General features: G+C 33.5%; 45 protein-coding genes and 1 other RNA gene (1 of these 46 running past the window's edge). 31 read left to right on the top strand and 15 right to left on the bottom strand.

The features are described 5' to 3' along the window. The 3 genes from gap to AC1DVP_RS12485 form a co-directional block, all read left to right on the top strand. On the top strand, positions 1 to 882 hold the 3' portion of the coding sequence (gap, locus tag AC1DVP_RS12495; RefSeq protein ID WP_477183804.1) for a type I glyceraldehyde-3-phosphate dehydrogenase. Its footprint begins 123 nt before the window's first position; the window shows 882 of its 1005 coding nt (coding positions 124-1005); the start codon falls outside the window, past its left edge; it ends in the stop codon at positions 880 to 882. A gap of 137 nt (positions 883 to 1019) precedes the next feature. After that, positions 1020 to 1871: an N-acetylglucosamine kinase gene (locus AC1DVP_RS12490; protein WP_477183803.1), complete on the top strand. Its 852-nt coding sequence runs from the start codon at positions 1020 to 1022 to the stop codon at positions 1869 to 1871. Between the two features lie 3 nt (positions 1872 to 1874). Beyond that, positions 1875 to 2249, top strand: a complete 375-nt coding sequence (locus AC1DVP_RS12485; RefSeq protein WP_477183802.1) for a methylglyoxal synthase — start codon at positions 1875 to 1877, stop codon at positions 2247 to 2249. On the opposite strand, the gene AC1DVP_RS12480 is transcribed toward AC1DVP_RS12485, so the two are convergent. Both AC1DVP_RS12480 and AC1DVP_RS12475 read right to left on the bottom strand, forming a co-directional pair. Next, the gene (locus AC1DVP_RS12480; RefSeq protein WP_477183801.1) at positions 2230 to 2610 is read right to left on the bottom strand and encodes a RidA family protein; all 381 of its coding nucleotides are present in this window, start codon (positions 2608 to 2610) and stop codon (positions 2230 to 2232) included. The two genes, AC1DVP_RS12485 and AC1DVP_RS12480, sit on opposite strands and share 20 nt — an antisense overlap. 202 nt (positions 2611 to 2812) lie before the next feature. After that, positions 2813 to 5485 (bottom strand): putative LPS assembly protein LptD, encoded by a 2673-nt coding sequence (locus AC1DVP_RS12475; protein ID WP_477183800.1) that lies wholly within the window; start codon positions 5483 to 5485, stop codon positions 2813 to 2815. Positions 5486 to 5666: 181 nt separating this feature from the next. Here AC1DVP_RS12475 and AC1DVP_RS12470 point away from each other — a divergent pair, with 181 nt between their 5' ends. From AC1DVP_RS12470 to bshA, 8 genes are all read left to right on the top strand, one after another. Beyond that, positions 5667 to 6647, top strand: a complete 981-nt coding sequence (locus tag AC1DVP_RS12470; RefSeq protein ID WP_477183799.1) for an N-acetylmuramoyl-L-alanine amidase family protein — start codon at positions 5667 to 5669, stop codon at positions 6645 to 6647. An 18-nt stretch (positions 6648 to 6665) separates the two neighbouring features. Then, on the top strand, positions 6666 to 7814 hold the full coding sequence (locus tag AC1DVP_RS12465; RefSeq protein ID WP_477183798.1) for an N-acetylmuramoyl-L-alanine amidase family protein: 1149 nt from the start codon (positions 6666 to 6668) through the stop codon (positions 7812 to 7814). A gap of 53 nt (positions 7815 to 7867) precedes the next feature. Next, positions 7868 to 8827, top strand: a complete 960-nt coding sequence (locus AC1DVP_RS12460) for an MlaD family protein (protein ID WP_477183797.1) — start codon at positions 7868 to 7870, stop codon at positions 8825 to 8827. Between the two features lie 4 nt (positions 8828 to 8831). Then, positions 8832 to 10163 (top strand): 4Fe-4S dicluster domain-containing protein, encoded by a 1332-nt coding sequence (locus tag AC1DVP_RS12455; protein WP_477183796.1) that lies wholly within the window; start codon positions 8832 to 8834, stop codon positions 10161 to 10163. A gap of 82 nt (positions 10164 to 10245) precedes the next feature. Then, positions 10246 to 11037, top strand: a complete 792-nt coding sequence (locus AC1DVP_RS12450) for a (Fe-S)-binding protein (protein ID WP_477183795.1) — start codon at positions 10246 to 10248, stop codon at positions 11035 to 11037. 37 nt (positions 11038 to 11074) lie between these two features. Continuing rightward, a complete protein-coding gene (locus tag AC1DVP_RS12445) occupies positions 11075 to 11557 on the top strand; it encodes an ABC transporter ATPase (RefSeq protein ID WP_315152086.1) in 483 nt (160 codons plus the stop codon). Positions 11558 to 11575: 18 nt separating this feature from the next. Further along, a complete protein-coding gene (locus AC1DVP_RS12440) occupies positions 11576 to 12190 on the top strand; it encodes a phosphatase PAP2 family protein (RefSeq protein ID WP_477183794.1) in 615 nt (204 codons plus the stop codon). 402 nt (positions 12191 to 12592) lie between these two features. Continuing rightward, complete coding sequence (bshA, locus tag AC1DVP_RS12435) at positions 12593 to 13726, top strand: N-acetyl-alpha-D-glucosaminyl L-malate synthase BshA (protein WP_477183793.1); 1134 nt, start codon at positions 12593 to 12595, stop codon at positions 13724 to 13726. Between the two features lie 236 nt (positions 13727 to 13962). On the opposite strand, the gene AC1DVP_RS12430 is transcribed toward bshA, so the two are convergent. Both AC1DVP_RS12430 and AC1DVP_RS12425 read right to left on the bottom strand, forming a co-directional pair. Then, on the bottom strand, positions 13963 to 14307 hold the full coding sequence (locus tag AC1DVP_RS12430; RefSeq protein WP_477183792.1) for a hypothetical protein: 345 nt from the start codon (positions 14305 to 14307) through the stop codon (positions 13963 to 13965). 250 nt (positions 14308 to 14557) lie between these two features. After that, positions 14558 to 15109, bottom strand: a complete 552-nt coding sequence (locus AC1DVP_RS12425; RefSeq protein ID WP_477183791.1) for a hypothetical protein — start codon at positions 15107 to 15109, stop codon at positions 14558 to 14560. Positions 15110 to 15583: 474 nt separating this feature from the next. On the opposite strand from AC1DVP_RS12425, the gene aroC reads away from it, so the two are divergent. From aroC to AC1DVP_RS12410, 3 genes are all read left to right on the top strand, one after another. Then, positions 15584 to 16645, top strand: a complete 1062-nt coding sequence (aroC, locus tag AC1DVP_RS12420; RefSeq protein ID WP_477183790.1) for a chorismate synthase — start codon at positions 15584 to 15586, stop codon at positions 16643 to 16645. Between the two features lie 125 nt (positions 16646 to 16770). Further along, complete coding sequence (locus AC1DVP_RS12415; RefSeq protein ID WP_477183789.1) at positions 16771 to 18027, top strand: dicarboxylate/amino acid:cation symporter; 1257 nt, start codon at positions 16771 to 16773, stop codon at positions 18025 to 18027. Between the two features lie 205 nt (positions 18028 to 18232). Continuing rightward, positions 18233 to 20440 (top strand): response regulator, encoded by a 2208-nt coding sequence (locus AC1DVP_RS12410; RefSeq protein WP_477183788.1) that lies wholly within the window; start codon positions 18233 to 18235, stop codon positions 20438 to 20440. An 81-nt stretch (positions 20441 to 20521) separates the two neighbouring features. Here the strand turns inward: AC1DVP_RS12410 and AC1DVP_RS12405 are convergent, their stop codons facing one another. Next, the gene (locus tag AC1DVP_RS12405) at positions 20522 to 21772 is read right to left on the bottom strand and encodes a DEAD/DEAH box helicase (protein ID WP_477183787.1); all 1251 of its coding nucleotides are present in this window, start codon (positions 21770 to 21772) and stop codon (positions 20522 to 20524) included. Between the two features lie 108 nt (positions 21773 to 21880). Next, complete coding sequence (locus AC1DVP_RS12400) at positions 21881 to 22921, bottom strand: formimidoylglutamase (RefSeq protein WP_477183786.1); 1041 nt, start codon at positions 22919 to 22921, stop codon at positions 21881 to 21883. An 87-nt stretch (positions 22922 to 23008) separates the two neighbouring features. Between AC1DVP_RS12400 and AC1DVP_RS12395 the strand changes: the two genes are divergently transcribed. After that, positions 23009 to 23884 carry a hypothetical protein gene (locus tag AC1DVP_RS12395; RefSeq protein WP_477183785.1) on the top strand — a complete coding sequence of 292 codons (876 nt, stop codon included), beginning with the start codon at positions 23009 to 23011 and terminating at the stop codon, positions 23882 to 23884. Between the two features lie 71 nt (positions 23885 to 23955). Here the strand turns inward: AC1DVP_RS12395 and hutI are convergent, their stop codons facing one another. Next, positions 23956 to 25194 carry an imidazolonepropionase gene (hutI, locus tag AC1DVP_RS12390; protein WP_477183784.1) on the bottom strand — a complete coding sequence of 413 codons (1239 nt, stop codon included), beginning with the start codon at positions 25192 to 25194 and terminating at the stop codon, positions 23956 to 23958. Between the two features lie 7 nt (positions 25195 to 25201). Beyond that, positions 25202 to 26251 (bottom strand): glutaminyl-peptide cyclotransferase, encoded by a 1050-nt coding sequence (locus AC1DVP_RS12385; RefSeq protein ID WP_477183783.1) that lies wholly within the window; start codon positions 26249 to 26251, stop codon positions 25202 to 25204. A gap of 87 nt (positions 26252 to 26338) precedes the next feature. On the opposite strand from AC1DVP_RS12385, the gene ffs reads away from it, so the two are divergent. From ffs to fsa, 3 genes are all read left to right on the top strand, one after another. Beyond that, positions 26339 to 26436: signal recognition particle sRNA small type (gene ffs / locus AC1DVP_RS12380), an RNA gene on the top strand. 110 nt (positions 26437 to 26546) lie between these two features. Continuing rightward, complete coding sequence (locus AC1DVP_RS12375; RefSeq protein WP_477183782.1) at positions 26547 to 27353, top strand: SDR family oxidoreductase; 807 nt, start codon at positions 26547 to 26549, stop codon at positions 27351 to 27353. A 237-nt stretch (positions 27354 to 27590) separates the two neighbouring features. Beyond that, complete coding sequence (fsa, locus tag AC1DVP_RS12370) at positions 27591 to 28247, top strand: fructose-6-phosphate aldolase (protein WP_477183781.1); 657 nt, start codon at positions 27591 to 27593, stop codon at positions 28245 to 28247. A 260-nt stretch (positions 28248 to 28507) separates the two neighbouring features. Here the strand turns inward: fsa and AC1DVP_RS12365 are convergent, their stop codons facing one another. The 3 genes from AC1DVP_RS12365 to AC1DVP_RS12355 all read right to left on the bottom strand — a co-directional run bounded on the left by AC1DVP_RS12365 (position 28508) and on the right by AC1DVP_RS12355 (position 31774). Further along, positions 28508 to 29947 (bottom strand): MFS transporter, encoded by a 1440-nt coding sequence (locus AC1DVP_RS12365; RefSeq protein ID WP_477183780.1) that lies wholly within the window; start codon positions 29945 to 29947, stop codon positions 28508 to 28510. A gap of 281 nt (positions 29948 to 30228) precedes the next feature. After that, the gene (locus AC1DVP_RS12360) at positions 30229 to 30930 is read right to left on the bottom strand and encodes a LytR/AlgR family response regulator transcription factor (RefSeq protein WP_477183779.1); all 702 of its coding nucleotides are present in this window, start codon (positions 30928 to 30930) and stop codon (positions 30229 to 30231) included. Further along, complete coding sequence (locus AC1DVP_RS12355; RefSeq protein ID WP_477183778.1) at positions 30920 to 31774, bottom strand: sensor histidine kinase; 855 nt, start codon at positions 31772 to 31774, stop codon at positions 30920 to 30922. Before AC1DVP_RS12355 ends, AC1DVP_RS12360 begins: the two co-directional genes overlap by 11 nt. 466 nt (positions 31775 to 32240) lie before the next feature. Between AC1DVP_RS12355 and AC1DVP_RS12350 the strand changes: the two genes are divergently transcribed. From AC1DVP_RS12350 to AC1DVP_RS12290, 13 genes are all read left to right on the top strand, one after another. Further along, positions 32241 to 35288, top strand: coding sequence for a SusC/RagA family TonB-linked outer membrane protein (locus AC1DVP_RS12350; protein ID WP_477183777.1), 3048 nt, complete (start codon positions 32241 to 32243; stop codon positions 35286 to 35288). A gap of 11 nt (positions 35289 to 35299) precedes the next feature. After that, positions 35300 to 36880 (top strand): RagB/SusD family nutrient uptake outer membrane protein, encoded by a 1581-nt coding sequence (locus tag AC1DVP_RS12345; RefSeq protein WP_477183776.1) that lies wholly within the window; start codon positions 35300 to 35302, stop codon positions 36878 to 36880. Positions 36881 to 37240: 360 nt separating this feature from the next. Then, the gene (gene nagB, locus AC1DVP_RS12340) at positions 37241 to 39178 is read left to right on the top strand and encodes a glucosamine-6-phosphate deaminase (protein WP_477183775.1); all 1938 of its coding nucleotides are present in this window, start codon (positions 37241 to 37243) and stop codon (positions 39176 to 39178) included. A 114-nt stretch (positions 39179 to 39292) separates the two neighbouring features. Then, positions 39293 to 41365 carry a beta-N-acetylhexosaminidase gene (locus AC1DVP_RS12335; RefSeq protein ID WP_477183774.1) on the top strand — a complete coding sequence of 691 codons (2073 nt, stop codon included), beginning with the start codon at positions 39293 to 39295 and terminating at the stop codon, positions 41363 to 41365. A gap of 188 nt (positions 41366 to 41553) precedes the next feature. Beyond that, positions 41554 to 42642 (top strand): glycoside hydrolase family 18 protein, encoded by a 1089-nt coding sequence (locus AC1DVP_RS12330; protein ID WP_477183773.1) that lies wholly within the window; start codon positions 41554 to 41556, stop codon positions 42640 to 42642. A 126-nt stretch (positions 42643 to 42768) separates the two neighbouring features. Further along, entirely contained in the window at positions 42769 to 44388 is a 1620-nt protein-coding gene (locus tag AC1DVP_RS12325; protein ID WP_477183772.1) for an ABC-F family ATP-binding cassette domain-containing protein, read from the top strand. A 188-nt stretch (positions 44389 to 44576) separates the two neighbouring features. Continuing rightward, positions 44577 to 45791: a DUF418 domain-containing protein gene (locus AC1DVP_RS12320; protein ID WP_477183771.1), complete on the top strand. Its 1215-nt coding sequence runs from the start codon at positions 44577 to 44579 to the stop codon at positions 45789 to 45791. Between the two features lie 128 nt (positions 45792 to 45919). After that, positions 45920 to 46459 (top strand): bifunctional pyr operon transcriptional regulator/uracil phosphoribosyltransferase PyrR, encoded by a 540-nt coding sequence (gene pyrR / locus AC1DVP_RS12315; protein WP_477183770.1) that lies wholly within the window; start codon positions 45920 to 45922, stop codon positions 46457 to 46459. Positions 46460 to 46528: 69 nt separating this feature from the next. Then, positions 46529 to 47455, top strand: coding sequence for an aspartate carbamoyltransferase catalytic subunit (locus AC1DVP_RS12310; RefSeq protein WP_477183769.1), 927 nt, complete (start codon positions 46529 to 46531; stop codon positions 47453 to 47455). Positions 47456 to 47465: 10 nt separating this feature from the next. Then, positions 47466 to 47798: a ribonuclease Z gene (locus AC1DVP_RS12305; protein ID WP_477183768.1), complete on the top strand. Its 333-nt coding sequence runs from the start codon at positions 47466 to 47468 to the stop codon at positions 47796 to 47798. A 138-nt stretch (positions 47799 to 47936) separates the two neighbouring features. Then, complete coding sequence (locus tag AC1DVP_RS12300) at positions 47937 to 48842, top strand: ribonuclease Z (protein ID WP_477183767.1); 906 nt, start codon at positions 47937 to 47939, stop codon at positions 48840 to 48842. Positions 48843 to 48872: 30 nt separating this feature from the next. Further along, on the top strand, positions 48873 to 49517 hold the full coding sequence (gene pdxH, locus AC1DVP_RS12295; RefSeq protein ID WP_477183766.1) for a pyridoxamine 5'-phosphate oxidase: 645 nt from the start codon (positions 48873 to 48875) through the stop codon (positions 49515 to 49517). Positions 49518 to 49677: 160 nt separating this feature from the next. Further along, positions 49678 to 50181, top strand: a complete 504-nt coding sequence (locus AC1DVP_RS12290; protein WP_477183765.1) for a CAP domain-containing protein — start codon at positions 49678 to 49680, stop codon at positions 50179 to 50181. Between the two features lie 72 nt (positions 50182 to 50253). Here AC1DVP_RS12290 and AC1DVP_RS12285 read toward each other — a convergent pair whose 3' ends face one another. The 4 genes from AC1DVP_RS12285 to AC1DVP_RS12270 all read right to left on the bottom strand — a co-directional run. Further along, complete coding sequence (locus tag AC1DVP_RS12285; RefSeq protein ID WP_477183764.1) at positions 50254 to 52203, bottom strand: OmpA family protein; 1950 nt, start codon at positions 52201 to 52203, stop codon at positions 50254 to 50256. Between the two features lie 49 nt (positions 52204 to 52252). After that, positions 52253 to 53038 (bottom strand): hypothetical protein, encoded by a 786-nt coding sequence (locus AC1DVP_RS12280; protein ID WP_477183763.1) that lies wholly within the window; start codon positions 53036 to 53038, stop codon positions 52253 to 52255. Positions 53039 to 53091: 53 nt separating this feature from the next. Further along, positions 53092 to 54003 carry a PorP/SprF family type IX secretion system membrane protein gene (locus AC1DVP_RS12275; RefSeq protein ID WP_477183762.1) on the bottom strand — a complete coding sequence of 304 codons (912 nt, stop codon included), beginning with the start codon at positions 54001 to 54003 and terminating at the stop codon, positions 53092 to 53094. Positions 54004 to 54132: 129 nt separating this feature from the next. Continuing rightward, on the bottom strand, positions 54133 to 57671 hold a 3539-nt coding region (locus AC1DVP_RS12270), incomplete at its 5' end, for a DUF7507 domain-containing protein (protein ID WP_477183761.1).

Here is a 57671-nt window from a genome sequence, read left to right as displayed (position 1 = left end):
TTAGCTTATTTGTTAAAATATGATTCAGTTCACGGTCGTTTTGACGGAACTGTAGAAGTTAAAGAAGGAAAACTTTATGTAAACGGAAGAAATATCCGTATCACTGCCGAAAGAAATCCAGCAGATTTGAAATGGAATGAAGTTGATGTTGATGTAGTAGCTGAGTGTACAGGTATCTTCACAACTATTGAAACTGCAAATGAGCACATTAAAGGCGGTGCTAAAAAAGTAATTATCTCTGCTCCATCTGCAGATGCTCCAATGTTTGTAATGGGAGTTAACCACGAAACTGCAAAAGCTTCTGATCTAGTTGTTTCTAACGCATCTTGTACTACAAACTGTTTAGCTCCTTTGGCTAAAGTTATTCATGATAATTTTGGAATTGTTGAAGCTTTAATGACAACTGTTCACGCTACAACTTCAACTCAAATGACTGCTGACGGACCTTCTAGAAAAGACTGGAGAGGCGGTCGTGCTGCAGCAATAAATATTATTCCTTCATCAACTGGAGCTGCAAAAGCGGTTGGAAAAGTTATTCCAGAATTGAATGGAAAATTAACAGGTATGGCTTTCCGTGTTCCTACTGCTGACGTTTCTACAGTAGATTTAACTGTAAAAGTTGCCAAAGAAACTTCTTATGAAGAAATTATGGCTGTTTTGAAAAATGCTTCTGAAACTTCATTGAAAGGTATCTTAGGGTATACTGAAGATGCTGTTGTATCTCAAGATTTTATTTCTGATAAAAGAACTTCAATCATTGATGCTACTGCAGGAATTGGTTTAAATTCAACTTTCTTTAAATTGGTATCTTGGTATGATAATGAATACGGATATTCAAGCAAATTAATTGATTTGGCTGTTCATATCTCTTCATTAAAATAAAAATTATAATTTTACGAGATCCCATTAATTTTAAATTAATGGGATTTTGTTATTTTGTTTTCTTAGGTATCTTTAAAAAATACTGCTGCAGTTATGGAAAACAAAAAACCATAAACCAATAAAACAAACCAAATAATATGAAATTAATAGTTGACAGTGGTTCTACTAAAGCAGATTGGATTGCGATAGATGATGACGGAAAAGTTATGTTTACCACACAAACATTAGGTTTAAATCCAGAAATTCTAAACGGTGATGAAATTGTTGAACGCTTAAATGACCGTTTTGATATATTACAGAATAAAAAAACTGCTACACACTTATTTTTCTATGGTGCAGGCTGCGGAACAGACAGAATGAAAAGAATGCTTTCTGAAATTTTCAGAGAATATTTTTCGAATGCTATAGTGGTTGTTGAAGAAGATACTTATGCAGCTGTTTTTGCGACTACTCCAAAAGGAGAAAGTGCAATTGTTGGCATTCTTGGCACAGGTTCAAACTGCAGTTACTTTAATGGTGCTGTTTTAGAGCAAAAAGTACAGTCATTAGGTTATATTGCAATGGACGATTGCAGCGGTAATGTTTTTGGAAAAGAGTTAATCAGAAAATACTATTTTAATAAAATGCCAAAAGAATTGGCTGAAGTTTTTGAAAAAGAATATAATTTGGAACCTGATTACATCAAAAATAAATTATACAAAGAGCCAAACCCAAATGCTTATCTTGCCACTTTTGCTAAATTTTTAATTCAGCACAAAGAACATGAATTTTGCCGTAAGATAATATTTAAGGCAATGAAATCTTTTATTAAAAATTATATTAAGCAGTATGAAAACTGTAAGGAAGTGCCAGTGCATTTTGTTGGTTCTATTGCTTTTTATTTAAAAGAAGAATTAGCTGAAATTTTCGAAAAGTATGAACTGCAGTTAGGCAATGTATTAAGAAGACCTATCGATGGTTTAATTGCTTATCACGTAGCAAATAGTTAAGGTATGGAGATCGCAATTATTGCTCATGACGGAAAAAAAGAAGATATTGTAAAATTTCTGATTAAAAATCGTGAAGTGCTGCAACAGGAAAAGATACAGTTTATAGCAACAGGAACTACCGGAGGCAGAGCTGAAGAAGCAGGTTTTAAAACCAGAAGAATGCTTTCGGGTCCGCTAGGAGGTGATGCACAAATCGCCGGAAGGGTTGCCGAGGGTAAAACACAGATGGTTTTATTCTTTAAAGATCCTCTTTCAAGCCACCCACACGAAGCAGATGTTAACATGCTTATACGTGTTTGCGACGTACACAATGTACCGTTAGCAACAAATGAAGCAACAGCGCAATTGTTAATAAATGCTATAGCACTGCAATCATAGAGATTTCTACATTTACATTTTTTGGCAAACATGCCACTTGAACCGTTTCACGAGCTGGAGCGGTTTTTTCATTAAAATACGATCCGTAAACAGTATTGATTTTTCCAAAATCGTTCATATCTGAAATAAAAATGGAAGTCTTTACTACATTTTCAAAAGTCATTCCTGCAGCTTCAAGAACAGCTTTCATATTTTCCATCACTTGTTTCGTTTCCGATTCAATGTTGTCTACCACTAATTCCATTGTAGCGGGATTTAGCGCAATTTGACCAGATGTATATAAAGTATTCCCTTTTAAAACAGCCTGGTTGTATGGGCCAATCGGTGCTGGAGCTTTTTCGGTATAGATTATTGTCTTCATATGAGAATGATTTTTAAATTATATAATATTTCAGAAGCAATCGCATTAGGTATTTTTAGTAAATATGGTTCTTACTCTGTACTTTATTTTTACTTTTTTTAAGAAAAAAACAAATGCAATTACGAGAGCAATTGAGCAATCAGGATTAAAGATAAATATTTGTCATATTTGGAGAATTAGCTACAGCTAAATTAAATGAAGTCTAGAAGTTTTGCTTTCTTTTTTCCCACTTAATATCACTAAGAACGCCTGATTTGATTCCGATATAGAAATTCCAGCTTGTATTTGTTCCAAATGGAGTCCAGTTAAAATCCATTCTCCAGCTCATTAAATCTCTTTCAAAACGCAATTGAGTAAAAGTAACACCTTTTTGAACAAAATCAAAACCTGTAGAAATACCTGCTTTCCATTTTGGAGTTAAATCAGTATTAGCCGAAATCATAATGGAATTTCCAGTTATTTTTTTCTCTCTATTGTTATTTCCATAGGTTAAGGAATAGGCAAATGTCATATCCCAAGGCAGTTTTGATCTAAAGAATTCAGTAACGGCGTCTTCATTTTTATTATCATCGTCAAATTGACTGTTTTTTCTATAGCTTCCCGTATCGATATCTGAACCAAACAAATCATCTTCCCGGCCTCCGTTTCTTGCAGCCTGCGAGTCCTTTTTTTCTTTTTTATCACCTTTGCTGGTTAGAGAGTAATTCATTGTTAAATTTGCGCTTGTCATTCTAAAAAGACTGCCGCCATTATTGATATTGAAGGTATTGATTCTGTTTCCTGAATTATCAATTGCATAAGGATCCAAAGTTGTTCCAAAATTAGCGCTCAGTTTATTGTCAAAAAATTGTGTTCCACCGCTTACTCTTACGGGAGCCCATGCAAGCGTTTTGGCATTTACGTCATAACTGGTAGAAAAATTTAAGTTGTTCAAAAGCATTATTTTTTTTGCTTCGGTTTTGGTAGTATCCTTGTCGGCAACTTTTGCTTCAAAAGTATTGCTAAGGTTGAATCCAATGGAATTAGAACTATTAAGGCCGGGTGATCCATACATACCGCCTTCAAATCGGGTGTAATCTTTTTGCATCCCACCGCTGCCGTCAATTGCATAGGTATCATAATATTTTTCAAAACTCGGAGTGTAACTATGAGAAATTGCAGGTCTCATTACATGTCTGATTGATTTTATTTTTTTATCATCACCAAAATTAAAAGTTCCATAAATTGTCGTTCCTATACTGGTTGATGAAGAATATGTTCTAAAAGCATCAAAACCTTTTACATCGTTAGTAATCACTTTAGCTAATTGATTGTCATAATGTTTTTCGATAGTTTTAAAATACCAAACTTCATCATAGTTTAAAGATGTTGAAACGCTAAAATATTTAAAGACTTTAAAGTTGGTGCTTAAAGGAATGGAATGCTGAAATCCAATATCAGCATTTTGGAACATTTGGGGTTTAAAAAACAGTGAATCAGTTGTAATGAAGCTGTTTTTTCCATTTAAGTTGTACTGCAAATTTACATTCTTGATAAAACCTTTTTTTGCTCCATCATTTTTTGCAAACGGATAAATACGGTCAACGCTAAATTGCAGCGTAGGAAGGGTCATATTAATCACTTTTGTATTTGTATTTTGAGAGTGAGTTGCTGTAAGCGACATTCTGCTTTCTGGTACTGAATGAAATACTGTGCTATATGAGATTGAAGAACTCAATGAGTTGTTTAATGAAGATCCAACATTGACTTGATTGATGGTTTTTTTGAAGTATTCACTGCTTCCTAAATTCACAGAAGCAGAAAATGTTGAGTTTGGATTCGCTTTTGAGTCTTGTGAATGCGACCATTGAATATTGTATATTTTTGTTTTAGAATAATCAGGATATCCTCTTTCACTAATAATATTGTTCTCGAATCTAACATTAAAGTTTCCTTGAAAATGGTATCTGTTCGCATATGATGACTGCATTCCCAATGCATAACTTCCATTGGTGTAGTAATCTCCAACAACGGTTAAATTGTAATGGTCGCTTAGCGCAAAATAATAACCTCCGTTTTGCAGTGAAAAACCTTTGGTATTAGAATCATTATAAGAAGGCAGGATAATTCCCGATACGCTTGTTTCTTTTGATAATGGAAAATAAGCAAAAGGCATGTATATTGGGGTTGGAACTCCAGCAATGACCATGTAGGTAGAACCAGTTATGATTTTTTTACCCGGAATAAATTTTATTTTATTGGTTTGAAAATAATATTCAGGATTATCAACGTCTTTTGCTGTAGTAAATCTAGCGCCTTTAAGAAAGTAAACAGAATCATTTTCTTTTTTGGTAATTGCCGCTTTAACATTAAATTCCCCTTGAGTAGTCCTGGAATTCCAAATTAAAGCTTTTTTTGTTTTGAAATTAAAGCGTATAGAATCTGGTTGTATTTCATTTGACCCTTGTTTGAAATTTGGAAATTGGGTGTAATTGCCAAGAGAATCTTTAATTCGGCCTGCATAGACCTCGTTTTTTTCATAATTTAGGACAATAATACCTGATTTCAATTCAACATCTTGGTAATATAATTCAGCTTTATCATATAAAGTAATGAGCTTTTTCTTTTGCTCAATTTTTGCATAGTCATCAGCTTTGTATTTTACCTGCCCGTTCAGGAAAGCTTTTTTAACTTTAATTGTGTCTAATTTGACAGTATCGGTAGGGGTTTCAGCTTTAGGGTTTTTATCTGACGTATCATTAATAGGTTTCTTAACTTCTTGTTTATTAGCAGGAATAGAAGTCTGTTTCTTTTTTATATCTTGAGAATATAAATTAGAACAACCTAGAGATAGGAAAATTGATAGTAAAACGATATTAAATAAGTTTGTATGCAAAGGTTTAAATGCTATTTTTGTAAAATGAAGACACGAATATATTTGCGCCAAAATTACTATATTTTTCGGCAAAAATAATCAAAACATAAATTTATAATAGAACTCTTGTAATAAAATTAACTATTAGATGGATATATCAAAAAATATAAAAATTGCATTTACATTTTTAATAATGATGTTAATGTCCGATATTTATGGACAGTCCAATGATTTTAAAGTCACATTAGATGCGGGTCACGGAGCGCATGATTTTGGGGCGAATTATAGCGGAAGAGTTGAGAAAAATATTGCATTGGCGATTGTTTTGAAAGTAGGTAAAATTTTGGAATCTTATCCAAAAATAGATGTTATATATACTAGAAAAACTGATGTTTTTATTGATTTGGTAGAGCGTGCTAACATTGCCAATAGAGCTGATTCAAATATTTTTGTTTCAATACATTTAAATGCAAATAAAAACACCGCTGCCGATGGTACCGAAACCTATGTAATGGGTATGAATAAAATTGCATCAAATCTTGAAGCGGCAAAAAAGGAAAATGCCGTAATTACGATGGAGAAAGATTACAAACAAAAATATGAAGGTTATGATCCCAACTCCCCAGAAACAATGATTGGCATGACTTTGATGCAGGAGGAATATTTGGAAAACAGTATTGCATTGGCAAGTAAAGTTGAAGATGAATTTGCCAAAATAGGTAAGAAATTAAGACATGGAGGTGTGAAACAAGCTCCTTTCATGGTTTTGCACAAAGCTTATATGCCTAGGGTTTTAATTGAGACAGGATTTATTTCTAATCCTACAGAAGGTGAATTGTTAAATTCTGAGGATGGACAAAATGATATTGCCAGAGCTATTGCTAATGCCATAATCAGTTATAAATATGAATATTTTGGTGATGGAGGAGCAGAAACCTTAGGCGAAAAACCTTCTCAAATACTCAAAGAGAATCCTGTAAAAGATTCTGAAACTCCAAAGGAAACTAAGAACTTAATTAAAAAAGATACTCTGGGTTCAATTTATAAAATACAGCTTTTTGGCAGTAAAAATAAATTGGCGATGGAGCCAATAAATTTTATGGGATTGCAAAATGTCTCGCTCGTTTTTGAAGATGGCACCAATAAATGCATTTATGGTAAAACTTATGATGAAGTCTTATAATTATTAACTTTTAAAATTATGTTTTCAAAAAATGAATTTAAGATCACTATAACTTTATTTTTTACAATCTTTAGTTTATCATTTCCAAGCTTTGCACAATCGACTTCAAAATTCAAAGTTGTTTTGGATGCGGGTCATGGCGGCAAAGATCCTGGAGCAAGGTCAAAATCTAATAGCTATAAAGAAAAAGATATAACCTTGGCCGTTACATTAAAAGTTGGTAAAATATTAGAACAAAATCCGAGTATTGATTTGATACATACTCGCAAAACTGATGAGTTCATTGAACTTAGAGAAAGAGCAAAAATTGCGAATCGCGCTAATGCAAATTTATTTGTCTCCATTCATTGCAACTCAAACAAAAGTGCAGCGCCAAATGGAAGCGAGACTTATGTAATGGGGATGTCAAGATCAAATATGAATTTTGAAGTTTCAAAAGCAGAAAACTCCGTAATCTTTTTAGAAGATAATTACAAGAAAGCATATAAGGGTTTTGACCCAAATAACCCAGAAACATTAATTGGGTTGAAAATGGTGCAAGAAAATAATTTAACGAGCAGTATTGGTTTTGCAAATAAGATACAGAAGAATTTTTCAAATTCTTCTGGGATAAAATCAAGAGGAATAAAACAAGAACCTCTATGGGTTTTGGACGCATCTGTTATGCCTGGAGTCTTAATTGAGATTGGTTTTATTTCTAGTCCGATTGATATATCTTTTCTAGAATCCGAAAATGGCCAAAATGATATTGCCAAAGCTATTGCAGATGCTATAGTAAGTTATAAAAATGAAAATTTTGAAGATAGGGGAATGGGAAATTTTGACATAAAATCTTCACAAATACTTAGCGGTAATCTTGTTAAAAATACTGAAAACCAGTCGATTGATAAAGTGGTTGTTAAAAAGGACACTCTAGGTTCAATTTTCAAAATCCAATTTGCAGCCAGTAAGAATAAATTAGCCTTACAGTCTAAAAATTTTAAAGGACTAAAAAATGTGTCTTCAGTATATGAAGATAATGTTTATAAATACTTTTATGGAGAAACTTCCGACTATGAAAATGCCAAAAATCAATTGAAAATAGTGAAATCCAAAGGATATGATTCAGCTTTTTTAATTGCATTCAAAAACGGAAAAAAAATAAGCATTCAAGAAGCAATCAAATAATTATTAGTTCGAATATTTTATATTAAATTTACCCATTAAAAAAAACAAAAATTTTGAAAATTACAAGAGAAATAAAGACTGCTATTTTAGTTATAACATCAATTTTATTATTCATTTGGGGATACAGTTATTTAAAAGGAAAAGACCTTTTTAATAGTTACAAAACTTTTTATTCAGAATATAAAAATGTAGAGGGACTTGCACCATCAGCTCCTGTAACTATAAATGGACTTATTATTGGGAAAGTAAAAAGAATATCAATAACTGAAAAAGGCACTTTATTGGTCGAATTACAAGTAAATACAGATTTTCCAATATCTAAATCAAGTACAATAGCTATTTATGACGCTAGTCTAATTGGCGGTAAGCAATTAGCTATTCGTCCTGATTATACAGATAAAAATATTGCTGAGAATGGTGATTATCTAAAAGGTGTTATTCAATCGGGTTTGATGGACTCACTAGGCGACAAAGTTAGTCCAGTTATGGCTAAAGTTGAAAAATTAATGACTAGCGCTGATCAGTTAATTGTTAGTTTCAATGAAGTTTTAGATACCAAAGGCAAAGCGGACTTAAAAAAGAGCTTAGCGGAACTTAGTGCAACTATAGAGCAATTCCATAAAGCCGCATCGAATGCAAATGTAATTTTAGAAGAAAATAAAGGAGAGCTGAAAGGAGTAGTTTCTAATTTTAATAAAGTTTCGGATAATTTTGTAAAGATTTCAGATTCTTTGAATAAAGCAGATTTAGGTCTTACCGTTAGGAATTTGAATGCAACACTGACTAAGGTTGATGGCATAATGAAAGGCATAGAGTCTGGTAAAGGCACAATGGGTAAATTAATGAAAGATGATGCCTTATATGGAAATTTAGCAAAAACTTCAAGAGAATTGGAGCTGCTTTTGCAGGATGTAAGACTGAACCCAACCCGTTATGTAAATGTTTCTGTTTTTGGCAAAAAAAATAAGCCGTATGCTGCTCCAAACGATTCTATAACAAAAGTAAAAAACTAATTTCATGACTTATCTTAGTAATGTTTTATTTGCCATTGTATTGATTATTGGATTCGGATATTTTTATTTGAATGTCAAAAAAATCATTAGAAATATTAATCTTGGCATTGCAGTTAATCGTACTGATAATGCAAAAGCAAGATGGAGAAATATGGCTATGATTGCGCTTGGACAATCCAAAATGGTAAAGCGTCCCATTGCTGGAATACTGCATATTATAGTGTATGTTGGTTTTATTATTATCAACATTGAATTATTGGAAATTATCATTGACGGTTTATTTGGAACTCATAGAATTTTTGCTCCTATCGGAGTTGTTTATGATGTATTAATTGGCTCTTTTGAAATTCTAGCCATTTTGGTTCTATTTTCTGTAACAGTATTTTTGATAAGAAGAAATGTTATTAAGCTGAAAAGATTTATTCATTCGGATTTAAAAGGCTGGCCAAAAGGTGACGCCAATTACATTTTATATTTTGAAATTACTTTAATGATTTTGTTTTTATTGATGAATGCTTCCGATCTGCATCTGCAAAATGTGCCTGGAGGTTTTTCTCATTTTATAAAAGCAGGATCTTTTCCAATAAGTCAATTTATAGCTCCAGTTTTTAATGGAATGTCTAATGAGCTGGTGATGCTGCTTAATGAAGGTTTTTGGTGGCTTCACATTGTTGGAATTTTGGTTTTCATGAATTATTTATATTTTTCAAAACACCTTCATATTTTATTGGCTTTCCCAAACACTTATTTTGCCAATTTAAATCCGCAAGGACAATTTGATAATTTAGCTTCTGTAACTGCCGAAGTTAAACTAATGATGGATCCAAATGCAGATCCATTTGCGGCAGCTCCAGTTTCAGAAAATGAAGCTCCAAGTAAGTTTGGAGCCAGTGATATTCAAGATTTAAATTGGGTTCAATTATTGAATGCCTACACCTGTACAGAATGTGGCCGTTGTACTTCATCCTGTCCGGCAAATCAAACTGGCAAAAAATTGTCTCCGCGTAAAATTATGATGGATACTAGAGACAGAATTGAAGAAGTCGGTAGAAATATAGATGCAAACAAAGGTGTTTTTGTACCAGATAATAAAACTTTATTAAATGATTATATTACTCCAGAGGAATTGTGGGCTTGTACTTCGTGTAATGCATGTGTAGAGGAATGTCCTGTAAACATTAGCCCGCTTTCAATTATTATGGATATGAGACGTTATCTTGTAATGGAACAAAGTGCTGCTCCAATGCCTATAAATGCCATGATGACTAATATTGAAAATAATGGCGCTCCTTGGCAATACAGCCAGCAAGACCGTTTGAATTGGAAAAATGAATAATAGTTTAACTGTTTAATTAGTAAATCGTTTAACTGATTTGCCGATTCAACAAATAAACAAATCAACGATTAAACAAAAAGAAATGTCAGAAAATTTAATAGTGCCGACAATGGCCGAAATGCTAGCCCAAGGAAAACAGCCAGAAGTTTTATTTTGGGTAGGTTGTGCAGGAAGTTTTGACGATAGAGCAAAAAAAATAACCAAAGCATTTGTCCGAATATTGAATCGTGCCAATGTTTCTTTTGCAGTTCTTGGTACCGAAGAAAGCTGTACTGGAGATCCTGCAAAAAGAGCAGGAAATGAGTTTTTGTTTCAAATGCAGGCCATGATGAATATCGAAGTGCTAAATGCCTACGAAGCTAAAAAAATTGTTACTGCCTGCCCGCATTGTTTCAATACTCTGAAAAATGAATATCCGGAACTTGGTGGTCATTATGAAGTAGTGCACCATACTGAATTCCTTAAATCATTATTAGATTCTGGCCGATTAACGATTGAAGGCGGGCAATTTAAAGGGAAACGAATTGCTTTTCACGATCCTTGTTATTTAGGCAGAGCCAATAATGTATATGAAGCACCAAGAGATTTAATTCAAAAATTGGATGCTGAATTGATTGAAATGAAGCGATCAAAGGCTAATGGATTGTGTTGTGGAGCTGGGGGCGCGCAAATGTTTAAAGATGCCGAACCAGGTAATAAAGAAATTAATATAGAAAGAACAGAAGATGCTCTTGAGACGCAACCAAACATTATCGCGGCGGGCTGTCCTTTTTGTAACACAATGTTAACTGACGGCGTTAAAAATAAAGAAAGAGAAGATGACGTTAAAGTAATGGATATTGCTGAATTAATTGCTAATGCCCAGGATTTGTAATTTTCAAGTCTTAAATTAAAATTTTAAATTAAAAAACATGTACGTTCCTTTTGAAAATTTACCCGGAGAATCTAAAATTTGGATTTATCAATCGAATAGAAAATTTTCGGATGCCGAGTTTTCTGAAATTGAAACTGACCTGCAATCCTTTCTTAACGAATGGGCTGCACACGGGACCAGTCTTGAATCTTCTTATTTATTGAAGTATAACCGTTTTATTATTATAGCAGTAAATCAGGAAGTGCAAGCGGCAACAGGCTGTTCTATTGATTCTTCAGTAGAATTTATTCAAAGCTTGGAAAAAAAATATAATGTTGATCTATTGGATAAAATGAATGTAACTTTCAAGCTTGGAGATCACATTGCACACAAACCATTGATTGATTTTAAAAAAATGGTTAAAGATAAAGCCGTTACCGAAAACACAATTGTTTTTAATAATCTGGTTAACAATATTGAAGAGTTTAACGAATCTTGGGAAGTTCCTGCTTTGGACAGCTGGCATAGCCGTTTTTTTTAATTCAATAAAAGACGAAATATGTCAAAATTTATTTTCTTCTCTATATTCTTTTTTTGTTTTTCAATTTCAAATGCCCAAAATTCGGATATTGATCTTTTAAAAAAAATAAATCTAAACAGGAATACCAGCCTTGAATCAACAATGGTTGGGATTACCAATAGTGCCATGCCTGTCAGTGTTGGCACTCCAATAATTATTTATGCGGTTGGATTGATAGAAAAAGATAGTACCACAAAGAAAAAGGCAATTTTTATTGGCGAATCTTTAGCCGCTTCGGCATTTATTTCTTTGGCTTTAAAAAGCATCACCAAGAGGGATAGACCTTATGAAACGTATCCTGAAATAGAGAATGTTACTTTAGAATCTAGCTATTCTTTTCCTTCAGCTCATACTTCTTCTGCGTTTTCAACAGCAACCTCACTGAGTATGGCATATCCGAAATGGTATGTTATTGCTCCGTCTTTCTTATGGGCTGGTGCAGTTGGCTATTCCCGTATGTACTTGGGCGTACATTATCCGACAGATGTTTTAGCAGGCGCCATTGTAGGTAGTGGTTCAGCTTTTCTATGTTATAAATTGAATAAATGGATTAATAAAAAAAGAGCTCCTCACCAAAAAAAGCTCTGGGAGTAACTTCTGTTTATTTGATATTTCTTAAAGTAAACAGCATTTTGATTTACTTAGTTACTTGATTTATGTTTGTGCGTGCGTGCCCCACCGTAAAAAACTCCGGGCCGGGTTTTACGTTCCCGCTTTTTTATATTTGGTCTCGTTTTTTAAACGAGACCAAATATAAAAAGAGCTCCACTGCAACCCCTCATGCAAAAAAGGAATAAATTAATACTGTTTGGCATTTGAAACTAAGCTTGAAAAATGTTAAAATTTAACTTTTTTTTCGTAAAAAACCCCGTCTAATCTCCTTACTTTCGTTACACTAAAAAGTCATATAGGAAAAGAGCATAACCTTAATGCAGTACTGCATCGATGGTAATCTGTAAATCATATATGACAACCAAAAAACAATTAGAAAAGCATATGAGAATAGCAATTGTCTGTTATCCTACTTTTGGCGGAAGTGGTGTAGTTGCAACAGAATTAGGTTTAGAATTAGCTAGAAGAGGACACGAAATTCATTTCATAACCTATAGTCAGCCGGTGAGATTGGCATTGTTAAATCCGAATGTTCATTATCATGAAGTAATCGTTCCAGAATATCCGCTTTTTCATTTTCAGCCTTATGAACTGGCTTTGTCAAGCAAACTGGTGGATATGGTAAAATTATACAAAATAGAATTATTGCATGTTCATTATGCCATTCCGCATGCTTATGCGGGCTATATGGCTAAACAAATGCTCAAAGACGAAGGAATTGATATTCCTATGGTAACTACACTTCACGGAACCGATATTACTTTGGTAGGGAATCATCCTTTTTACAAGCCTGCAGTTACTTTTAGCATTAATAAATCGGATTATGTGACTTCAGTTTCTCAAAGTCTGAAAGATGACACTTTAAAATTATTCAATATAAAAAATAAGATTCAGGTCATTCCAAATTTTATTGAATTAAATAAAAATGAATATGATCCTGCAATTCCCTGCAGCCGTTCGGTGATGGCCAATGATAATGAAAGAATCATTACGCATATCAGTAATTTTAGAAAAGTAAAGCGAATTCCTGATATCATTAAAATATTCTATAAAATTCAAAAAGAAATTCCAGCCAAATTAATGATGGTAGGAGATGGTCCCGAAAAAGAAAAGGCCGAAAAGATGTGCAGAAAATATGGTATTCAGGATAAAGTGATTTTTTTTGGGAACAGCAATGAAATTGACCGGATTTTATGCCTCACAGATTTGTTTCTTTTGCCCTCGGAAACCGAAAGTTTTGGTTTGGCCGCACTTGAAGCAATGGCTTGCGGAGTTCCCGTAATATCAAGTAATTCGGGAGGTTTACCTGAAGTAAATAATGATGGTGTTTCGGGTTATTTGAGTGATGTTGGAGATGTCAATGAAATGGCCAAAAATGCATTGAAAATTTTAATTGACGATAGTGTTCTTAGAGAATTTAAAAAGAATGCACTGCATGTTGCAGAGCAATTTGATATTAAAAATATTCTGCCAATCTATGAGGAACTATATCTTAAAGCAATTAATAAATACAAATAAACGAAAAAGGTATTATATAAAAAATCCATTCGCATAACGAATGGATTTTTTATTGTGTTTTGGATTGAGAATGGTCTTATATCTTAATATTAGATTGGGTTTGGGACTAAATTTATCCTATTATTAGAATTTGCTACCCGAGATAGCGAACAGGCAAAGTAAATCATCCCAAATACAAAACCAACTTCCCATTAAGGCAATTGCCCAAATCCGTTGTTGTAGCTGTTATGGCACGTTTATTTGTACGCATAAATTCGATAATAGTTATCTGTTAATTCATCATTAAATTCACCAAGCATTTGAATTTGTTCCTTTATCTTCAATATATCCTGTACTACTTCAGCATCGTAAGGAAAACTTATCCATTCGATTTCTTTGTAAACTGTCCAGCCGGGAACGATTGGATTAGTTAACATTCCTTCCATTGAGTTTGAGTAAAAATCTAAATCGTATTGTTCATCTCCAGTTATGTTCAATAATCTGATTTCATCATCATATATAAGCTTAACAGTACACTTTTTGATAACGTCGAAATTTTCAACAATTTTTCGAATTAACTTTACCCACTTGGAATTATTCATAAAGCTTCCTGTGTACTTTTCAAGTATTATTTTTTGAATTTTTTCAGATGTTATATTTTCCGTTTTCATTTTAAAAACATCATTTTTACCGTTTTTTGCTGTAAATGAAACATAACGTTAGCTCGCTAACCAAAGTGGCGTAAAAGCGGACTTAGTTCTCTCTGCTAAAGATAATGTTTCTTCGTGAAAACCGAACGTTCAAGTCAGAAAAATCCAGCTATTTTGGTTAGTGAGGGTTAGTAGACGTTACTTACTTCTCTTCAATCTCCCACATATTTTCACGCCATATGGAAACTGCATCTATCACGTCATTGAAGTTCCAAGAGTCAGATAACTTTGTAAATCCTGTAAATACAGGTGAATTAGAACCAACTTCGTGAAAATATTTATCATTTTGCTCATCATAAAAATACTTATATTCAATACCTAAATCATTTAAAGTATTTGAAGTGTATTTATGTAAGACAGATGGTAAATCTCTATGTTTATAATAATTCGCAATAGAAACTATGAGTTGAATTTTTGTTGATTGTGTATTCTCAATTTTTGTACCGAGTGAATATTTTAAATGTATTTTTTCTAATTCTGGATATAAATCAGATATACTACTATTAATATAGTTTTGTAAAATGATAAAGACCGTGCCTACAAAATGTTCTGTGTCGTCAGCATATAGGATATCCCAGTATTCATTACCTTGGATTTTAACAGATTCTACAATTTCATTTAACTGTAATTGAAAAGGTTCAATAAGTTTTTTTACGATATTAATTCTACTATCAATTCTATAAATATGTGGCATTATTCATTTCTTTAAATATTTGCCACTTTAATATTTTTGTGGCGCTCGGTAATGTTTACTAGCTCGTTTTTAGATCTGACAAAATCAGATCTATCCACCTAAATATGGTTAGCTTTGTCTGATAAGTGTCCCGATTTCTTTATTTTCAAATATAGATAATAATAATTACAATCTTACAAGTATTCGGCTCATGAGATTACTTCACAATACATTTATTTCCATAGGAGTTCAATGAACTTTGTTTGCAACGGAAAGCGGTATGATACTTGCTGAAAATACCTTGTCTTTCTGTTCTAAAAATAATAATCAGGTTTAAGTTATAAAGGATAATTTATAAATTTAAGAACTTATTATTCGCTTACATTAAAACCAATGAAATTTGCAACAATATTATATGTGCTTTATCTGAAATATTACTAATTTATAATTTTTAGTTTAATTCATAAAACTTACATTTGCCTAAAATTTTATACAATGGCAGGAAATAGTTACGGAACACTATATAGAGTAACCACTTTTGGAGAATCCCATGGAGAAGCTTTGGGCGGTATTATTGATGGTTGTCCATCAGGAATTCAGCTGGATCTGGAGGCAATTCAATTTGAAATGTCGAGAAGAAAGCCAGGTCAGTCTGCGATAGTTACACAGCGTAAAGAACCAGATGATGTACAGTTTTTATCTGGAATTTTTGAAGGCAGAACCACAGGTACGCCAATTGGTTTTATTATTCCGAATACCAATCAAAAATCAGACGATTATTCACATATTAAAGATAATTACAGACCAAGTCATGCTGATTATGTTTATGATAAAAAATATGGTTTCCGCGATTACAGAGGCGGTGGCCGAAGCTCTGCACGTGAAACTGCAAGCAGAGTTGTAGCAGGTGCGATTGCAAAGCAAATGCTGCCTGAAATAAAGTTCAATGCTTATGTTTCCTCTGTAGGGCCAATTTTTCTTGAAAAACCTTATCAGGAATTGGATTTTTCTAAAATAGAAAGTAATCCAGTTCGCTGTCCAGACGAAGAATCTGCTGCAGTTATGGAAGAATATATTCGTCAGATTCGTAAAGAAGGAGACACAGTAGGAGGGACAGTTACCTGCGTGATTCAAAATGTGCCTATTGGTTTAGGAGAGCCTGTATTTGATAAACTGCATGCCGAATTAGGAAAAGCTATGCTTTCTATCAATGCTGTAAAAGGTTTTGAATTTGGAAGCGGTTTTGAAGGTGTTAAAATGAAAGGTAGCGAGCACAATGATTTGTACAATCCTGACGGAACTACCAAAACTAATCTTTCCGGAGGAATCCAAGGCGGTATAAGCAACGGGATGGATATTTATTTCCGAGTAGCTTTCAAGCCGGTGGCGACTATAATGCAAAAACAGGAATCGCTGGATAACAAAGGGAATATTACTGAGATGGTTGGAAAAGGACGTCACGATCCTTGTGTTGTGCCAAGAGCAGTTCCTATCGTGGAAGCTATGGCAGCTATAGTTTTGGCAGATTTCTTTCTTTTGAATAAAACATATTTGTAACTGAAAATGATTTCAAAACAAATATTCCTTCTGACAGCTTTATAAAATGATGATGTTTTAAGAAGAAAAATATATTCAGTATTTTGACGAGCTAAATATTGAAAATCAACCTTGAATTTAATTAAATGAATACGCCTGAAACTAAAAAAACATCATTTTTTAAAGGATTAACTGGTCAGATACTTATTGCAATGCTCTTAGGAGCCGTGTTAGGCATCATAATTCATAACTCTGCTGTAGTAGAAACTGCGCAAGAATTTAGTGCCAAAATAAAAATGTTAGCTACTATTTTTATTAGGTTAGTGCAAATGATTATTGCACCATTAGTCTTTACAACTTTGGTGGTTGGAATTGCAAAATTGGGTGACATAAAAGCAGTTGGCAGAATTGGCGGAAAAGCCTTGGGATGGTTTTTTACGGCTTCTTTTTTTTCATTGTTAATCGGAATGCTGTATGTGAATTTATTACAGCCAGGTGTTGGATTAAATTTGTCCAATATAGATTTAGCAAGTGTTTCGGATGTAACTGCAAAAACGCAGAGTTTATCTTTTGATAATTTTATAGAGCATATCGTTCCCAAAAGCCTTTTTGAGGCATTGGCTACTAATGAAATTTTACAAATTGTAATATTTTCTATATTCTTTGGATTGGCGGCGGCTTCATTGGGCGAATATGCAAAACCGGTTATAGACTTTTTGGACAGATCTTCACATATCGTTTTAAAAATGGTAAACTATGTAATGAAATTTGCGCCAATAGGAGTTTTTGGAGCAATTGCCGGAGTATTCGCTGTCAGAGATTTTCAGGAATTAGCCATTACATATTTCAAATTTTTCGGTTCTTTTCTTATAGGTATCGGCACTTTATGGTTAGTGCTTATTGCTATTGGATTCATTTTTCTGGGCAATAGAATGAAAACATTGTTAAAGCATATCATAGGTCCATTGATTATAGCATTTGGAACTACAAGTTCAGAGGCAGTTTTTCCTAAACTTACCGAGGAATTAGAGCGGTTTGGAGTAAAAGATAAAATAGTTTCTTTTATGTTGCCTTTGGGGTACTCTTTTAATTTGGACGGGAGTATGATGTATATGACTTTTGCCGGTATTTTTATTGCTCAAGCTTATGGTGTTCATCTTGATTATCCAACTCAATTTACAATGCTTTTTGTTTTAATGTTAACCAGTAAGGGTATTGCAGGAGTCCCTAGAGCGAGTTTGGTGGTTGTAGCAGCAACTTGCGGTATGTTTAAAATTCCAATTGAAGGCATTGCATTAATATTGCCTATAGATCACTTTTGTGATATGTTCAGAAGCGCCACAAATGTTTTAGGAAACGCTCTGGCAACATCAGTAGTGGATAAATGGGAAGAAGAAAAGTAAAATATTAAAGATAAAATAGATGTGTTTTATTTTGAACGGCCAGCTTAAAAGTTGAAGTTTAAAATAGAAAAGAAAAAAGCAGTTACCTATTAAAAAGTAACTGCTTTTTTTATTTTTGTAAGAAAAATACATCTTTAAAAGATTCTTAGTATAAATGGCATAAAATTATATATTTTGGTGTACTTTTGGGGAAACAACATCTATTATGCCCCCAATAAGGATAGTTTTATTAATTATTTTTTGGTTTAATTTTTTAGGGACAACTTTATTCGGACAGACTCAACTGCCTTCTAAAAAAGAAATCAATAAATTAATTCGATCTGCGACAAAGCTTAGGGAATCTGGAGATTTTGAAAAATCTTTACTGATTTCAAGATTAGCTTTGCGTCAAGCTATATACATAAAAGATAATGTTCTTATTGCAAAAAATTATAATAATGTTGCTGCCAATTTTAATGCTTTGGCAGAATTTGATAAAGCTATTTTTTACTACGATAAGGCTTTAAGTTATGCTAATCTAACTCAGGATGATACAATAAAACAAAGGGTTAATAATAATCTGGGGAATATGTATTGTTTTGAAAAAAAGAAGTACGATAAAGGCGTTTTTTATTATCGGAAAGCAATTGAACACAGCAAAAATATTTCAGATTCCTCTCAAATGGCTTTTACTAATCTTAACTTAACTTGGGCACTTTTTGATATTGGCAAGTTTCAAAAGGGGGAAGAAAGTTTAAAGCAGATTAATCTTTATTATAAGAAGCATAAAAAAGATTATGTGGTTGTTGTGCTTAATATGCTTAATGGCATGTATTCCAATTTTAAAAATGATGATGCAAAGGCTGATTTTTATTTTAAAGAAGCAATTCGGCTTGGAAAGGAGCTGGATGAAAAATCAGATTTGTCTTTTTCGCATTTAGAATACTCTAAGCTTTTATTAAAATTAAAAAAATATAAAGAAGCTTATGAGAATCTGCAAATCTATACACGTCTTAATGATGAAATTTATGCAGAAGAAAAATTAGAAAAAGCAAATATTGAAGGGGTTAATTTTCAGTTAGATGAGTATAAGAGAACCATTGATAAAATTGAAAATGAAAAAGATTTACAGTTTCAAAGCTTAAAAAAATCAAGAATTATTGTTTTACTTTTTATTATTGCCATTTTTGTTTTACTGCTTTTCCTGAATTCATTAATTAAAAACAACAGATTCAGATTAAAATCAAATGCCGATTTAATGCTTGCAAATCAAGAGCTGGTTGTTGCTAATAAAAAAGCACAAGAATCAGCTTTGTTAAAGACACAGTTTATTTCGACAATAAGCCATGAATTACGAACTCCTTTATATGGAGTAGTTGGTATTGCTGATCTGCTTTTAGAAGAGCATCAAGAGCTTTCTAAAAGCCCGCACTTAAATTCCCTGAAATTTTCTGCACGCTACTTACTGTCATTAGTAAATGATATTCTGCAGATTAATAAAATTGAAGAAAATAAAATCATTTTGGATAAATTGACGTTTAACCTCATGGATGAATTTCTTACAATTAAAAATTCGTTATCATTCATTGCCAAAAAAAATAATAATAAAATATTTATAGAGATAGATCCGTTAATTCCAGAGAGCTTAATTGGCGATAAACTTAGATTTGCGCAAATTATGATGAATTTGGTGAGCAATGCTTTAAAATTTACTAAAAATGGTAATATTGAAATAATTGCCAGACAAATTGAGGTTAAAGACGAAATACATACTATTGAGTTTAAGATAAAAGATAACGGAGTTGGTATTGCGGCTTTAGATCAAGATAAAATTTTTGATAAATTTGTTCAGGTAGGCAGGAAAGAACTTGATTATCAGGGTACAGGTTTGGGATTGTCTATTGTAAAAAGACTGTTAGAACTTTTTGGCAGCAATATCTTCGTCGAAAGTGAATTGGGAAAAGGTACTGTCTTTACTTTTTGTATTGATTTTGAATATAATTCTATGAAAACTAATGAAATAATAAATAACATACAGGTGGATCTGAGTTCTAATCATGCATTCAAAGTGCTTGTGGTTGAGGATAATCATATTAATCAGCTGATTACTAAAAAAATTATTGAGAAAAATAATTATTCCTGTATAGTAGTGGAAGATGGTTTTAAGGCTTTGGAAATTTTAGCGGAGGAAGAGTTTGATGTTATTTTGATGGATATCAATATGCCTTTAATGAATGGTTTTGAAACTACAAGGAGAATAAGGCTGGAAGGAGTTGATACGCCTATAATTGCGTTGACAGCTTTTGATAAAAATGAAATAACGGATGAAGCAATAATGGCAGGAATCAATGATATTATTGTTAAGCCATTTGAATCGATTCAATTGTTTAAAGTGATGAATAGCCTTATTTTAAAGGCCAAAAACCTTGTTTAATTCAGGTATGTCATAAAAAAAACATCTTTTAAGCTATTAAAAGATGTTTTTTAAATATTTGGATGTATTATTTATGGCTTCTTAGTACCAGCGTTTTTTATTTTGTTTTGAAGCATTCGATTTTCTGGATTTGTGAGCACCTCCGCTTCGATTTGAATTTTTAGGCGGAATGTTATCAGCCATCGGATTTCCAGAATGCCACGGATAGGGATGATTATCTATGGTTTCAACATTTACTTTTATAAGTTTCTGAATATCTTTCCAGTAATCTTTTTCGTCTTTACTGCAAAAAGAAATTGCAATTCCGCCATTTCCGGCACGGCCTGTTCGTCCAATTCGGTGAACATACGTTTCGGGGATATTGGGCAAATCAAAATTGATTACAAAAGGCAATTGATCGATATCTATACCGCGGGCAGCAATATCTGTTGCTACAAGAACACCAACTTCCTTGTTTTTAAACGCATCCAGCACACGCTGTCTTGCATTTTGCGATTTATCTCCATGTATGGCTTCTGCTGGAATATCTTTTTTTCTTAATGCTTTTACAACATTGTCAGCGCCATGTTTTGTTCTTGAAAAAACAAGGACATTTGATAAGTTTTCATTTTTTATCAAATGATAAAGTAAATTTCTTTTTTCTGTTTTCTCAACAAAATAAACGCGCTGTTCTACATTTTCAGCTGTAGATGAAACAGGAGATACAGTAACAGTTTCGGGATCTGTCAGAAACATTTCGGCTAATTCTCTTATGGCGATTGGCATTGTTGCAGAAAAGAAAAGGGTCTGCCTGTTTTTTGGCGTCAATTTTACAATTTTTTTGACATCATTAACAAAACCCATATCCAGCATCTGATCAGCTTCATCTAATACCAAAGTGTGTAAATGATTCAGATCTATAAAACCTTGCTTATGCAGGTCTAATAAGCGTCCTGGTGTTGCTATTACGATATCAACTCCATTTTTTAAAGCATCTACTTGTGGATTTTGCGATACGCCTCCAAAAAGCGTTAATTGGGTCAGATTGGTGTATTTTCCATAAGTGTCGAAACTTTGTCCAATTTGAACAGCTAATTCTCTTGTAGGAGTGACAACAAGCGCTCGAATTACTTTTGCTTTTTTAGTAGAACCTACGATTCGGTGCAATTGATGTATAATTGGAATGGCAAATGCTGCCGTTTTTCCGGTTCCTGTTTGAGCACATCCTACCAAATCTTTTCCAGCCAAAACAACTGGTATAGATTGTTTCTGAATAGGAGTTGCGTGTGTATAGCCTTCTTCAAATACGGCTTTTTGTATACTTTTTGAAAGTGATAAATCTTCGAATAACATATTTTTGATATTAAAATACCCTGTATTTAGTACATAGATAAGGGCGCAAAGATAGTGTTATTATTTTTGATGAAAATTATTTTACTTTTTGGACATATTTTTCTTAATTTATAATTCAATTGAATTATGTGATTTCATGAAATCGGTCACTAAATAACCTATCAGTTTACCAATTAAATGATTGTTCTTATCTTCACCTAAATCAGGTGCACCTTCACAAATATGTAAATAAGCAGCATTTTTATTTTTAGCAAAAAAGGAAACAAATTGACGAAGCTCTTCAATTGAAAAACCGCTTAATGTCATTGCGCTGCTTGCTATATTTGGAATAGCATCCAAATCGATTTCAATTCCAAACGGGTCATTCTTAATAAAATCAAGAGCTGTTACCATTTCTTCGGAAAATACTTTTTCTTTTCGAATGTTAACACTGTCGTAAGTATTGTAACGAACCCGATCTTCAATTTTTTTTATAATGTCCAAAACACTTTTGGAAGTATAATTTTCATGAAGGCCAAAAATGAAATATTTTTTTAGAAAACCTTCTTCAAAAGCATAAGAGAAACCGTTGCCGCTATGACGTCCCTCTAAAATTCTAAAATCAGAATGTGCATCAAAATTAACAGCGTTTATGGCTTTTCCTTTGGCAAGGGCAGCTCCTTTTATATTTCCGTAGGAATTGTTATGACCTCCGCCAATTACTATTGGAATTTTGCCTGATTGAATAATTTTGCAGATAATATGGGAAACTTCCTTGTCAATTTTTTCAACTAACTGGCTTAATTTAGACCTGTCATCAATATCATTAAAATCAAGATGCTCGACTTCTTTCATTTCTTGCTTAACATCCAAGTGTCCTAAAACAATAATCTGATTCCCTTTGGAAAAACGGTTATGCTGAATATTAGCAATGCTTTGTATGGCACTTTTCCATGCCGATGCTGCTCCAGGTCTTCCATAATTGGCTCTAACTCCAATATCTTCCGGAATTCCGAATAAAACGAATTTGGCCTCGCTGTTTTTGATAAAATCAATTGGGTCAGTATCTTTGGGAACAACAAGTATTTTCTCGCCAAATTTAATTTCACCGCTTCTGTGATTGGTAATTTTTGCTAGGTCGTTAATACTGAATGTTATGAGTTTTTCCATAAAAAAAATATTTTTCAAAAATAATATAATTGATCTAAGTTGCGTTATATATATTATTAAATTTGTAAAAAACAATTATATTTTAACATGGAAAATCAAAAAAACAATTCAAGTCTTAAAGCTGTAATAGCTGTTTTGGCTATTTTATTAGTTGGAAGTTTAGTTTATATTTTTAAAATGTCTTCAGAGGTTGATACAGTACATTCTGAGGTCGTAAAAGTAGGTTCGGAGAAAGAGTCTGTAATGAAAGATTTGCAGGATCTTAAGGCAACCTATGATGCTGCATTATCTGAAAATACTTCTATGTCCGAAGAGTTGCTGCAAGAAAGAGATAAAGTGGTAAACTTGATGGATGAGCTTAAAAAATCTAATGGCGATATGTCAAAATACAGAAATGAGGTAAAATCTCTGCAAAACCACATGAAAGAATTGATGCAGGAGAATGAAGGTTTGAAAAAACAAAATGCGACTTTAACTACGCAGCGTGACAGTACAGTAGTTGTTTTGGGTGAATCAAAAAAATTCAATGAAGTTTTAGTGGGTCAAAATGAAGAATTAGCTAAAACAGTTGAAAAAGGAGGAAAATTATCTATTTTGAATTTGCAGACTGCAGCTTATAAATTAAAAAGCTCAGGAAAAGAAATAGCTACAGATAAAGCGAGCAGAGCAGATGTTCTTAAAATCAGTTTTACTATTGCTGAAAATTCAATTGCAAAATCAGGAGATAAAGATTATTATGTGCAGGTAATTGACAGTAAAAATAATGTATTGGGCGAAGCTAAAAAAGCTTCTTTTGGAGAAAAAGAATTGGTTTACAGTTTTGTTTCCAGTGTAAAATATGAAAACAAAACGGTTCAAGTTTCTCAAGATTTACCAGGAAAAGATTTTGCTAAAGGAACTTATTCAGTAAATGTTTTCGATAAAGATCAATTGGTTTCTTCAACTAGTTTCTCTTTGAAATAAAAATAGCAACAAAAAAAAGAGCGATACTCAAACAGAATATCGCTCTTTTTTTATGCTTAAAAATGAAAAAATCATAAATATTCCTTACCATCCAAAATCACACTGTCAATTAAATTGCTCCCAAATGCATAAGGCAATTGGTAATAGGAAGGGATTTCTTTGGTGATGATAAGGTTGGCTTTTTTTCCTTTTGTGATGCTTCCATGCGTATTTGAAATTCCCATGGCATAGGCACCGTTTATAGTTGCGGCATTAATAGCTTCTTCGGGAGTCATTTTCATTTTAATGCAGGCGGTGGCAACTACAAAATTCATATTTCCTGATGGAGTAGAGCCTGGATTATAATCTGTTGCTAGTGCTAATGGAAGTCCCGTAGCTATCATTTCACGAGCCGGAGTGTAAGGAATGCTTAAAAAATAGGAGCAGGAAGGCAAAGACACTGGCATTGTTTCTGTGTTTTTTAAGGCTTCAATGTCTTCTGGTTTCATTATTTCAAGATGGTCAACCGAAAGTGCATTGTGTTTTACGCCAGCTTGAATTCCGCCAATAGAATTGAACTGATTGACATGGATTTTTGGCTTTAAGCCAAATTGAATTCCTGCGCGCATTATTTTTTCAGTATCTTCAACAGAAAAATAACCGATTTCACAAAAAACATCAATAAAATCAGCCAATTTATTTTTGGCTATTTCTGGAAGCATTTCATTAATTATGCAGTCAATATATCCTTTTTTATTGTCTTTGAAAGCAGTAGGAAAGGCGTGAGCGCCAAGAAAAGTTGCTTTTATTGTTATTGGGTAGTTTTGTGATAATTGTTGAATTACGCGAAGCATTTTGAGTTCGCCTTCAACTGTTAATCCATAGCCTGATTTAATTTCGATAGCTCCTGTTCCCAATCGCATTACTTCTTCAAGTCTTGCTTTTGATTGATTGTATATGTCTTCCTCAGTGGTTTCGTTTAGCTTTTTGGCAGAATTTAGGATTCCGCCACCACGATTGGCAATTTCTTCGTAGGTCATTCCATTAATGCGGTCCACAAATTCCTGTTCGCGATTGCCAGCATAGACAATGTGCGTATGGCTGTCGCACCAAGATGGCAAAACTATTTTTCCTTTGGCATCAATAGTTGTATCTACGGTCATTTTAGGCAAATTATCCATAGAGCCAAAATCGGCGATTAAATCGTCATTTAATAGTAAAAAAGCATTCTTTATGGTTGGTAAAACAGCCATTTCTGCTCCAGAAACTTTTAAAACAGAATTTTCACGAACTTGAAGCAGTTCTTTTATATTGGTAATAAGGGTTGTCATTTTATAGTTATTCAGAAACTGTTATTTCGAACATTTTGTTCCAATTTTTTCCAGTTACAAAAATAGTTTTGGTTTTTGGATTATAAGCAATTCCGTTTAGAACATCTCCAGCGGTAACATTTACGAATTTACGCAATCCTGACATGTCCAAAATTCCTTCTACGGCACCATTATTTGGATTTACAACAGCAATGGCGTCTTTTTGCCAAACATTAGTGTAAATTTTGCCATTAATCCATTCTAACTCATTTATAGCTTTTATTTTGGATTCTCCAGAATATACATTGATATAATCAATCATTTTTTGGGTTTTTGGATCCATTTTCCAAATTTTTTCTGTTTTATCAGTTTGGTAAATATATGTGCCGTCATTAGTCATTCCCCAGCCTTCAATGTCTTTGTCATAAGTGAAAGTTTTTTCCAATTTCAGCGTTTTTGCATCATATATAAAACCTGTTTTTTCCTGCCAGGTTAATTGATATAATTTACCGTTTATGAAGGTGATTCCTTCTCCAAAATACATTGAATCTAAGTCAATTTGCTTGTAAACTTTCCCTGTTCTATAATCGTATTTTCTAAAATAAGATGTTCCTTTTTGTCCCGTGCTTTCACATAATGTATCATTGCGAAATTCCAAACCTTCGGTAAATGATGCTGTGTCGTGCGGATAAGTATTAACAATTTTGAATTTTAATAATTTTGGGGTAACATTCGAAACTAATTCGATTCTTTTGGTTGCATCTGATGAATTTGAGCCAAAATAAATGGTAGCTTTTAAGTATTGGTATCCTAATTTTTGGTTTTTTAAAGCAAAATTAAATTTTTCAGAACCTTTTGTACTTCCAACTTTTTTGTTGTTTACAAAGTAAGCAATGCTGTCAATTTCTTTCGAATTTGGATTTAAAATACCTATAGAAACTGATTCTGGAGATGTAAAATGAGCAGGAAAAGCAGAATCATCGATAGTGAATAAAGAATTTTCACCTTTTTTTGTGTCTCCGCACCCAATTAATGTGATTCCTAATAAAATGGCAATTAATAAGTTATGTTTTTTCATAGTTTAAAATTTGAAGAGACCAATATACAACGTTATTTTATTAGAGCAAAGCGCTTGCAAAAATATAAAAAGGTTGTATATTTGCACCGGCAAGTCCTACACGACCAGCTCCTGCAGACTCCCCCAGGATGGGAACATAGCAAGGGTACGTGGTTGAGCGGTGCGATGTAGATCGCTTGCCATTTTTTTTATTTTTACAAGAATTATGCAAAAGTAGTCTTCCTTCGGGAGGATTTTTTTATTTTTACCCAAACCGTATATCATATATTGTATATCTAAAACAGCAATTATACCAATGAATAAAAAAGTAGTATTAATTACAGGAGGATCTTCGGGAATAGGGAAGTCTATTGGAGAATTTTTGCATCATAAGGGATTCGTGGTGTATGGTACAAGCAGAAATCCAGAACGTATTCTTAATTCCGTTTTTCCTTTAATTGCTTTGGATGTTAAGAATGCCGATTCCATACATTCGGCTGTTGCTAGAGTTATTGCCATTTCAGGAAGACTGGATGTTGTGATTAATAATGCCGGGGTTGGTATTACCGGACCTTTGGAGGAAATTCCGATGGAAGAAATTAAAAATAATTTTGAAACTAATTTTTTTGGACCAATTGAAGTAATGAAAGCGGTGCTGCCACAAATGCGTTTACAGCAATCGGGATTAATTATCAATATTACTTCAATTGCAGGGTATATGGGTTTGCCTTACCGCAGTGTTTATTCGGCCTCAAAAGGAGCTTTGGAATTAATTACCGAAGCATTGCGTATGGAAGTGAAATCATTTGGAATTCAAATTACAAATATCGCTCCGGGTGATTTTGCTACCAATATTGCTGCGGGCCGTTTTCATGCCCCAGTCATAAAAGGTTCTGCATATGAAACACCTTACGGGAATAATCTGAAAACGATGAATGAACATGTGGACAGCGGAAGCAATCCAAATGAAATGGCTGAAGCTGTATTTGCAATCATTGATAATCCATCTCCAAAAATTCATTATAAAGTAGGCGCTTTTATGCAAAAGTTTTCTATAGTGCTAAAGAGAATTCTGCCGGACAAAATGTATGAAAAAATGCTTATGAATCATTATAAATTATAAGAAATAAGGGAATATTAATTATTTTTTGAATTCTTGAAGAAAATGAACTAAAAGAATTAAATAAAAAGAATTCTGATAGATAATTATAAGTTGTATTTTTGCAAAAAATTTGCGTGAAGGATTGAAGTGGCATCCTTTTATTTTTTTCTTTAAAAAATAAAAGATATAGCGGAAAGCCTGGTTTGCTTTTTTGGCAAACACGCCCAAAAAATGAACACAATTAAATATAAATATATTATGAAATTTTTTATTGATACAGCTAATTTAGCTCAAATTAAAGAAGCACAAGCATTAGGTGTTTTGGATGGCGTAACTACTAATCCGTCATTGATGGCTAAAGAGGGAATTACAGGGAAAAACAATATTTTGAAACATTATGTAGATATCTGTAATTTGGTTGAAGGAGATGTAAGTGCCGAAGTAAATGCTTTGGATTATGACGGAATGATCAAAGAAGGAGAAGAGTTAGCTGATTTGCATGATCAAATCGTTGTTAAATTGCCTATGACAAAAGAAGGTGTAATGGCCGCTAAATATTTTTCAGATAAAGGAGTTAAAACGAATGTAACTCTTGTGTTCTCTGCTGGTCAGGCTTTATTGGCCGCTAAAGCAGGCGCAACTTATGTTTCTCCATTTATTGGACGTTTGGATGATATTTCTACAGATGGTTTGAATCTGATTAGTGAAATTAGAGAGATTTATGATAACTACGGTTATGAGACTGAAATTTTGGCTGCTTCTGTGCGCCATACTATGCATATTGTAAATTGTGCTAAAATTGGTGCTGATGTAATGACAGGTCCATTATCTGCGATTTATGGTTTGTTGAAACATCCATTGACAGATATTGGATTGGCTCAGTTTGTTGCTGATTTCGAAAAAGGAAATAAGTAAAAAAAATATAGAGTTTTCGGTCAAGTAAGAAAACTAATAAAAAAAGTCCCATTTCGCAATTGAAATGGGACTTTTTTATTTTTGCTGAAAAATGGTTGAAAATTTAATATTTGATTCTAGGTTCAAATGATTTTCATATACGCGATTCTCAGCGACTTGAATTTTGTATTTAAAAAATCCCATTCTGTTTTATAGAATGGGATTTTTTTTGAATTCATTTTAGCGAATACTAAAATGTGGATATTGAAGTTTTCTTTTTCTTAATGTCCTCCAGATATTTTTTTGTCAAAATCGATTCCGTGCGCTTTTAAAATTGCACTTACTTTCCAAGCATAAAATGCAAGATAAGCGAAGCAGATAATACCAACGATGTAACTTGATTGTATTCCGATAATTTCGGCAATTTTACCTTGAAATACGCTGACAAAACCACCACCCATAATCATCATAATCAGGAAACTACTTCCTTGGCTAGTATGTTTTCCCAATCCGCTTACAGCTAAAGTAAAAATACAAGGCCAAAGAGTACTGCAAAAAAGACCAACGCTGGTAAAAGCATATACACTAACCATTCCTCTTGTTGTTATACCTATGGCTGTTGCCAAAATGCCTAAAGAAGAAAAAATCAGCAACATTCTGGCCGGATTTCCTTTACTTGCCATATCAGCTCCAATTAATACTAAAATTACTAATCCATAGATGTAAAAAGGCGTTAAATCGTGATTTGCCAATGCGTTTACCCCTAAAAATACTCCAAATGCTAAGTAAGGTGCTAGAAAACGTAATACTTTAAGCAAACTCATATTCTCAGTAAAAGCTTCAACAGCTCCAGTCCAACGGCCAATCATTAAACTTGCCCAATATAAAGAGATGTATGGAGCAACATCTTTGGTTAAAAAGCCTAGTTTACTTTCCATATATGCTGGTAAATTACTGGCTGTAGATACTTCAACACCAACATATAAAAATATAGCAATCATACCCATAACTAATTGAGGATACTGTAATGCAGATGTTTTTACTGCTATTTTATCATGTGAATCATCTTCTTCAATTAACTCTGGTCGCTCTGGCAGTGAAGAGAACTTCAATAAAATTGCCACAACTAAAAAAGCAAATCCTAAAATTAAATAAGGAATTTTTACACTTTCAATACTTGCGTCAGTATTAGCATTGGTACTTGAACCAAAAATAGCAAAACTTACAATTAATGGCCCAATTGTTGTTCCAAAATTGTTGACACCACCAGCTAATGTTAAACGTTGTGAACCTGTTTTAATAGGCCCTAATGCAATTGCTAGTGGATTTGCAACAGTTTGCTGCAACGAAAAACCCAAACCAACAATAAATAAACCTGCCAGCATTAGTGCAAAAGATCCTGTATTTGCTGCCGGATAAAATAAAAGCGTACCTAATGCAGAAATAAGCAGTCCTAGAGACAATCCATTTTTGTATCCTATTTTGTTTACCAAATCCTCTTTTATTAAAACTGAAACTCCCATATAAATAAGAGAACCTACAGTATATGCTATGTAAAATGCAAAAGCTACTAATTGACTTTCTCCCTGTGTCAAATCAAATGCTTTTTTGAAAACAGGTATTAGGATGTCATTACTTGCAGCAACAAATCCCCAAAAGAAGAATACGATAACTAAGGGGATAAACTGCCCCCATTTGGTTTGTGAATTTTCTGAACTCATAATTTAAAAATTTAATTTTTTTGGTTATTATTTATTTTTTTGATGCTGCAAGACTGTAAATATATTTGTTAAGAATTTTAAAAAAAAATTTTAGGATATAAAGTTTTTCACTTTTATATAAACAGCATTATTTTGTCAACTAATGGCGGTTTTATTGATTTTTCGTAACTAAAAAATCGATGTAGAACTGTATTTTTAGTATAAAAAACTGACCATCATTGACTGTTAAATAAATGTAAAAAACACACTAAACATTTGTTGCTTATAGTTCTGCAAAAAATTTATTCTAGGATTTTTGCTTTTACTTCTTTGCTGTAATTTCTTCCAATAGGTATAGTATAGGATAAAATCTGAATTCTGTTTCCCTCTATCGATTTTACTTTGTTTAACGCAATTGTATAGGATTTATGAATACGCATAAAGCGTTCAGAAGGCAACTCATCAGTTAAGGAAGTTAATGATTTATGTGTTATGTAAGTTTTTTCGGCAGTGACAACTTTGATGTATTCTTTCATCCCTTCGATAAAAAGAATTTCATCAATATTTATCTTTACCATTTTCTTATCCACTTTGATAAATAGGTGTGGTTCTGCACGATGGTTTTCAATTTTAATGTTGTTTTTTAAATTGTGTTCAGCCTCAATTTTATGAATACATTTTATGAAACGGGGCAATGGAATTGGTTTTACTAAATAATCCAATACTTCCAGGTCATAACTTTCGGCGGCAAATTCTCGGAAAGCGGTTGTGATAATAATCCGGGTTTTGTTTTCTATTAGCTTGATTAATTCAAACCCAGTCATCATAGGCATATTGATATCCAGAAATACAACATCAATAGTATTAGAATTAATAAATTCGAGACCTTCTAATGAATTATTGAAAGTTTTAACAACTTCAAATTCTGAAAAATTTTCAAAATAATTGAGTAATACTTTTATAGCTAAAGGCTCGTCGTCAATTATTACACATTTAATCTTCATTATATAAAGGTATTTGTATTTTGATACTATAAAAGCTGCATTTTGTTGTTTGGAGTATGCTAAAACTATTTTTATAAATAAGTTTTAATCTTTTTTTGGTATTCGATAAGCCTATTCCTTTTTTGTTTGTTTTTGGCTGTGAAATTACAAAATTATTTATTATTTCAAATTCAAGCATAGAGTTTACAACTCTGAAACTGATTTTAATTTTGAGATTTTCATTATTGGCTCCTCCGTGTTTAAAAGCATTTTCGATTAGTGAGATAAACAGTAATGGGGGAACTTTTATATTGTCAATATCGGATTCAAGATTAAATCTGACTTCTACATTTTGAAAACGCAGTTTTTCAATTTCTATATAATTTTGAATATAATCGATTTCTTTTACTAAAGGTACATATTTGACATCTTCAATATCATATAATACATATTCCATTAATTGTGAAAGCTTAATAATTACATCTGGAACTTTGTTCGATGATTCTAATGAAAGCGCATAAAGATTATTTAGCGTATTAAAAAAGAAGTGCGGCTGAATCTGATTTTTTAAATACTTCAGCTTTATTTTGTTTTGATTTTGTATTATTTCCTTATTTCGGTCTCTTTCTTTGAGCCATGTCAGCATCAGGTATATGGAAGAGGCAACTGCAAGTACATAAAGCTCGCCTATACAGACAGCTACTATATGATTAATTTCAAAAGGACTATAATCCCTATTGGCTTCCGGCCATATATTTTTGGAAATTATAAAATAAGTCAGCCCGGTCTTTAATAAATAAACAACTCCTAAACTTGCAATTAGTGAAAATGTATATTTAATGTATTTTGATTTTAACACAAACATCGGAATGAGTATTAATAAATTGAAATATACTAATGGTATGTGAAGAGAAAATTCTATTAGATTCGACTTGAAAGAATATGCATAATCATTAAAATAAGCTCCCCATCTCAAAAAATTAAGTATAAAATAGATAGCCCAAAACCATATATGATTTTGAAGTTTTATATGGAAGTTAATTTTTTTCATCTTGTTCTAAATAGTAAAAATTGGCCAAAATAAGGAATTGGAGTATGAGTTTTATTTTGCAACAATAATCATTTTGTTATTAAAAATGGTGTTTTGGTGAATAAAAAACTAAAAAATTACTATAACGATTAAAATAATATTTAAGAAAACGTTTTCGAAAAACGCATTATTGATTAAAACATGTCGTTGGTTTAAAAAGTAATGCTGTTGGTTTAATTTATTTTTTTTAACAGTACGTTAAGAATAATTTTACCCTATAACTAACAAAAATAATTTTAAAATGAGAAAAATTTTTTTAATCGTAATGGTTGTTTTTGCTACGCACGTTACTCTTGCGCAGTCAAAAAAAATCAGTGGTTTTGTTTCAGATGCGGCGGGTACTCCGATACCAGGTGCAAATGTTAATGTAAAGGGGGAAACGAATGGAGCCTCAACAGATTTTGATGGTAAATTTACACTTGAAGTCAAACCAGACGCTACATTGGTGATTTCATACTTAGGGTATGAAACAAAAAATGTACAAGTAGGAGAGTCTTCGTCAATTAATGTAATGCTGAATTCAGCTGGCTCAACATCTTTATCTGAAGTAGTTGTAACTTCATTAGGAATCAAGAAATCTAAAAAGTCTTTGACTTATTCAGCACAAGAGCTAAAAGGAGAAGATCTTGTTAGAGCAAAAGATCCGAATTTAATGAATACAATTGCTGGTAAAATTGCCGGAGTTGCAGTAACTAAAAGTGCTGGTGGTACTGGAGGTTCTACAAAAGTTACTATTCGCGGAAATTCATCTACTACAAACAACAATCCTTTGTATGTTGTTGATGGGGTGCCAATGCTGAATATTTCTTCATTTCAGCCTAATGATTCATTTGGTAATACTCAAGGAGGTAACCGCGATGGAGGTGATGTAATTGGGTTGTTAAACCCAGATGATTTTGAAGGGATGACAGTTCTTAAAGGAGCTTCTGCAACTGCTTTATATGGCAGTCAAGGAGCTAGAGGGGTTGTTTTATTGACTTCTAAAAAAGCAAAAGAAGGTGTTTCTGCTTTCAGAGTGTCTTCTAATACTACAGTTGAAACAGCTGCTTATCTGCCAAAATTCCAAACTTCTTATATTGCTAAACCAGGAGCAGATGAGTCGTGGGGAGCTGCGCAAAGCACACCAGATCACACAAGAGACTTTTTTGAAACAGGATTAACACAGATATCTTCTTTTGGTTTTTCTACTGGATCTCAAAATTCTGCGACTAATGTATCTTACGCTAATACTACTGCCAATGGTATTATACCAACAAACAGTTTAAGTAAAAACAACTTTAGCATCAGACAAATGGGTAAATTCTTTGGCGACAGATTAACTGTTAATGCCAATGCAAATTACACGTCTCAATACGTAACAAACAGACCAACCAGCGGTTTGTATTTCAACCCGCTTACAGGTCTTTACTTGATGCCAAGAGGATATGATTTTAACGAATATAAAAACAATTTCGAAAAATTCGATCCAGCCAGAAATATGATGGTTCAAAACTGGATGACCAATAGAGATATCGAGCAAAATCCATATTGGGGATTAAATCGTAATAAATCTAAGGATGGCAATCAGTTTATGAATGGGTCTGTTGGATTGAACTATAAAGTGAATAACTGGTTATCTGTTGGATCCAGATATAATTATGACAGAGTTACTTCACAATTTGATAAAGAAATTTACGCTACTACTCAAGGAACTTTATCTCATGCAAATGGCAGATATATTAGTATTGATGACGTAAGTTCTCAAAATTACGGTGATTTAATTACAACAATTAATACTAAAATCAATGAAGATTTTACATTTTTTGCAAACGTAGGAACAAGTTTTACAAAAACGTCTATCAATGATGAAACTGTTTTAGATTCTGATCCTTCTGGTTTAGGAATTACAAACTGGTTTACACTTCATAATTTTAATTCTAATACAGGTAATTACCAAAATTACGGATTCCGCAGAGAGCAGCAATCAGTTTTTGCAGCCGCAACTTTTGGATACAAAAATATGCTGTATCTAGATGTTACAGGACGCAACGACTGGTCTTCTACATTGGCTAATACAGGTAATCTCTCTTTCTTTTATCCATCTGTTGGAGCAACGGCCATATTGTCTGAAATGTTTACCATGCCAGAAGTAATTACGTTTGGAAAAGTTCGTGCTTCTTTTGCACAAGTTGGGAATGATGTTCCTGCTTTTTATACCTCTCCAACTTCACAATATAATGCAGTAAATCCACAAAATATCAATCCAACTGTTGGGCCTAGACCAGGTACAAACTTGAAACCTGAAAGTCAAAACTCTTTTGAGCTAGGAACTGAATGGAGATTTGTTAATAACAGATTTGGAATAGAATTGACATATTACAATAATGAAACTCAAGATCAATTGCTTACAATTCCAGCTCCAGCTACAAATGCAGAAGGATACCAAAATTATGCATACAATGGTGGTGTAATTAAAAATAAAGGTATTGAGGTATTGTTGAATGCCAAAATTGTCGATAATGACAAGTTTAAATGGGATGCTACGGTAAACTATTCAAAAAATAACAATGAAGTTTCTGGTTTGCCAGAAGAATTGGGAGGTACAGTTATCTTGACTCAACCAGGTGTTAACAGTTATAGATATTCATTGAAAAATGGCCGTCCATTTGGAGTAATTGAAGGAATCAACCTTAAGAGAGATGCTCAAGGCAAAGTTTTATTGAATGCTGACGGATCAATCCAAAAAACTGGTTTCGAAGAAGTTGGAAATGCAAATCCAGATTATATGTTAGGTTTGACTAACTCATTCAAATATGGTCATTATTTCTTGAACTTTACAATTGACGGACGTTTTGGAGGAGATGTAATGAGTCTGACTGAAGCTGTAAATGATAAATTTGGCGTTTCTAAAGCTACTGGAGATGCTAGAAATGCTGGTGGTGTAGCAATTGATGCTGTTTATGCTCCTGGTACTCCAAATGCTGGACAGGCTTATGCAGGAAAATATCCAGCAGAGAGCTACTATAGTCAAGTAGGAGGCAGAGAAGGAGCCACTGGCGAGTATATTTATAATGCGACTAACGTAAGTTTAAGAGAATTGGCTTTGGGATATACATTTGACATTAAAAACAGTAAAATCTTCAAAACAGCTAATTTGTCTTTAGTGGGCAGAAATTTATTCTTCTTCTACAAAGACGCTCCATTTGATCCGAATATTTCTTTGAGTACAGGTAATGGTTTACAAGGGATTGATGTTTATGCTGCACCATCTACAAGAAGTATCGGTCTTAATTTAAATGTAACTTTCTAATCTATATCATCATGATACTAAATAAAATAAAAACAACTGCAATATGCGCTTCATTTCTTGCCGCAGTAAGTTGTACAAGCGATTTTAATGAAATTAACACTAATCCAACTGGGATTACCGCTAAAGATCTTGAACAAGATTTTAATCATGTGAAAGTTCCTTTTGCTACAGTTTTTACAGGGATTTTCAATACAACACACTGGAAATACCAGCTGCAGCAAAACTTGAATGCAGATATTTGGTCAGGTTATATGGCTACACCAACTCCTTTTAAAGGAGCAGCGGGAGATAACTCAAACTACAATTTTGTTGACGGTTGGAATGGTTTTATCTGGAGTTTGCCTTATACAGATGTAATGGCAAATACACTTAAAATTGAACAAAGAACAAAAGGAAAGTACGATCAATTTTATGCTATTTCATTGATTTTGAAAGTAGAAGGAATGCATAGAGTTACTGATGTGTTTGGACCGATTGTATACTCTCAATTTGGAACTACCAATGCTGTAATTCCTTATGATTYACAGGAAGAAGTTTACGCCAAAATGTTCTCAGAACTTGACTTTGCTGTTGCAGAATTGACTAAAAGAGTAAATGCAGGTGAAGCATCAACTTTTGTGAGTACAGACATGAGCGGTTATGGCGGTGATTACAAACAATGGGTTAAATATGCAAATTCACTGCGTTTACGTTTAGCTATGAGAATTGTTAAAATTAAACCGGCTTTAGCAAAAACAGAAGCAGAAAAAGCAATTAGCCAGACTTTTGGCGTGATGACTACAAATGCAGATATTGCAAAAGTGATTATTCCTAATTATATAGATCCTATTCTAACTATATCTTCTTCTTGGGGTGATATCAGAATGTCTGCGGATATGGAATCGATAATGAATGGATACTCTGATCCTAGAATTGCCAAATACTTTAATGAATCAGCTGATTTTCCTGGTCAATACAGAGGAGTTCGTACTGGCATTAATATGATTGCTAAGTCTGATCGTACAGGAATGTCTGAAATTGGTTCAATTGTTGGATCAAATGAAAAAGTGCTAATGACTACTGCTGAAGTGTATTTCTTAAGAGCCGAAGGTGCATTAAGAGGATGGAATATGGGTGGAACTGCTCAAACCTTATATGAAGCAGGAATAACAGCTTCATTTGCACAGCATGGAGCATCCGGAGCAGCAACTTACATAGCTGATAACGTGAAAACGGCTAAAAATTTCGTAGATGTTAAAGATGCTGCAAATAATGCGACAGCGGTAAATAATGTGACTGTTGCTTGGGATGGTGCTGCCGTTAATGAAGTGAAACTGCAAAAAATAATTACTCAAAAATGGATTGCAAATTTCCCAGAAGGTCAAGAAGCCTGGTCTGAGTACAGAAGAACAGGATATCCAAAGTTATTCAGAGCGTTGCATAATACTAGCGGCGGAACTATAACTACTCAATATGGCCCGCGCAGAGTAAATTTTGTACAGTCTGAAAAAGACGGAAACCCTGGTGGTGTTGAAACAGGTCTTGCAAAATTAGGAGGACCTGATAATGGAGGAACTAGACTTTGGTGGGATACTACCGGACCTAATTTCTAAATAATTACAATCAGTTATTTTTTATTCCAGGCAGGTATCATATCACCTGTCTGGATATAAAAAAAAGAAGATTAAAAAATGATGCTGCAAGATTTTTTTAATTAAAAGGCAATAAAGCCAACCGCCTAGATTTATAAAGTATTTCTGCTTTGTTTTAAGGGCTTATTACTTTCGGAATTTCTTTTATTTTTTAGAAAAATAAAATTTATATATAGGCAAAACTCAAGCAGTTTTGTTTCAAAAACCTAATTTAGAAATAATTAAAAAGTAAGAAGATATGTGTATCTTTATAAAAATTAGCATTAAATAATAGAGATACTGTAACTTTTTGTACAATTAAAATATATAATAACAAAAATCATGAGAACTACATCAAACTTAGGTAATGACATAAGCTTCAAAAAGGCAGGTCAGTTTGAAGATACCCGTTTTGAAAAAATTCATAACGCAATTTTTAAAAATGCTGCAGATGCTTCAATAATCGTTGCTCAAGAGATTGCGGACTTAATTCGTTCAAAACAAGAAAAGAATAAAAAATGTGTATTAGGTTTAGCTACGGGATCTTCTCCTATAAAAGTGTATCAGGAATTGGTTCGTATGCACAAAGAGGAAGGCTTGAGTTTTGACAATGTTATTACTTTCAATTTAGATGAGTACTATCCGATGCCAAAGGAAAGTAATCAGAGTTACCATTATTTTATGCACCAGCATCTTTTTAATCATGTGGATATCAGACCAGAAAATATTAATATTCCAGATGGTACTGTTGCATTAGAAGATTTAAATCAGTTTTGTGTTGATTATGAAATGAATATTAAAAATGCAGGAGGACTTGATTTTCAATTATTGGGAATTGGCCGTACTGGTCACGTTGGTTTTAATGAGCCTGGATCGCATATCAATTCAGGAACGAGAATTATTACATTGGATCATATTACCAAAGTAGATGCTTCGGGTGATTTTAACGGAATCAGCAATGTTCCTAAAAAAGCAATCACAATGGGAGTTTCAACAATTCTTAGATCTAAAAGAATTGTACTGATGGCTTGGGGACAAAACAAAGCTTCTATTATAAAAAGAACTATTCAAGGGGACATTAGCTCTGAGGTTCCAGCTACTTTTCTGCAAAATCATAACAATACCACTTTTATTTTAGACGAAGGTGCAGCTTCTGAGCTAACGCGTTTGGAGACGCCTTGGTTAGTAGGAGAGTGTATTTGGACATCCGAATTAAAAAGTAAAGCAATTGTTTGGCTTTGCCAGCATACTAATCAATCGATTTTAAAATTGACTGACAGAGATTACAACAATAACGGAATGTCTGATTTATTAGCTTCAGGAAGCTCTTCTTATGATTTGAACATTAATATGTTCAATGTACTGCAGCACACTATAACAGGATGGCCTGGCGGTAAGCCAAATACTGATGATTCTTTCCGTCCTGAAAGAGCTAATCCTGCGAAAAAGCGAGTAATTCTTTTTAGTCCGCATCCAGATGATGATGTAATTTCTATGGGAGGAACTTTTGCAAAATTAATCAAACAGGGTCATGATGTGCATGTAGTGTATCAGACTTCTGGAAACATTGCTGTTACTGATGATGAAGCATTAAAATTTGCCGAAGTATGTAATGATTTTGCTGAGGGGAATAACTCAGGGATTAATTTTCAATCCGTAATTGACTCTATCAATTCAAAACCAATCGGGCAAAGTGATACTTTAGAAGTTCGCAAATTAAAAGGTTTGATAAGAAGACGTGAATCGTATGCTGCCACAAGATATATCGGGTTAAAAGATGAAAACACGCACTTTTTGGATATGCCGTTTTATGAGACAGGAATGGTTCAAAAGAAACCTTTAGGACCAGAAGATATTGCTGTAGTAAAAGAAATTATTGAGAAGATAAAACCGCACCAGGTGTTTGCAGCGGGAGATCTCGCTGATCCGCACGGCACGCATGAAGTGTGCTTGAATGCCATTTTTGCTGCGATGAAAGCATTAAAATCAAAATCATTTATGGATGATTGCTGGCTGTGGCTGTACAGAGGAGCTTGGCACGAATGGGATATTCATGAAATTGACATGGCGGTTCCATTGAGCCCTGATGAAGTACTTATGAAAAGACAAGCTATTTTATACCATCAGTCTCAAAAAGACAGAGTAATGTTTCAAGGTAATGACTCTAGAGAATTTTGGGTTAGAGCCGAGGACAGAAATAAAAATACTGCCAAATTATATGATGATTTAGGTTTGGCAGAATATGAAGCGATTGAAGCTTTTAAACGTTTTGAATACTAGTACTGTAATTTTGTTTTGTGTTAAGTTTAGTGCTAGGCTCTAAGTTTTTTTATGAACTTCAAAACTTGGGTTTAGCACTATTTCATATTTTTTACTAACATATTTTTTTATCTAATGAAATATATTCTGTTTTTTTTATTTGCCTCTTTTGTTTCTACAGCCCAAGTTACTAAAGAGCAGTTAAATATTATGCCATGGCCCCAAAACATTAGTCTTAATGAAGGTTCATTTACACTGACAAAAAAATTTAAAGTAAATATTACAGGAGCTCCAAATGCAAGAATATTTGTTGGAGCAACTAATTTTTTGAGACGCTTGGATGGAAGAACAGGTATGTTTTTTAACCAAGGATTCATAACGGGTTTAAATGAAGTTCCTGAAGCTTTACTGCAGATTAATTGCGTGAGAAGCGGAAAAATAGAACTTTATGAGGATGAAAGTTATTTATTGGATATAACATCAAATAAAATTTTAATAAATGCCACTACAGATGTGGGAGCACTGCATGGTTTGGAAACGCTGCTGCAGCTTTTGCAGAACAATAATAATTCCTTTTATTTTCCAGTTTCAAAGATTTCAGATTTTCCAAGATTTACTTGGAGAGGCTTAATGATTGACGGAGCAAGACATTTTATGCCTGTTGATGTGATTAAAAGAAATTTGGACGGAATGGCAGCTGTAAAAATGAATGTTTTTCACTGGCATTTGGTAGATGATCAAGGTTGGAGAATTGAAATGAAAAAACACCCAAAGCTGATTCAAATGGCATCGGATGGGAATTACTATACTCAAGAAGAAATTAAAAACATTGTAAAATATGCTGCTGACAGAGGAATTTTGGTAGTTCCGGAAATTGATGTTCCCGGTCATGGTTCGGCTATTTTGACAGCTTATCCGGAAATTGGCAGTAAAGTTGTGAATCTGAATATGGGATCAGGTGAGAAAGGACAGCAATTTACACAAGTGCAATCGTATGCTCTTGAAAGAAATGCAGGGATTTTTACACCTACGCTTGATCCTTCAAACCCAAAAACATATGAGCTGTTAAGTTCTATTTTTGATGAAGTCTGCCCATTATTTCCCGGGAAATTTTTTCACATTGGCGGAGATGAAAATGAGGGTAAAGACTGGGATTCTAATCCTAAAATTCAGGAGTTCAAAAAGAAGCATAATTTGGCTAATAACCATGAACTGCAGGCCTATTTTACGATGCAGTTAATTCCGATGCTCAAAAAGCATAATAAAGAATTAATGGGCTGGGAAGAAATTATGACCAAAAATATGTCCAAAGAAGCGATAATTCATTCTTGGAAAGGAACAAACGAAGGTCTTACTGCTGGAAAGTCATTAGTTGAAGCAGTAAAAGGAGGATATAAAACTGTTTTGTCTAATGGGTATTATATTGATTTGGCTTATGGGGTTGAAGAGCATTATACCGTAGATCCAATGCCTAAAAATGTGACGCTGACTAATGAAGAAAAGGCAAGGATTTTGGGAGGAGAAGCACCGATGTGGACTGAATTAGCAACTCCTGCTACAATAGACAGCAGAATCTGGCCTAGAACAGCAGCTATTGCAGAGCGTTTTTGGTCTAATGAAAATGTAACTGATATTAATAGCTTACGCAAAAGATTGAAAACCGTTTCTTTTAGATTGGAAGAGCTGGGATTGACACATATAAAAAACAAAGAAGGCTTGTTGAGAAACATAAGCAATAATCAAAAAAGTGATGCTTTGCTTGATTTGTCCAATGTTTGTGAGCCATTAAAAGGATATTCAAGAAATAGTGAGGGGACTGAATATAAAATGTATTCTCCATTAACCTTATTTGCAGATGTGTGTACTCCGGATGCTTCTGATGCAATAGAATTTAATCAGGCTGTTACAAAATATTTAAGCAATAAATCATTTGAAAATCAAACTTTAGTTGTTGGTTATTTAAATAAATGGATTAAAATGGACTCTGACTTAAATGTTTTGAGTACCAATGCGCCACTGGTTCAGCCACTATTGCCATTATCAAAAAGTTTAAATGATATAGCGAAACAGCTTTTGCTTAAGATTGATAAAAAAGAAAATGTAGATGCCGCAGTATTAAATAATTTACTCGAAAAATGTAATTCGAAAGAACATGCTGATGTTGAATTAGCAGTATATAACAGCTTGATAAAATTAGTTCAAGCATAAAATTAAATTCAAAAGTTAAAGTTTTATTGTTAAGATTGAGTTTGGTTATTTGTATTTTACTATGATCTCTTTATTTTGAATTGCTATTGTTTTTCTGTGAAAACAATATTATAAACCTGGTATTCGTTGCCAGGTTTTTTTAAATTATTCCTTTTAAATTTAGTATTAATCTTTTAAATATAAAAAAAATGAAAAGCTTGAGATTATATGTTCTATTGTTTTTAATTCCGCTGTTGTCTGCTGGGCAAAACAAAGAAAATTTATCTGTTATTGCCTATTATACGGGTGATGATAAACAAATTGATGACTTTGAGGTGGGAAAACTCACTCATGTTATTTTTAGTTTTTGTCATTTGAAAGATGGAAAATTAAATGTTGACAGTGTCAGAGATTCGATAACTATCAAACATCTAGTGTCTTTAAAAGATAAAAATCCTAAACTGAAAATTATGCTGTCTTTAGGCGGTTGGGGTGGTTGCGAACCTTGTTCAGCCGTATTTGCTTCAGCTGAAAAAAGAACCGTTTTTGCAAAATCAGTAAAAGAAGTTAATGATTATTTTAATACTGACGGTTTAGATTTAGATTGGGAATATCCAACAATAGAAGGTTATCCAGGACATTTATATCAAGCATCCGACAGGAAAAATTTCACAGAGCTTATTGTGTTACTCCGTAAAGAATTGGGTTCTAAAAATGAACTTAGTTTTGCTGCCGGAGGGTTTCAAAAATATTTGGATGAATCTGTTGAATGGAAGAAAATAATGCCATTGGTCAATCGTGTCAATATTATGAGTTATGATTTAGTAAATGGTTATTCTAAAGTTACAGGCCATCACACTCCCTTGTTTAGTGTTAATGCAACCGATGAATCAACAAATCGCGCAGTCGAATATTTATTGAAGTTGAGAATACCTGCCGAAAAGCTGGTAATTGGTGCTGCATTTTATACCCGAGTTTGGAAGGAAGTTGCCAATGTTAATAATGGTTTGTATCAGTCTGGTGTGGGAACCAGCGGAGTTAATTTCAAAGATTTTGAAACAGCCTTTACAAAAGAAAACGGATGGAGCTATTATTGGGATGATAAAACTAAAGCTCCCTATTGGTACAATGAAAAAGAAAAATTATTTGCAACTGGAGATGATATAGCTTCTGTAAAAGAAAAAACAAAATATGCCATAAAAAAGAAACTCGGCGGAATTATGTTTTGGGAACTTACGTTGGACAAAAAAACAAATGGAATGGTTGACGCAATAGATAGCCTAAAAAAATCCAAATAATTGCTTTTTTGAAGAAGAAAAAAAATTAATGTTGAGAACCTGATGAAATTTCATCAGGTTTTTTTTGAATAAAAAAGTCATTATTTTTTTTGTACTTTTGCGCAAAATTTTAATAAAAAGACATTCATGTTAACAGTCAATAATTTATCAGTTCAATTTGGTAAGCGAATTTTGTTCGACGAAGTAAATACAACCTTCACACACGGAAATATTTATGGAGTTATTGGAGCCAATGGTGCTGGAAAATCAACTTTTCTTAAAATAATAGCTGGTGATATCGACCCTACTTCAGGGCATATTCATTTGGAACCAGGAAAACGTATGTCGGTTTTGAATCAGAACCACAATATGTTTGACGAACATACTGTATTGGAAACTGTAATGATGGGTAACAAAGTTTTGTATGCTGTTAAGGCAGAAATGGATGCACTTTACCTAGATTATAATGATAAAAATGCAGACAGAATAGGAGAGTTGCAGGTACAATTTGAAGAGATGAACGGCTGGAATGCTGATTCAGATGCAGCTTCAATGCTGTCAAATCTTGGAATTTCTGAGGATAACCATTATACCTTAATGGGAGATTTGGAGGGTAAAATTAAGGTAAGAGTGCTTTTGGCACAGGCTCTTTTTGGAAACCCGGATTTATTGATCATGGATGAGCCTACCAATGACTTGGATTTTGAAACCATTGCTTGGCTGGAAAATTTCTTAGCAAACTATGAAAATACAGTTATTGTAGTTTCTCACGACAGGCACTTTTTAGACTCCGTTTGTACACATATCTCTGATATTGATTTTGGGAAAATTAACCACTATTCAGGGAACTATACCTTTTGGTATGAGTCAAGCCAATTAGCCGCTAAACAGCGTGCGCAGCAAAACAAAAAAGCTGAGGAAAAGAAACAGGAATTGGAAGAATTTATTCGTCGTTTTTCTGCGAATGTTGCCAAATCCAAACAAGCGACTTCTCGTAAAAAAATGATTTCTAAATTGAATATTTCTGAAATCAGACCTTCAAGCCGTCGTTATCCTGCTATTATTTTTGATCAGGATCGTGAAGCTGGGGATCAAATCTTGAACGTACAAAACTTAAGCGCTTCGATTGATGGAGAAGTTTTGTTTAAAGGAGTTGATTTGAATATGGCTAAAGGCGATAAAATTGTTCTTTTTTCAAAAGATTCGCGTGCTACAACCGCTTTTTATGAAATTTTGAATAATAATCAAAAACCTGATTCTGGAGAATTTGATTGGGGAATCACAACAAATCAGGCTTATTTGCCTGCAGAAAACCATTCGTTTTTCGAAAATGATTTAACATTAGTAGATTGGCTGCGTCAATGGGCAAAAACAGAAGAAGAACGTGACGAAGTTTTTATTAGAGGTTTCCTTGGGAAAATGATTTTCTCTGGGGAAGAAGCTTTAAAAACGAGCCGTGTTTTATCTGGAGGAGAGAAAGTTCGCTGCATGCTGTCAAGAATGATGATGGAACGCGCTAATATCTTAATGTTGGATGAGCCGACTAATCACTTGGATTTGGAGTCTATTACCGCTTTTAATAATTCATTGAAAAATTATAAAGGGTCGGTTATTTTTACAACACATGACCACGAGTTTGCGCAAACTGTAGGTAATAGAGTAGTAGAGCTGACACCAAATGGCGTTATCGACCGTTACATGACTTTTGATGAATATTTGGATGATGAAAAAATTCAAGAGCAAAGAAAGAAGATGTATAATTTATAGTTAAATTCAAAATCCTGTTATTTTCATAACAGGATTTTTTTATCATAATCTATTTGTTGAATTATTGAAAAATATGATAAAAGACTAATTTTTTTAGGTTGCCAGACAATTTATATTTTTTTAGTATTTGTTTGAAAAATAAGATACTTTTGAGAAAACCTATTATTTTTATCTTTTTAAATATAACTATGTCAAACAGTACTTTAAATTTAAAAGCTCCAAGGGTAGAAGTGGTCGACGCCTTGCGGGGATTTGCTATTATGTCCATTATGCTATTGCATAATATTGAACATTTTGATTACTATTATTTGCCAGAATTTTTGCCAGAGTGGATGAAAGTCTTGGATAAAATTATTTGGGAGACTTTGTTTTTTCTTTTTGGCGGAAAATCATACGCTATTTTTGCATTGCTTTTTGGTTTTAGTTTTTATATCCAAAATGATAATCAAGAGAAACGAGGGAAAGATTTCAGGTCTCGCTTTCTTTGGCGTCTATTGCTCTTACTGGGATTTGGTTTTGTAAATACTATTTTTTACGAAGGTGATATTTTGATGATTTATGCCGTTTTAGGAATTATTTTAGTTCCTGTCTGCAAATGGAATGATAAAGCAGTTTTTATTATGGCAGTCATTTTAATGCTGCAGCCAATTGAATGGATGAAGTTCTTTTATATGTTAGCAAACCCAGAATATGTTCCAATGCCTAATTTATCCAATGATTATTTTGGAATGATGGGAGAATATTTAAAAAGCAATTCCTTTTTAGATCATGCAATTGGAAATCTTAGTATTGGAAGATTTGCATCTGTTTTTTGGTCTTGGGAAAACGGGCGTTTTTTTCAAGCTCCAGCTTTATTTATGTTAGGAATGTTGGTGGGACGCAGAAAATTTTTTATTGCATCAGTTGAGAGTAATTTGTTTTGGAAAAAAGCTTTGCAATACGCTTTTCTCCTTTTTGTTCCTTTGTTTACTTTGAAAAACTTTCTGTCACAAATTATTGAGCGAAAAGAAATACTGAATAGCCTTTCGCTAATTGTCACATCTTGGTCCAATCTTGCTTTAATGATTTTTATGGTGTCTGTATTTGTGTTGTTGTATCAAAAAGAATCAATTCATAATCTGTTTTCAAAACTAATTCCTTTTGGGAAAATGAGTTTGACTAATTATATCATGCAATCTATCGTAGGTTCCTTTATTTATTATCGATATGGATTGGGACTTGTTGAATATACTGGTGCGACTTATAGTTTGTTAATTGGAATTGTTTTGTTTGTTTTGCAGTTGTTATTCTGCACTTGGTGGCTAAAAACGCATAAACAAGGACCGTTAGAATATATTTGGCATAAGGCAACGTGGATTTCTTTAAGGAAGAATAAAATTTTTTTAAAGGCTATTAATGAATAAATCCTAAATCGGAATTTGTATATTTGCTCTACCAAATCTACGGATGTTTTAAAAACGCATAAATGGAATAAGGCATTTTTAAAATGATACTAATCCCGTAATCTTTTAAAAACAAATAATTTCTAAATATGAATCAAAAAGTGTTACTCAATTCAAAAGAAGTCAATATTATTTTGAATCGTTTGGCTTGTCAATTAATTGAAAAACATCTTGACTTTTCGGATACAGTATTGATTGGAATTCAGCCTAGAGGCACTTTTTTGGCAGAACGTTTGAAAGAATTATTAGAAAAAGAATATCACTTGCCAAATGTAGCTTTAGGTTATTTGGATATCACTTTTTTTAGAGATGATTTCCGTAGAACGGATAAGCCTTTGGAAGCAAATAAAACACAAATTGATTTTTTGGTAGAAGATAAGAAAGTCATCTTTATTGATGATGTACTGTACACAGGGCGTAGTATTCGTGCTGCTTTGACAGCCATTCAGTCATTTGGAAGACCTTCAGGAATAGAATTATTGGCATTAATTGATCGACGTTTTAGTAGAGATTTACCTATACAGCCTGATTTTCGCGGACGTCAGGTAGACGCTATTAATGGCGAAAAAGTAAAAGTCTGCTGGGCAGAACAAGATGGAGAAGATGGTGTTTATTTAGTGACTAATTAAATCTGGAACATTAATAAGACTGCTTTCACCATATATTAATTATAAAAATCTGAAAAAAAATAAATTATAATGAGCGAATTAAGTGTAAATCATTTATTGGGTATTAAATATATTAATGAGAAAGATATTAACCTGATTTTTGAAACTGCCGATCATTTTAAAGAAGTAATTAATCGCCCTATAAAGAAAGTGCCTTCATTGCGCGATATTACAATTGCCAATATTTTTTTTGAAAACAGTACCCGTACCAAGTTATCATTTGAATTAGCTCAAAAAAGATTGTCAGCTGATGTTATTAGTTTTTCTGCTGCACAGTCTTCAGTGAAAAAAGGGGAAACATTAATTGATACCGTTAACAATATTCTTTCTATGAAAGTTGATATGGTTGTCATGCGTCATTCAAATCCCGGGGCAGCATATTTTTTGTCCAAAAATGTTAAAGCAAGCATTGTAAATGCAGGAGACGGAGCTCATGAACATCCTACTCAAGCTTTGTTGGATAGTTATTCTATTAGAGAGAAATTAGGAGATGTAGCTGGGAAAAAAGTGGTGATCGTTGGAGATATACTGCATTCTAGAGTAGCGCTTTCAAATATATACGCTTTGCAGATGCAAGGTGCCGAAGTTAAGGTCTGCGGACCAAAAACACTTATTCCAAGATATATTGAATCACTTGGAGTAACAGTTGAGTCTAATTTGCGTAAAGCTTTAGAATGGTGTGATGTAGCTAATATGTTAAGGGTTCAGAATGAAAGAATGGACGTGAATTTTTTCCCGTCGACCAGAGAGTACGCTCAGCAGTATGGAGTGGATAAAGCTTTACTGGATTCTTTGGACAAAGAAATTGTAATTATGCATCCAGGCCCAATAAATAGAGGTGTAGAAATCACAAGTGATGTTGCCGACTCTCAACAATCGGTAATTTTAAATCAAGTGGAGAATGGAGTTGCTATTAGGATGGCAGTTATCTATCTTTTGGCTTCAAAAATTAAATAAATTTGCATTCATGAAAGTTACTGCTAAAGGACATACTATCATAATTAAAGATACTGAAGGGGATATTGTAGTTTTTTTAGAAAAGCTAAATGATCAGTACAACAGTTTTAAAGATCATAATCTTATTTTGGATATTACGCATGATAAATCGGTTGATGTGAAATCTATTAAAAACTTTTCTGATTTATTCAAAAAACATAAAAAAGCAAAAAAATCATTAGTCTTGGTTGTCGAGAATATTGATTTTAATAAAGTTCCTCAATCTATTATTGTTGTTCCAACTCAATTGGAAGCACAGGATTTAATTGAAATGGATGAAATTGAAAGAGATTTAGGTTTTTAAAGTTTATGAAAAGTTTAAATATTGTTTAAAAGTTTAAAGTTGTTTGATGATTGAACTTAAATGAACATTACAGTTTTAAGCTGGTTTAAACAATTTTAAACCAGTTAAACAATTAAACAAATATAAAACAAACTAATTTTGAAGCTCACCATCTTAGGCTGTTACGCCGCTACTCCCCGTACTTTAACCAATCCCACTTCTCAGGTTTTAGAAATAAAAAACAGATTATTTTTAATTGACTGCGGAGAAGGAACACAAGTGCAGCTGCGTAAAAATAAATTAAAATTTTCAAAAATTAATCATGTTTTTATTTCCCATTTGCACGGGGATCATTTTTTTGGATTAGTTGGTTTAATATCTACTTTCGCGCTTTTAGGAAGAACAAATGACTTACATGTTTACGGCCCAAAAGGAGTAAAAGAAATAATTGATCTGCAATTGAAATTGTCTAATTCATGGACAAATTATCAGTTGTTTTTTCATGAACTGGAATCGAAGCAAAGTGAAATTATTTTTGAAGATGAAAAAGTAATTGTAAAGACAATTCCATTGAAGCACAGGGTTTATACCAATGGGTTTTTATTTCAGGAAAAAATAGGGGAGCGCAAACTCGATTTTAATGCGGTTCAGGATTTTGAAATTGAAACCTGTTATTATCAGAATATAAAAAACGGTAAAGATATCACTCTTGATGATGGCCGAGTTATTGCTAACAGTAAATTGACTTACGATCCAGATCCAGTTTTGAGTTATGCTTTTTGTTCGGATACCAAATACAATGAAGATATAATTCCAATAATAGAAAATGTTTCTGTATTGTATCATGAATCTACATTTTTAGATTCTGAAGAAAGTCTGGCTTCCAAAACAATGCATTCGACCGCCAAAGAAGCAGCTAGAATTGCTTTGAAAGCAAATGTCCGGCAATTAATTTTAGGACATTATTCTACCCGTTATGATAGTATTGATTTATTTAAGGAAGAAGCAGAAACCGTTTTTAAAGAAGTATTACTGGCAGATGATGGTAAAAGTTTTGAATTTTAATATATTTCCCGCATATAAAACGAATATAAGATGAGCGATTTAAGCAATTATAGAAAGTCATATGAAAAAAGTGAATTATTAGAATCGTCAATTCCTGAGGATCCAATAAATCTTTTTAACAGATGGTTTCATGAGGTGGAAGATTTTGAGGGAAGCGGTGAAGTCAATGCAATGACAGTTTCTACAATTGGATTGGATGGATTTCCTAAATCACGTGTCGTTTTATTAAAAAAATTTAGCGAGGAAGGATTTACTTTTTACACTAATTATAACTCTGAAAAAGGCAGGGCAATAGCTAATAATCCAAATGTATGTCTTTCTTTTTTTTGGGAAAGTATGGAACGTCAGGTGATTATAAAAGGAATTGCCCAGAAAACCTCTGAAAATAATTCTGATGGTTATTTTGAATCCAGGCCAGATGGGAGTAAACTAGGCGCAATAGTTTCAAATCAAAGTGAGGTTGTGCCTTCCAGAACTTATCTTGAAGAGAATTTGAAACAATTAGAAAAAGATTTTGAAGGAAAAGAAATACTTCGTCCTAAACATTGGGGCGGTTTTTTGGTAACTCCATTGGAAGTTGAATTTTGGCAGGGAAGACCTAATCGTTTGCATGATCGTATTCGATATAAGCTTGAGGAAGATTATTCATGGAAAATTTCTCGTTTAGCTCCGTGATATAAGAAAAATATATCTTGTTTTTTTATTTTAGTGCAGTTTGTCGGTTTTATTTTGTAGTTTAAAGAATTGTTAGTTTATTTGAGTAACAAATTTATAAAGTGTTAATGTTAAAGGAGTTTGCCCCATAATCTGCTTTAAATTTAAACTGACTGATATTATGGAATTAAAGTGTTTTCGTTTTTCTTTTTTTGCTGTTGTTTTGTGTCTTATGGTTTCTTGCTCCGCTGAAGATGTTTCTGAGGAAACTGCTTCTGATGCTTCCGCAGTTGTTTTGAGCTATGATTATTCTGCCATAGAATTAGAGACCATGGCTTTGATAAATAATTATAGAGTAAGCAAAGGTTTAAAAGCTTTAGAAAAAATTAATCATGTTTCCTATAAATCAGAAGAACATGACGAATATATGATTGCAAATAATGTTGTAAACCATGATGATTTTGATGCTCGTTCAAATAATATAATGAAAGTTTTAGGAGCAAAAAAGGTGAGTGAAAATATTGCTTATAATTATAATAGCGCAAAAGGTGCTTTTGATGCTTGGCTAAAAAGTGAAGGACATAAAGAAAATATTGAAGGGGATTTTACTCATTTTGGTATTTCAATAAGAGAGGATCCCTCCAATGGCAAAAAATATTATACTAATATATTTGTAAAAATCTAAGAATATTGTTTATTGTAATAATAAAAAAAAACTACCCATCGGGTAGTTTTTCGCATTTTAGGATTAGGAAATTTATAAGGCTGTAATTATGAACTCGCTTCGTCTGTTTTGCTGGTGTTCTTCTTCGGTGCATTTTACGCCGTCAGTACAGTGATTGACTAATTGGCTTTCTCCATAACCTCTAGAGCTTAGCCTATTTGGACTGATACCGTTTTTAATTAGCCATTCTCTGGTTGATTTAGCTCTTCTTTCAGAAAGACCTTGATTGTATTTGGAAGATGCCCGGCTGTCGGTATGGGAACGAATATCTATCATCATATTTGGATATTGCCCCATTACATCTAATATTTTGGCTAAATCTAATGTGGCTTCAGGTTTGATATCTGATTTGTCCAAATCAAAGTAAATCCATTTGATTCCAAAACATTTGCCTAAATCGTCACCAACTGCTACTTTGCATAAAGCTTTTTCAAAGGCCAAATCCAAATGGGCTTTGCAGTCATCCTCTTTTATTGTAACAGTTTTTTCGGTAGTGGCATAATCTTCTTTTTCTGCCCTAACGCTATAAGTGCCGCTGCCTTCTACGTCAAATGAATACTGCCCGTTTTGATCAGATTCTGTAGTGCTTACTGCTTTATGCTGGTCATTATAAAGAGTAATTTTGGCATTGGAAATCATTTGGCCTAAAACCGATTCGATAATGGTTCCGTTTAATTCTGGTTTGCATTTTGTTTTAATTCTTTTGGTTTCCAAAAACTGATAGATATCATCATAGCCTTTTCCGCCGGCTCTATTTGAGGAGAAAAAGCCAATTCGGTTTTTTGTGTTGATCAGATAGGCAAAATCATCTTGGGGAGAATTTACGTCGGCACCAACATTTTTAACTTCATCAAATGTTCCGTCTGGCATCATTTTGGAAACAAATATGTCTAGACCGCCAAGTCCTGGATGTGCATCTGAAGCAAAATAAATCTCATTTTCATCGGTTACAAATGGGAATGTTTCTTTGCCGGGCGTATTAATTACATTTCCTAAATTTATGGGTTTTCCATAAGATCCATCGCTGTTAATAGACACTTTATAGATATCGGATTCACCTAAGCCTCCGGGCATATCCGAAACAAAATACAAAGTTTTTTCGTCTGGGCTTAATGAGGGATGAGCCGTGCTGTAACTGTTGCTGTCGAAAGGCAGTTCTGCAATTTTTGCCCAATCATTTTTTTCAAAGCTGGCTTTGTATATTTTGATTAGAGTAGTTTTATTTTCGTCTTTCCCTTTTTTTCCGTCTAAATAATTATTTCGGGTAAAATACATTGTTTTTCCGTCTTTGGTAAAGACAGCACTTGCTTCATGAAATTTTGATTTGACACTATTGGAAAATTTCATTGCTTTTCCTGGAGTTAATGAATCTCCTGTTAAGTTAGATTCATATAGATTCGTAAAGTATTGATCAGTCCAGGTATGTTTTCTTTGGGCTAAACTTCCTGTGTCTCTTGATGATGTAAAGACTAATTTGTTATCATTGTAAAATGAGCTGCCATAATCCGAATATTGGGTATTAATGCCGGCATCTTTTATTTTATATCTGCCCGAGTTTTCTTTTATTTTATCCAAATAATTAATGTCTTTCCCATAGTATTCTCCTTTGCCTTTATTTCCGGTTTTTTCATTGTAAAGTGACAGTATTTTTTTGGCTTTATCATTTTGTCCAACAGATTTTAGGCAATAGGCATATCTGTAGTAGTATTCAGGATCTACGTTTGTTGTTAATGCAAATAATTTGTCATACCATTTATAGGCTTTGTCTAACTCAGAGTTAAAGTAATAGGCATTACCAATTTTTTCATACATATCTGGAGATTCATATCCTTTTTTGGCTATTCTCTCGTATGTTTTTATGGCGTCAATATAGGCATAGTTATCGTATTTTTTATCCGCACTCGCTATTTTTCCTTTTTGAGCATATATAGATACTGCAAAAAGATTGAGTATAGTCAGGTAAAGTATTGCAATGTTTTTCATGATCTTTAATTTTTAGAAATCTATAAATTGGATTCTGGATTCTTCAGTATTATTGCCTAGATGTAACACTGGATAACTGATTGAATTTTTTTAGAAATTCTTCTGACTTTTGAATGTTTCCCATTGCTTTCAGGACAATTGAGTAGCGGTAATAAAAGTCTGGTTCCAAATTAGTGGTGATGCTAAATAATTTACTGTAGCATTTTTCAGCTTTTTCAAATTCGTCATTAAAAAAGTATGAATTGCCCAATTTTTTTAGCATTTCTACAGATTCATACCCTTTGTCAGACACTCTTTCATAGGTTTTTAATATATTGATGTAGGCAACGGAGTTTTCTCTTTTTGGGGCATCAGAGATTGCTATTGAGGCTGACTTTTTAATATTCATTATAGTGTCAGGCTTAAGGGCTGGTTCATCGTGCTGGATTTGTACCTCTTTTGGGGCATCAGAGATTGCTATTGAGGCTGACTTTTTAATATTCATTATAGTGTCAGGCTTAAGGGCTGGTTCATCGTGCTGGATTTGTACCTCATCTTCATAAATGGCAGTTATAACTCTCGTGCCGTTAGGCCCCAGATCATATGTATTTATTATGTTTGGATTGGTTACATCGTATTCACTTGTGTAACCGCCAAATTTTAAGGGAACAGTTTCTAGTACATGATAATATTTTATCTTTCGTGCGGGAGTATGATCTTTCATGTTCGTTATTGGAGCAGCCGTTTTTGATATTTCCAGTTTCTTTTTATCGGGTGAAATCTGACTTTGCATCGGCCAATAATTAAATGAGGATAAACTCACGATTAGCATATAAAGGAGCATATGATTTTTCATGATATCTGTTTTATTTTTTTGAATATCTAATCCCTGTTAATTTGCCTTATTTTTTAGAAAAATCTAGGAGTTACCATTTTGCTGTTTTTTTGAAATAATTCATAGCGTAAGAATATCTCATGAGAACCAGAATTATAATTATCCAGCGCTGTAGTTTCAAAATCATAAGAATATCCTATATAGAAAGCATCTGAGACTTGAAAGCCGGCCATGGCACTCATCGAGGCACTCCATCTGTAAGCTAGGCCAACAGTTAATTTGTCAATGAACATAAAATTGGCGGAAACATCAACTTGCAAAGGTGAACCTTCAACCAATTTCGTCATAAATGCGGGTTTGAATTTTGTTGTGGGCGATAAATCAAATATATATCCTCCAATTAAGTAGTAATTTATTTTTTCTTTATAAATAGCTACATCATTATCATTGTATTTATCTACTTCTAAGAAATTAGGAATTGAAAAACCAACATAGGCTTTGTCTGAATGCAAATAAAGACCAGCACCAATGTTAGGAGAAAATTCATTTTTAAAATTTTGAAATTGCGGATCAGTCTGATCGCCAGGATTTAATTTATTAATGTCAATATTGAAGAGATTGGCAGTTCCTTTTAAACCAAATGACAGTTTGAACGATTCAGATACTGGAATGGTATATGAAATATCAGCTGATACTGAATTAGAAGTTGATGGGCCTATCTCATCATTTATAATTGAAAAACCCGCTCCCAGATTAGTGTTGTTAAAAGGGGTATTTACAGAGATCGTATTTGTTACCGGAGCGCCATCCAGTCCTACCCATTGTGTACGGTGTAGTGCGAAAAAGCTTAATGCTCCTCTAGAGCCAGCGTATGCTGGATTTACATTGATTGTGTTATACATATATTGAGTATATTGAGCATCTTGTTGCGCAAAACTTGCAATGGCTGCAAACATCATAACGATAGAAAATAGTTTTGTTTTCATAGTAGCTTTTTGTTGGTTTAAATAGCTATTTTTTGATAGCTTAGTTTTGAGGATTTATGTCTTATTCAACTTATTTAATGGATAAGATGCTATACTCTGAGCCATGTAAGGCTCAGAGTATTTAGCAGCTTATTTTACTAAATATAAATAGCCGTCTTTTTTAATATTTTGAGTTTTACCCACTCCATCAACGGTATCATAGCTAATGATATAGAAGTATGTGCCTGTTGGTAAACCTTCGTTCTTGTTGATTGTGGTTCTGCCTTCTGAACGTCCTCTGAAAGCATTACCTGCATTGTCATAATTCTCTCTTTCAAAAACTAAGACACCCCAACGGTTAAAGATTTCAACTTTGACGTTTTTATAGCAGGCATTATCTTCAAGGTTTTCAATTTGGAAATAATCATTTTTGCCGTCTTCATTTGCTGAGAGCGCGTTATGAATGATAATAGTTTTGCATGGAAGTACTTTACAGTCATCATTGATTTCCATTTCTAAGAATATGCTTCTTGGACAATCACCGCCAATTTTATACTCATATTTGTATTTACCTACAGGTATGCCAATAGCGTTTAGAAGACTGCCGCTTATCCCTCCTGTATTATCGGTATCAACCCAGCTTCCTGTAGTTGCTGTGCCCTGAGGCAATAAGCTATTCAAATCAATAGGAGTTGTATCGGCATTACAAAATGCAGGACTGGCAATTGTAACGGGGTCAATTCCTGCTACATTAATTGTAATGGTTGATGTAGAGCAATTTGTTGGATTTGCAGCTTCACAGATTTGATAATCAAATATGTATTGACCTGCAGCCACACCATTTAAAAATGCCACGTTTCCATTGTCATCAATTGTGATATTTTGTCCGATGACAGATAGTAATTTAAATTTTAAATCACCTATGTTTGCTGATGTGCCATTTAATAAATCGTTGCTCAGAGCATTACGAACCGCCTCTCCAATTGAACATTGAGTTACACTATAAGTGTCAGGATTTGCTTTTATAACAAGAGGGATGTTGGTAACGTTAATAGTTACAGTTGCAGTATCACAATTACCATTATCTGCTTTTTCACATATTTGATAGGTTAAAATATAAATTCCGGTAGGAGTATTTGCTTTTACATCAATAGAACCATCTGTATTTAAAGTTATGCCTCCTTTTGGATCTGGAATCAAAACCGATAATGTAACATCAGCTGGATTTAACTCCAAGGTATTTAAGGAATCGTTTTTAAATACGGTTACTATGTTTTTAACTCCTGCTAACCCTTCAAGTGTACTTGCAGTGTCATCAACTGCATTAATTGTAAATGTTGGTCTGGCAGTACACATTGGATCTGAAGCTGGATAATTAACTGTAATTGTTTGACTTGGATTTAATGTAAATGTTACTGAAGCGGTTGGTCTAAGGCCTTCAAAACCATCAGCGCTTTCGCTCCATTTTCCATCTGCGAAAACCCAGCCTGGCCAATCGGTTCCATTTCCGTTTTGATCCACTGTCGCTCCAGGCCATAATACTTTGCCGTTTAATGGCAAATTAGTCATAGTTGCAATAACATTATTATTGCTGTCAGTCCAGGTTAATGTTAATCCATTTACTGGGGTGAAATTATCTGCGGTTGCTGTATAGCTAAAATAAGGAACATCATTGATGCAAATTCCTTCTCCAGATATTTTCATAGTTGGAGCCTCTATTGTAACAGTTACAGTGGCAGTATCACAATTGGTGCTGTTTAATTTTTCACAAATTTGATAGGTCATTGTCTGTATGCCGACAGGAGCATTTGGCAATACATCTATTGAACCGTCAGGGTTCATCTGTAAGTATGGATTTGATGTCACAGCTGTCAAAATAACTTCGGCTGGATTTACTGCTAATGCATTCAAAGTGTCGTTTGTGAAAACGTTGATTACATTTGCTGTAATTTGATTGACACCTACAACAGTTCCAGGATTATCATCAACAGCATTAATTGGATTAGCATTTTCGTTAACAACTTCATCATCAGTAGCACTGATAGGTGTATTATTTGGAGTCAATCCATCAGCTGTGGCGACATTAGTAATGGAGCCTTTATTTAAATCCTCTTGTGTTACTGTATAGCTTTGTGCGTATTCAGAATTTGCACCAGGTGCCAAAACTTCAATAATTGTATCCAATCCTGTTAATGGATCTTTAACAGCTATCTGATGTAAAGTTACATTACCGGTATTTTTTATGTTTATTGTATAGTTGATTACATTTCCAACAGCACTATAACTTGTGGTTGTGGCAATTTTTACAACAGTTAATCCAGGATTAATACAAAAGGGAATTACATTAGGATCGTTGTTTGTTGGCAGGTTGCCCGATTGGTCGGTTACTATTGCATCATTTGGCGCAGTACCATTGACTGTGGCCTGATTGGTAATAGATCCGCTGTCAATATCTGCTTGGGTCACATTATACGTTGCTTTATAGATCCATGTTTCGCCAACCTCCAAAATGCTGTTATTGTTGGCATCGCCGCTTTGCATCGCAATAGCTGATAATCCGGCATGAGGATCTGCAACAGCTACATTGTGCAGACTTACGTTACCGGGATTAGTCACGGCAAAGGTATAAGTCACTATGCTGCCGACTGCCAGAGCTGCGCATCCATTTTCTCCAACTGTAATATCATTGGTTTTCACTAAAGCAATACCAGGATTAGTACAGATAGGAATTACATTAGGATTATTATTTGTTGGCAGATTGCCTGATTGATCGGTTACTATTGCATCATTTGGTGCAGTACCATTAACAGTTGCCTGATTGGTAATAGATCCGCTGTCAATATCTGCTTGGGTTACATTGTATGTAGCTTTATAAATCCATGTTTCGCTAACCTCTAAAATATTGTTGTTATTGGTATCACCGCTTTGCATTGCAATAGCAGATAATCCCGCATGAGGATCTGCAACAGCTATATTATGCAGACTTACATTACTTGGATTAGTCACAGTAAAGGTATAAGTAACTACACTGCCAACTGCAAGATTAGCACATCCATTTTCTCCAACTGTAATATCGTTGGTTTTCACTAAAGCGATACCAGGATTAGTACAGATAGGAATTACATTTGGATTATTGTTTGTTGGCAGGTTGCCTGATTGGTCGGTTACTATTGCATCATTTGGCGCAGTACCATTGACTGTGGCCTGATTGGTAATAGATCCGCTGTCAATATCTGCTTGGGTCACATTATACGTGGCTTTATAAATCCATGTTTCGCCAACCTCCAAAATGCTGTTATTGTTGGCATCGCCGCTTTGCATCGCAATAGCTGATAATCCGGCATGAGGATCTGCAACAGCTAYATTGTGCAGACTCACGTTACCGGGATTAGTCACGGTAAAGGTATAAGTCACTACGCTGCCGACTGCCAGAGCTGCGCATCCATTTTCTCCAACTGCAATATCATTGGTTTTCACTAAAGCGATGATAGGATTAGTGCAGATAGGAATTACATTAGGATCGTTGTTTGTTGGCAGGTTGCCTGATTGGTCGGTTACTATTGCATCATTTGGCGCAGTACCATTGACTGTGGCCTGATTGGTAATAGATCCGCTGTCAATATCTGCTTGGGTYACATTATACGTGGCTTTATAAATCCATGTTTCGCCAACCTCCAAAATGCTGTTAT

Source organism: Flavobacterium sp. P3_A6 (assembly GCF_056403035.1).
This window is presented reverse-complemented; position numbering and strand designations above follow the sequence as displayed.

Excerpts from the sequence above, each read along its gene's own strand:
- hutI (WP_477183784.1), bottom strand. The coding sequence starts at position 25,194 with ATGACAACCCTTATTACCAATATAAAAGAACTGCTTCAAGTTCGTGAA.
- AC1DVP_RS12450 (WP_477183795.1), top strand. The coding sequence starts at position 10,246 with ATGTCAGAAAATTTAATAGTGCCGACAATGGCCGAAATGCTAGCCCAA.
- AC1DVP_RS12490 (WP_477183803.1), top strand. The coding sequence starts at position 1,020 with ATGAAATTAATAGTTGACAGTGGTTCTACTAAAGCAGATTGGATTGCG.
- AC1DVP_RS12305 (WP_477183768.1), top strand. The coding sequence starts at position 47,466 with ATGAAAGTTACTGCTAAAGGACATACTATCATAATTAAAGATACTGAA.
- AC1DVP_RS12375 (WP_477183782.1), top strand. The coding sequence starts at position 26,547 with ATGAATAAAAAAGTAGTATTAATTACAGGAGGATCTTCGGGAATAGGG.
- AC1DVP_RS12425 (WP_477183791.1), bottom strand. The coding sequence starts at position 15,109 with ATGCCACATATTTATAGAATTGATAGTAGAATTAATATCGTAAAAAAA.
- AC1DVP_RS12485 (WP_477183802.1), top strand. The coding sequence starts at position 1,875 with ATGGAGATCGCAATTATTGCTCATGACGGAAAAAAAGAAGATATTGTA.
- AC1DVP_RS12455 (WP_477183796.1), top strand. The coding sequence starts at position 8,832 with ATGACTTATCTTAGTAATGTTTTATTTGCCATTGTATTGATTATTGGA.
- AC1DVP_RS12470 (WP_477183799.1), top strand. The coding sequence starts at position 5,667 with ATGTCCGATATTTATGGACAGTCCAATGATTTTAAAGTCACATTAGAT.
- AC1DVP_RS12310 (WP_477183769.1), top strand. The coding sequence starts at position 46,529 with ATGAGCGAATTAAGTGTAAATCATTTATTGGGTATTAAATATATTAAT.
- aroC (WP_477183790.1), top strand. The coding sequence starts at position 15,584 with ATGGCAGGAAATAGTTACGGAACACTATATAGAGTAACCACTTTTGGA.
- bshA (WP_477183793.1), top strand. The coding sequence starts at position 12,593 with ATGAGAATAGCAATTGTCTGTTATCCTACTTTTGGCGGAAGTGGTGTA.
- pdxH (WP_477183766.1), top strand. The coding sequence starts at position 48,873 with ATGAGCGATTTAAGCAATTATAGAAAGTCATATGAAAAAAGTGAATTA.
- AC1DVP_RS12430 (WP_477183792.1), bottom strand. The coding sequence starts at position 14,307 with ATGAATAATTCCAAGTGGGTAAAGTTAATTCGAAAAATTGTTGAAAAT.
- pyrR (WP_477183770.1), top strand. The coding sequence starts at position 45,920 with ATGAATCAAAAAGTGTTACTCAATTCAAAAGAAGTCAATATTATTTTG.
- AC1DVP_RS12350 (WP_477183777.1), top strand. The coding sequence starts at position 32,241 with ATGAGAAAAATTTTTTTAATCGTAATGGTTGTTTTTGCTACGCACGTT.
- AC1DVP_RS12275 (WP_477183762.1), bottom strand. The coding sequence starts at position 54,003 with ATGAAAACAAAACTATTTTCTATCGTTATGATGTTTGCAGCCATTGCA.
- AC1DVP_RS12440 (WP_477183794.1), top strand. The coding sequence starts at position 11,576 with ATGTCAAAATTTATTTTCTTCTCTATATTCTTTTTTTGTTTTTCAATT.
- AC1DVP_RS12385 (WP_477183783.1), bottom strand. The coding sequence starts at position 26,251 with ATGAAAAAACATAACTTATTAATTGCCATTTTATTAGGAATCACATTA.
- AC1DVP_RS12405 (WP_477183787.1), bottom strand. The coding sequence starts at position 21,772 with ATGTTATTCGAAGATTTATCACTTTCAAAAAGTATACAAAAAGCCGTA.
- fsa (WP_477183781.1), top strand. The coding sequence starts at position 27,591 with ATGAAATTTTTTATTGATACAGCTAATTTAGCTCAAATTAAAGAAGCA.
- AC1DVP_RS12320 (WP_477183771.1), top strand. The coding sequence starts at position 44,577 with ATGTCAAACAGTACTTTAAATTTAAAAGCTCCAAGGGTAGAAGTGGTC.
- AC1DVP_RS12415 (WP_477183789.1), top strand. The coding sequence starts at position 16,771 with ATGAATACGCCTGAAACTAAAAAAACATCATTTTTTAAAGGATTAACT.
- AC1DVP_RS12480 (WP_477183801.1), bottom strand. The coding sequence starts at position 2,610 with ATGAAGACAATAATCTATACCGAAAAAGCTCCAGCACCGATTGGCCCA.
- AC1DVP_RS12395 (WP_477183785.1), top strand. The coding sequence starts at position 23,009 with ATGGAAAATCAAAAAAACAATTCAAGTCTTAAAGCTGTAATAGCTGTT.
- AC1DVP_RS12355 (WP_477183778.1), bottom strand. The coding sequence starts at position 31,774 with ATGTTTGTGTTAAAATCAAAATACATTAAATATACATTTTCACTAATT.
- AC1DVP_RS12400 (WP_477183786.1), bottom strand. The coding sequence starts at position 22,921 with ATGGAAAAACTCATAACATTCAGTATTAACGACCTAGCAAAAATTACC.
- AC1DVP_RS12285 (WP_477183764.1), bottom strand. The coding sequence starts at position 52,203 with ATGAAAAACATTGCAATACTTTACCTGACTATACTCAATCTTTTTGCA.
- AC1DVP_RS12280 (WP_477183763.1), bottom strand. The coding sequence starts at position 53,038 with ATGAAAAATCATATGCTCCTTTATATGCTAATCGTGAGTTTATCCTCA.
- AC1DVP_RS12410 (WP_477183788.1), top strand. The coding sequence starts at position 18,233 with ATGCCCCCAATAAGGATAGTTTTATTAATTATTTTTTGGTTTAATTTT.
- AC1DVP_RS12465 (WP_477183798.1), top strand. The coding sequence starts at position 6,666 with ATGTTTTCAAAAAATGAATTTAAGATCACTATAACTTTATTTTTTACA.
- AC1DVP_RS12445 (WP_315152086.1), top strand. The coding sequence starts at position 11,075 with ATGTACGTTCCTTTTGAAAATTTACCCGGAGAATCTAAAATTTGGATT.
- AC1DVP_RS12325 (WP_477183772.1), top strand. The coding sequence starts at position 42,769 with ATGTTAACAGTCAATAATTTATCAGTTCAATTTGGTAAGCGAATTTTG.
- AC1DVP_RS12335 (WP_477183774.1), top strand. The coding sequence starts at position 39,293 with ATGAAATATATTCTGTTTTTTTTATTTGCCTCTTTTGTTTCTACAGCC.
- nagB (WP_477183775.1), top strand. The coding sequence starts at position 37,241 with ATGAGAACTACATCAAACTTAGGTAATGACATAAGCTTCAAAAAGGCA.
- AC1DVP_RS12360 (WP_477183779.1), bottom strand. The coding sequence starts at position 30,930 with ATGAAGATTAAATGTGTAATAATTGACGACGAGCCTTTAGCTATAAAA.
- AC1DVP_RS12365 (WP_477183780.1), bottom strand. The coding sequence starts at position 29,947 with ATGAGTTCAGAAAATTCACAAACCAAATGGGGGCAGTTTATCCCCTTA.
- AC1DVP_RS12330 (WP_477183773.1), top strand. The coding sequence starts at position 41,554 with ATGAAAAGCTTGAGATTATATGTTCTATTGTTTTTAATTCCGCTGTTG.
- AC1DVP_RS12290 (WP_477183765.1), top strand. The coding sequence starts at position 49,678 with ATGGAATTAAAGTGTTTTCGTTTTTCTTTTTTTGCTGTTGTTTTGTGT.